Origin of the sequence: Lentibacillus songyuanensis (assembly GCF_039548255.1) — a bacterium.
GTDB classification, from domain to species: Bacteria; Bacillota; Bacilli; order Bacillales; family Amphibacillaceae; genus Lentibacillus_C; species Lentibacillus_C songyuanensis.
In genome coordinates this window covers 1-57,671 of record NZ_JBCLVH010000014.1, presented here as the reverse complement: position 1 = coordinate 57,671, position 57,671 = coordinate 1, and the positions used below count along the sequence as shown (strand labels likewise).

58 protein-coding genes and 3 pseudogenes are annotated in these 57,671 nt (G+C 37.2%); 7 read left to right on the top strand and 54 right to left on the bottom strand.

Features of this window, described 5'->3' with window-relative positions; all coding sequences use genetic code 11:
- The first annotated feature begins 235 nt into the window (after positions 1-235).
- A complete protein-coding gene (locus tag WMZ97_RS14100; protein ID WP_343272731.1) occupies positions 236-724 on the top strand; it encodes a hypothetical protein in 489 nt (162 codons plus the stop codon).
- A gap of 211 nt (positions 725-935) precedes the next feature.
- Here the strand turns inward: WMZ97_RS14100 and WMZ97_RS14095 are convergent, their stop codons facing one another.
- From WMZ97_RS14095 to WMZ97_RS14075, 5 genes are all read right to left on the bottom strand, one after another.
- On the bottom strand, positions 936-1,928 hold the full coding sequence (locus WMZ97_RS14095; protein ID WP_343272730.1) for a S66 family peptidase: 993 nt from the start codon (positions 1,926-1,928) through the stop codon (positions 936-938).
- Between the two features lie 71 nt (positions 1,929-1,999).
- A complete protein-coding gene (locus WMZ97_RS14090; RefSeq protein WP_343272729.1) occupies positions 2,000-3,250 on the bottom strand; it encodes an MFS transporter in 1,251 nt (416 codons plus the stop codon).
- A gap of 11 nt (positions 3,251-3,261) precedes the next feature.
- Positions 3,262-4,308 carry an ArsR/SmtB family transcription factor gene (locus WMZ97_RS14085; protein WP_343272770.1) on the bottom strand — a complete coding sequence of 349 codons (1,047 nt, stop codon included), beginning with the start codon at positions 4,306-4,308 and terminating at the stop codon, positions 3,262-3,264.
- A 126-nt stretch (positions 4,309-4,434) separates the two neighbouring features.
- Positions 4,435-5,547: an AbrB family transcriptional regulator gene (locus WMZ97_RS14080; protein ID WP_343272728.1), complete on the bottom strand. Its 1,113-nt coding sequence runs from the start codon at positions 5,545-5,547 to the stop codon at positions 4,435-4,437.
- Positions 5,548-6,096: 549 nt separating this feature from the next.
- Entirely contained in the window at positions 6,097-7,185 is a 1,089-nt protein-coding gene (locus WMZ97_RS14075; RefSeq protein WP_343272727.1) for a DnaA ATPase domain-containing protein, read from the bottom strand.
- 132 nt (positions 7,186-7,317) lie between these two features.
- On the opposite strand from WMZ97_RS14075, the gene WMZ97_RS14070 reads away from it, so the two are divergent.
- Positions 7,318-7,740, top strand: a complete 423-nt coding sequence (locus WMZ97_RS14070) for a hypothetical protein (protein WP_343272726.1) — start codon at positions 7,318-7,320, stop codon at positions 7,738-7,740.
- Between the two features lie 136 nt (positions 7,741-7,876).
- Here WMZ97_RS14070 and WMZ97_RS14065 read toward each other — a convergent pair whose 3' ends face one another.
- Complete coding sequence (locus WMZ97_RS14065) at positions 7,877-9,235, bottom strand: Nramp family divalent metal transporter (protein WP_343272725.1); 1,359 nt, start codon at positions 9,233-9,235, stop codon at positions 7,877-7,879.
- 487 nt (positions 9,236-9,722) lie between these two features.
- Between WMZ97_RS14065 and WMZ97_RS14060 the strand changes: the two genes are divergently transcribed.
- The gene (locus WMZ97_RS14060; protein ID WP_343272724.1) at positions 9,723-9,890 is read left to right on the top strand and encodes an aspartyl-phosphate phosphatase Spo0E family protein; all 168 of its coding nucleotides are present in this window, start codon (positions 9,723-9,725) and stop codon (positions 9,888-9,890) included.
- Between the two features lie 122 nt (positions 9,891-10,012).
- On the opposite strand, the gene WMZ97_RS14055 is transcribed toward WMZ97_RS14060, so the two are convergent.
- The 3 genes from WMZ97_RS14055 to WMZ97_RS14045 all read right to left on the bottom strand — a co-directional run bounded on the left by WMZ97_RS14055 (position 10,013) and on the right by WMZ97_RS14045 (position 11,617).
- Positions 10,013-10,780 carry a DUF817 domain-containing protein gene (locus WMZ97_RS14055; RefSeq protein WP_343272769.1) on the bottom strand — a complete coding sequence of 256 codons (768 nt, stop codon included), beginning with the start codon at positions 10,778-10,780 and terminating at the stop codon, positions 10,013-10,015.
- Positions 10,781-10,908: 128 nt separating this feature from the next.
- Positions 10,909-11,124, bottom strand: coding sequence for a helix-turn-helix domain-containing protein (locus WMZ97_RS14050; RefSeq protein ID WP_343272723.1), 216 nt, complete (start codon positions 11,122-11,124; stop codon positions 10,909-10,911).
- A gap of 10 nt (positions 11,125-11,134) precedes the next feature.
- Entirely contained in the window at positions 11,135-11,617 is a 483-nt protein-coding gene (locus WMZ97_RS14045) for a DUF2975 domain-containing protein (RefSeq protein ID WP_343272722.1), read from the bottom strand.
- Between the two features lie 387 nt (positions 11,618-12,004).
- Here WMZ97_RS14045 and WMZ97_RS14040 point away from each other — a divergent pair, with 387 nt between their 5' ends.
- Positions 12,005-12,562, top strand: a complete 558-nt coding sequence (locus WMZ97_RS14040; protein WP_343272721.1) for a GNAT family N-acetyltransferase — start codon at positions 12,005-12,007, stop codon at positions 12,560-12,562.
- 95 nt (positions 12,563-12,657) lie between these two features.
- On the opposite strand, the gene WMZ97_RS14035 is transcribed toward WMZ97_RS14040, so the two are convergent.
- Both WMZ97_RS14035 and WMZ97_RS14030 read right to left on the bottom strand, forming a co-directional pair.
- Positions 12,658-13,533 (bottom strand): YitT family protein, encoded by an 876-nt coding sequence (locus tag WMZ97_RS14035; RefSeq protein ID WP_343272720.1) that lies wholly within the window; start codon positions 13,531-13,533, stop codon positions 12,658-12,660.
- Positions 13,534-13,808: 275 nt separating this feature from the next.
- A complete protein-coding gene (locus WMZ97_RS14030; protein ID WP_343272719.1) occupies positions 13,809-14,408 on the bottom strand; it encodes a TetR/AcrR family transcriptional regulator C-terminal domain-containing protein in 600 nt (199 codons plus the stop codon).
- Between the two features lie 119 nt (positions 14,409-14,527).
- Here WMZ97_RS14030 and WMZ97_RS14025 point away from each other — a divergent pair, with 119 nt between their 5' ends.
- Positions 14,528-15,496, top strand: coding sequence for a quinone oxidoreductase family protein (locus WMZ97_RS14025; RefSeq protein WP_343272718.1), 969 nt, complete (start codon positions 14,528-14,530; stop codon positions 15,494-15,496).
- 212 nt (positions 15,497-15,708) lie between these two features.
- On the opposite strand, the gene WMZ97_RS14020 is transcribed toward WMZ97_RS14025, so the two are convergent.
- The 12 genes and pseudogenes from WMZ97_RS14020 to WMZ97_RS13965 form a co-directional block, all read right to left on the bottom strand.
- On the bottom strand, positions 15,709-16,062 hold the full coding sequence (locus WMZ97_RS14020) for a VOC family protein (protein WP_343272717.1): 354 nt from the start codon (positions 16,060-16,062) through the stop codon (positions 15,709-15,711).
- A gap of 202 nt (positions 16,063-16,264) precedes the next feature.
- Entirely contained in the window at positions 16,265-16,600 is a 336-nt protein-coding gene (locus WMZ97_RS14015) for a DUF3221 domain-containing protein (RefSeq protein ID WP_343272716.1), read from the bottom strand.
- A gap of 67 nt (positions 16,601-16,667) precedes the next feature.
- Positions 16,668-17,438 carry a GNAT family N-acetyltransferase gene (locus tag WMZ97_RS14010; protein WP_343272715.1) on the bottom strand — a complete coding sequence of 257 codons (771 nt, stop codon included), beginning with the start codon at positions 17,436-17,438 and terminating at the stop codon, positions 16,668-16,670.
- Positions 17,439-17,595: 157 nt separating this feature from the next.
- Positions 17,596-18,141, bottom strand: a complete 546-nt coding sequence (locus WMZ97_RS14005) for a GNAT family N-acetyltransferase (protein ID WP_343272714.1) — start codon at positions 18,139-18,141, stop codon at positions 17,596-17,598.
- Positions 18,142-18,220: 79 nt separating this feature from the next.
- Positions 18,221-18,971, bottom strand: a pseudogene (locus WMZ97_RS14000) (phosphotransferase family protein).
- Between the two features lie 196 nt (positions 18,972-19,167).
- A complete protein-coding gene (locus tag WMZ97_RS13995) occupies positions 19,168-19,425 on the bottom strand; it encodes a hypothetical protein (RefSeq protein ID WP_343272713.1) in 258 nt (85 codons plus the stop codon).
- A gap of 368 nt (positions 19,426-19,793) precedes the next feature.
- Positions 19,794-20,750: a tRNA dihydrouridine synthase gene (locus WMZ97_RS13990; protein ID WP_343272768.1), complete on the bottom strand. Its 957-nt coding sequence runs from the start codon at positions 20,748-20,750 to the stop codon at positions 19,794-19,796.
- Positions 20,751-21,011: 261 nt separating this feature from the next.
- Positions 21,012-21,224 (bottom strand): annotated as a pseudogene (locus WMZ97_RS13985) (acyltransferase); the annotation flags it as partial.
- A gap of 268 nt (positions 21,225-21,492) precedes the next feature.
- On the bottom strand, positions 21,493-22,818 hold the full coding sequence (locus WMZ97_RS13980) for a replication-associated recombination protein A (protein ID WP_343272711.1): 1,326 nt from the start codon (positions 22,816-22,818) through the stop codon (positions 21,493-21,495).
- Positions 22,819-22,829: 11 nt separating this feature from the next.
- Positions 22,830-23,072, bottom strand: a pseudogene (locus WMZ97_RS13975) (SDR family NAD(P)-dependent oxidoreductase); the annotation flags it as partial.
- Positions 23,073-23,234: 162 nt separating this feature from the next.
- A complete protein-coding gene (locus WMZ97_RS13970) occupies positions 23,235-23,879 on the bottom strand; it encodes an SDR family oxidoreductase (protein ID WP_343272710.1) in 645 nt (214 codons plus the stop codon).
- 206 nt (positions 23,880-24,085) lie between these two features.
- Positions 24,086-24,994: a DMT family transporter gene (locus tag WMZ97_RS13965; RefSeq protein WP_343272709.1), complete on the bottom strand. Its 909-nt coding sequence runs from the start codon at positions 24,992-24,994 to the stop codon at positions 24,086-24,088.
- Positions 24,995-25,181: 187 nt separating this feature from the next.
- Between WMZ97_RS13965 and WMZ97_RS13960 the strand changes: the two genes are divergently transcribed.
- Positions 25,182-26,591, top strand: a complete 1,410-nt coding sequence (locus WMZ97_RS13960) for a right-handed parallel beta-helix repeat-containing protein (protein ID WP_343272708.1) — start codon at positions 25,182-25,184, stop codon at positions 26,589-26,591.
- A 160-nt stretch (positions 26,592-26,751) separates the two neighbouring features.
- Here WMZ97_RS13960 and WMZ97_RS13955 read toward each other — a convergent pair whose 3' ends face one another.
- The 29 genes from WMZ97_RS13955 to WMZ97_RS13820 form a co-directional block, all read right to left on the bottom strand.
- Positions 26,752-27,405, bottom strand: coding sequence for an MFS transporter (locus WMZ97_RS13955; protein WP_343272707.1), 654 nt, complete (start codon positions 27,403-27,405; stop codon positions 26,752-26,754).
- Between the two features lie 11 nt (positions 27,406-27,416).
- The gene (locus WMZ97_RS13950) at positions 27,417-29,987 is read right to left on the bottom strand and encodes an AAA family ATPase (RefSeq protein ID WP_343272706.1); all 2,571 of its coding nucleotides are present in this window, start codon (positions 29,985-29,987) and stop codon (positions 27,417-27,419) included.
- Between the two features lie 332 nt (positions 29,988-30,319).
- Complete coding sequence (locus WMZ97_RS13945) at positions 30,320-30,967, bottom strand: hypothetical protein (protein ID WP_343272705.1); 648 nt, start codon at positions 30,965-30,967, stop codon at positions 30,320-30,322.
- Positions 30,968-33,418: 2,451 nt separating this feature from the next.
- Positions 33,419-35,221 (bottom strand): recombinase family protein, encoded by a 1,803-nt coding sequence (locus tag WMZ97_RS13940; RefSeq protein ID WP_343272704.1) that lies wholly within the window; start codon positions 35,219-35,221, stop codon positions 33,419-33,421.
- A 62-nt stretch (positions 35,222-35,283) separates the two neighbouring features.
- Positions 35,284-35,436, bottom strand: a complete 153-nt coding sequence (locus tag WMZ97_RS13935; protein WP_449826327.1) for an SHOCT domain-containing protein — start codon at positions 35,434-35,436, stop codon at positions 35,284-35,286.
- Positions 35,437-35,805: 369 nt separating this feature from the next.
- The gene (locus WMZ97_RS13930) at positions 35,806-36,060 is read right to left on the bottom strand and encodes a helix-turn-helix domain-containing protein (protein ID WP_343272702.1); all 255 of its coding nucleotides are present in this window, start codon (positions 36,058-36,060) and stop codon (positions 35,806-35,808) included.
- Positions 36,044-36,478, bottom strand: a complete 435-nt coding sequence (locus WMZ97_RS13925) for an RNA polymerase sigma factor (protein WP_343272701.1) — start codon at positions 36,476-36,478, stop codon at positions 36,044-36,046. Before WMZ97_RS13925 ends, WMZ97_RS13930 begins: the two co-directional genes overlap by 17 nt.
- A 522-nt stretch (positions 36,479-37,000) precedes the next feature.
- A complete protein-coding gene (locus tag WMZ97_RS13920; RefSeq protein WP_343272700.1) occupies positions 37,001-37,201 on the bottom strand; it encodes a sporulation histidine kinase inhibitor Sda in 201 nt (66 codons plus the stop codon).
- Positions 37,202-37,509: 308 nt separating this feature from the next.
- The gene (locus tag WMZ97_RS21950; RefSeq protein WP_405027694.1) at positions 37,510-37,908 is read right to left on the bottom strand and encodes a methyltransferase family protein; all 399 of its coding nucleotides are present in this window, start codon (positions 37,906-37,908) and stop codon (positions 37,510-37,512) included.
- 97 nt (positions 37,909-38,005) lie between these two features.
- Positions 38,006-38,464 (bottom strand): SRPBCC family protein, encoded by a 459-nt coding sequence (locus WMZ97_RS13915; RefSeq protein ID WP_343272699.1) that lies wholly within the window; start codon positions 38,462-38,464, stop codon positions 38,006-38,008.
- Position 38,465: 1 nt separating this feature from the next.
- Entirely contained in the window at positions 38,466-38,717 is a 252-nt protein-coding gene (locus WMZ97_RS13910; RefSeq protein ID WP_343272698.1) for an acyl carrier protein, read from the bottom strand.
- Between the two features lie 24 nt (positions 38,718-38,741).
- Positions 38,742-39,125 (bottom strand): holo-ACP synthase, encoded by a 384-nt coding sequence (gene acpS / locus WMZ97_RS13905; protein WP_343272697.1) that lies wholly within the window; start codon positions 39,123-39,125, stop codon positions 38,742-38,744.
- A 10-nt stretch (positions 39,126-39,135) separates the two neighbouring features.
- The gene (locus WMZ97_RS13900; protein WP_343272696.1) at positions 39,136-40,386 is read right to left on the bottom strand and encodes a beta-ketoacyl-[acyl-carrier-protein] synthase family protein; all 1,251 of its coding nucleotides are present in this window, start codon (positions 40,384-40,386) and stop codon (positions 39,136-39,138) included.
- A gap of 3 nt (positions 40,387-40,389) precedes the next feature.
- Complete coding sequence (locus WMZ97_RS13895) at positions 40,390-41,679, bottom strand: beta-ketoacyl-[acyl-carrier-protein] synthase family protein (protein ID WP_343272695.1); 1,290 nt, start codon at positions 41,677-41,679, stop codon at positions 40,390-40,392.
- A gap of 3 nt (positions 41,680-41,682) precedes the next feature.
- Positions 41,683-42,672 carry a methyltransferase family protein gene (locus tag WMZ97_RS13890; RefSeq protein ID WP_343272694.1) on the bottom strand — a complete coding sequence of 330 codons (990 nt, stop codon included), beginning with the start codon at positions 42,670-42,672 and terminating at the stop codon, positions 41,683-41,685.
- Positions 42,673-42,688: 16 nt separating this feature from the next.
- Positions 42,689-43,516 (bottom strand): cyclase family protein, encoded by an 828-nt coding sequence (locus tag WMZ97_RS13885; RefSeq protein WP_343272693.1) that lies wholly within the window; start codon positions 43,514-43,516, stop codon positions 42,689-42,691.
- A 138-nt stretch (positions 43,517-43,654) separates the two neighbouring features.
- Entirely contained in the window at positions 43,655-44,689 is a 1,035-nt protein-coding gene (locus WMZ97_RS13880) for a methyltransferase (RefSeq protein ID WP_343272692.1), read from the bottom strand.
- A gap of 25 nt (positions 44,690-44,714) precedes the next feature.
- The gene (locus tag WMZ97_RS13875; protein WP_343272691.1) at positions 44,715-45,116 is read right to left on the bottom strand and encodes a cupin domain-containing protein; all 402 of its coding nucleotides are present in this window, start codon (positions 45,114-45,116) and stop codon (positions 44,715-44,717) included.
- 173 nt (positions 45,117-45,289) lie between these two features.
- Positions 45,290-45,688 (bottom strand): hypothetical protein, encoded by a 399-nt coding sequence (locus tag WMZ97_RS13870; RefSeq protein WP_343272690.1) that lies wholly within the window; start codon positions 45,686-45,688, stop codon positions 45,290-45,292.
- A 179-nt stretch (positions 45,689-45,867) separates the two neighbouring features.
- Positions 45,868-46,287, bottom strand: coding sequence for a sigma-70 family RNA polymerase sigma factor (locus WMZ97_RS13865; RefSeq protein ID WP_343272689.1), 420 nt, complete (start codon positions 46,285-46,287; stop codon positions 45,868-45,870).
- A gap of 207 nt (positions 46,288-46,494) precedes the next feature.
- The gene (locus WMZ97_RS13860; protein WP_343272688.1) at positions 46,495-46,719 is read right to left on the bottom strand and encodes a helix-turn-helix domain-containing protein; all 225 of its coding nucleotides are present in this window, start codon (positions 46,717-46,719) and stop codon (positions 46,495-46,497) included.
- Between the two features lie 288 nt (positions 46,720-47,007).
- The gene (locus WMZ97_RS13855) at positions 47,008-47,595 is read right to left on the bottom strand and encodes a TetR/AcrR family transcriptional regulator (RefSeq protein ID WP_343272687.1); all 588 of its coding nucleotides are present in this window, start codon (positions 47,593-47,595) and stop codon (positions 47,008-47,010) included.
- Between the two features lie 75 nt (positions 47,596-47,670).
- Entirely contained in the window at positions 47,671-48,396 is a 726-nt protein-coding gene (locus WMZ97_RS13850) for a hypothetical protein (protein ID WP_343272686.1), read from the bottom strand.
- Between the two features lie 446 nt (positions 48,397-48,842).
- Positions 48,843-50,078, bottom strand: coding sequence for an FAD-dependent oxidoreductase (locus WMZ97_RS13845; protein ID WP_343272685.1), 1,236 nt, complete (start codon positions 50,076-50,078; stop codon positions 48,843-48,845).
- A gap of 237 nt (positions 50,079-50,315) precedes the next feature.
- On the bottom strand, positions 50,316-51,425 hold the full coding sequence (locus WMZ97_RS13840; RefSeq protein ID WP_343272684.1) for an ABC transporter permease: 1,110 nt from the start codon (positions 51,423-51,425) through the stop codon (positions 50,316-50,318).
- 18 nt (positions 51,426-51,443) lie between these two features.
- Positions 51,444-52,574 carry an ABC transporter permease gene (locus WMZ97_RS13835; protein WP_343272683.1) on the bottom strand — a complete coding sequence of 377 codons (1,131 nt, stop codon included), beginning with the start codon at positions 52,572-52,574 and terminating at the stop codon, positions 51,444-51,446.
- Between the two features lie 11 nt (positions 52,575-52,585).
- Positions 52,586-53,524 (bottom strand): ABC transporter ATP-binding protein, encoded by a 939-nt coding sequence (locus WMZ97_RS13830; protein ID WP_343272682.1) that lies wholly within the window; start codon positions 53,522-53,524, stop codon positions 52,586-52,588.
- 56 nt (positions 53,525-53,580) lie between these two features.
- On the bottom strand, positions 53,581-54,195 hold the full coding sequence (locus tag WMZ97_RS13825; protein ID WP_343272681.1) for a TetR/AcrR family transcriptional regulator: 615 nt from the start codon (positions 54,193-54,195) through the stop codon (positions 53,581-53,583).
- A gap of 212 nt (positions 54,196-54,407) precedes the next feature.
- Positions 54,408-54,578, bottom strand: a complete 171-nt coding sequence (locus tag WMZ97_RS13820) for an aspartyl-phosphate phosphatase Spo0E family protein (protein ID WP_343272680.1) — start codon at positions 54,576-54,578, stop codon at positions 54,408-54,410.
- 236 nt (positions 54,579-54,814) lie between these two features.
- Between WMZ97_RS13820 and WMZ97_RS13815 the strand changes: the two genes are divergently transcribed.
- Positions 54,815-55,048: a helix-turn-helix domain-containing protein gene (locus WMZ97_RS13815; protein WP_343272679.1), complete on the top strand. Its 234-nt coding sequence runs from the start codon at positions 54,815-54,817 to the stop codon at positions 55,046-55,048.
- 518 nt (positions 55,049-55,566) lie between these two features.
- On the opposite strand, the gene WMZ97_RS13810 is transcribed toward WMZ97_RS13815, so the two are convergent.
- Positions 55,567-56,328, bottom strand: a complete 762-nt coding sequence (locus tag WMZ97_RS13810) for a sulfite exporter TauE/SafE family protein (RefSeq protein WP_343272678.1) — start codon at positions 56,326-56,328, stop codon at positions 55,567-55,569.
- Between the two features lie 101 nt (positions 56,329-56,429).
- Positions 56,430-57,521, bottom strand: a complete 1,092-nt coding sequence (locus tag WMZ97_RS13805) for a citrate/2-methylcitrate synthase (protein ID WP_343272677.1) — start codon at positions 57,519-57,521, stop codon at positions 56,430-56,432.
- Positions 57,522-57,671: the final 150 nt, after the last annotated feature.

The window sequence follows — 57,671 nt, the reverse complement described above, 5'->3', positions numbered from 1 at the left end:
TTATCCGGACTTGGTTGGTGTTTAGATTATCCGATTGATACAATACTACGCAGAATCCCTCATCATTTTGGACCGTATCCTTAAGGTCTCTCCCGTTTGCGACTGCTTTCTCCCGACTTACCACTGCTTTCTTCCGTTCCACACTTGCTTCTCTAACCAACGCTTTAGCGTGACACCCATTTCCTGTGTCTTTGGACTTCCTATGCAGCATATGGTATGTAGGGGAGGTGAAATTTTGAAAAAAGTATTACTAGGAATTGTTCCGTTTATTTTCATGTTTTTATTAACCGGATGTTTTGGTGATTCCGTTCAGGATGACATACTTAATTACACAAATAAGCAAATGGCCAAGGCGTATGATCTGGAAAATACTGCTTTATCTGCATATGACGATGTTTCCGGGGCCAATTATACGGACGATCAGACGATGTATACTGCAATGGTTAACGATGTTATCCCTAACTACAACGAGTTTACAAAAGAGCTAAACAATATCAAAGTGGAAACGGATGAGCTAAGAGAAATCCATGAACTGATTATCCGGGGCGCTGACACGCAATACAACGCATTTGTAAAAATTGTGCGTGCGCTGGAAGAACAGGATTCTGGTATGATTGAAGAAGCAAATGGAATGTTGGATGATGCCAAAAAAGACTTGCGTGACTATCAGACTCAACTTGACAAACTAGCAAAAGAACATGATGTCGAATGGGAGGAAAAATAAGCATCATGATTGATCTTATTTATTTCATCTACTTCACTTCATTCACCGGATACCCTACTTTAAAGGGCCGGGAAAAGCACCATTCCTTTTCCCGCCTTTCCCACTCCCTTTTAAAACAAAATAATCTTCTTTGCTCATTGACTTCCTCGCGTGCTTGATCAGCTTTATTTGCAAAAAAATCCCATTTTAAAAGCGGGAATCTAAAACGTCTTCATAGCCACTTTTCCATTAAATACACGTGTTTATTCGTAGCATCCAAAGCAACTTTGCGTCCAATTGGCATCGGATGCATTGGATGTGTGTGACAGGTATCGAACGCGGCAAGCACGGGGATTGATGCACCATCCAAAATTTCCAAGAGTACCTCATACGGTTTACGAGCCGTACCTAAATCATCAAATTGTTCATGCTTGCCTAAAATAATCCCGCCTATCTTATCAAAGATGCCATTCACCTTAAGCATGGCAAAGTTTTTCTCAATGGTTGCGATTGTTTTTGAGCAATCTTCTATCAGCAATATATCGCCTTCTTGTATGTCTGGCATATATGGACTGCCCAATATACCATACATTGCGTTCAGATTCCCACCTATCAATTTACCCTCTGCAAAACCACTTGATGCACATATCCATTCATTTTGATATAATGCCTTTTCCGTTATTTTTGTTTCCCAATTGACTTTCTCATCTGACCAGAATGAAGGCATGGGAACATCATACGGTAATTGCTGTGGCATCATGAAGAAACGCTCGAAATAATCATAGGTATCAAGCACCAGCGGTTCAAATTCTCCAAACGATGAAATCAAAGCAGGCCCATAAAACGTTGGAACGCCAGTCATCGCGTATAACCCCAAAAGAATGGCAGTCACATCGGAATAACCAACAACTATTTTGGGATTTGCTTTCAATGCTTCATAGTCTATATAAGGCAACATACTATTCGAATTCGTACCACCAATAGTTGACATGATTACTTTAATATCGGGATTGCAAATCAATTCGTTTAATTCTGCCGCCCTTGCTTTTGCAGTTCCCGAGCGATATGTATCATTTTCACCTGTTAAATTTCCTTCGATAACGGTAAGTCCTTTGCTTTTCAAGAACTGTTTACCCCTTTCAAATCTCAGTGGTGCGCGGACAGTTCCAGGTGAAGAAGGGGAAAAAATCCCAATTTGATCCCCGGCCTGTAAATAATGAAACATAGTAGGTTCTCCTTTCTTTTCTCTTACTGATTATTTTATCAAAAAATTTTAATGGATTAGAGTCTGTCTTCTTATAACTCCTCTCTTATGTATCCTTCCTTTTTCAAAGATGGGTGCAAATAGAACAATGATGCAATTGTAGCCAACAAACCACCGATGAAAATAGTGGTGGAAGAACCTATGTACATTGCCAGCACACCAGCTAGAAGGGAAAACAGTGGCAACAGTATCCAAGACATGAAGCGGCTTGTTGCCTGAACACGCCCCAACAAATGGTCTGGCGTTAATGTTTGCCTAATGGTGACAATACATGGATTCATTATGGAGGCCATGAAATCTCCCAGTGTATTAAACAGAACAAGCCAAATAAAAGACTGCGCCTGGCTAAATAGAATGATGGATAAGCCACCTAATACTGAAGAAACAAATAACAGTTGTTTATGTGAAAACTTCTTTAGCCATAGATTTGTTGATATGGCTCCGAGGATAGCACCAACCCCTCCCAATGATACAAGCCAACCAATTTGTATAGCTGATAGATAAGCATCTTCTTTTAGGTAAAAAACCAGCATCGTTAAAAAAAGCGTCGTCCCGGACATAGACGTCAAAATGGCCAGATTCGTAAATAGGATTGGTTTTGTCTTCCATACAAAGACGAATCCCTCCCTTAAATCGTTGAAAAAAGATGTGTGTGTCTTTCTTCCTGTTATCGTTTTCCCAATGGGAATACTTGCTATAGCAAGAAACGAAACCAAAAAACTAAGACTATTCACCAATAAAGCATACCCTGGGTTATATAAGCTAATAATGAATCCTCCAAGACCGGGTCCAACTAAGACTGCCGTTTTCGAAAAACCTGCCTGAATAGCATTAACCGCCTGCAAATCATGTTTTGAAACCAAGGAAGGAATCGAAGCAAACTGCACTGTATTATAAATTTGACTGAGGACTCCTATAATTATCGCTCCAGCATAGATAAATTCCATTTCCAACTGCTCCGTTAGAAACAACAAACCTAACAAACCTATAATCAAACATCGACCTAAATCACTACCCATTAACAGTCTTTTTCTGTTAAAACGATCCGCCAATACCCCAATTATCGGCTGCATTAAAATAGGTAATCGTTCTAACGCAGAAACCATCCCCATGCTTAAAGGCGAGCCAGTTATATCCAATACAAGTAGAGGAAGGGCAATCAGATAGATTTGATCCCCAAAAAAAGAAATCAAATTGCCTCCCATGAAACGATGGACAGGGAAGTTTCGCCATAATGTCGGAAAGTTACTTCGCTTATTTTGTGTCATTGGCAGTCCGGTCACCTTTGGGCCTCCTATCCTTCATTCAAATAGTGATCTAATTCTTTCGATAGTGATTGAAGCGCATTTTTCCTTAAACTATATGTGGCATGCTGCACATCAACTAACTTGGCTGACCGAAGTATCTTCAGGTGGTGATGAATGGTTGTTTTCCCTGCCCCGAGTGTATTTGTAATTTCTTGCAGTGTTTGATCTTTGCGATATAAAAGTTTCACCATCCGCAAACGCAATTCATCACCAAGCGCTTTGTGTTTATGGACAAGAAAGTAATTTGGTGTAAGCGTATCTTCAGGATGGATACTCTCGTTGGAAACCGGATAATAAAACACTTTTGTCCCTTCTATATCCGCTTCAATATTCCAGGGGCGATAAATATACTGTGGAATTAAGAGCACATTGGAAACACTTGGCTCCGGTAAATAAGCGATCCCACCTGTCGCCCATTCTACAAATTCTTCGGGATCCATTTTCGCCATCATGGTACGTTTCATCGCACAATCTTGTTTTAAATACCTCTCAACACGACTTGCTTCTGGCTCAATAAACTCCCGATACCATCCACTCATGACAGTAATGAGGTGCTGTTTTAACGCTTTTGCATCAATTTGACAAATAAATTCAATGTAATCCGGAAAAAACGGGTTATGTTTGGTCACCTTTTTTAATTCTTGTACAGCTAGTTTATCCCCAGTAGAAGCTTGATATCGCGTTGATTGATGATTAAAACCAACAAAAGGAATACACTGATAGCGCAAGTTTTGTTCGGGAAGACTGTTCACATATGTGATAAACGATGATAAATCCGTAAAATCTTGCTGGTGCAATAGTAAAAGCAATGATTTCCACGTATTGTTTTTCTCCACATCATCTAAGGCTTCCGTTAATTCCGTTGACATTCTTTTTTGAGTTGTTTTCCAGAAATCCATGGACTGTTCCAACGTTTCAATTAACCGTGAATTGGTAATAGCTGCAATCCCTAAGGCACATTCCCATAATAATGAATACTTGACCTGAACATTGTACGTCTCTCTTCCTCTGCCTGTCGTTTTCAAAATCTCCATCATTATCACCCTCCTGTATAGTTATCCTTATAATAAATTAATTGAATTAATAATTCAACAAAAATTGAATAATAAAGCAAAAAAAGATAAATGGCACAATCCCATTTATCTAAAGCACACCTATTTTTAGCCATGTTCACGCTGCTCTATTAATTTCTTTTTGTTTATCTGTCTAAAAATTACTTTTACTAACGGTGGCACCGCGAAATAAATAAAAAATGTCCGAAACAATTGATATCCGGATACCATTGACAGATCGGCATGAATCTCATGCGCGATAATCCCCATTTGATCCATACCACCAGGTGCCAAACTTAGCAAGCTCGTTGCATGAGTAACAGGTTGAATTTTTGTCAAAACCATCCCCAATACAATAGAGCCAATCAAGAGCATCAAGCCACTCCCAACGGCCAGTCCAATTGTTCGTACTTTCTGTTGTATTTGGTTGACTTGAAGCATCAATCCTACATGCGTGCCAATCATCAATTGTGACAGGCTAATAACGACAGGCGGTAAATTCGGCCCTTCCATGCCAAATGCCTGGAGAACCGCTGTACCAACTGCTGGTCCTAACAATACCGCAGTCGGAAAACGTATTTTGCTTCCAAGAAAAGCCAAAGCGATGCCTACTACTGCAAAAAGAAGGATATCTGGAAACAATCCACTCCAGCTTGCGGTTGCTTGATCAGCAACATCCGCTGCCATATCCGCTGCACCGCCATTACGGAATAACGGAAGGGTAACCAACAGCGGTATAAAAATAATAATCATCATGAGACGAATCACTTGGGTTACTGTAACAACTGCTAAGTTAATGCCTTTCGTTTCCTCCGCGAGCAAAATCACTTGGGTAAGCCCGCCAGGAATACTCCCTAACAATGATGTACTGTAATCACTACTGGAAAATTTGGAAACCACAAAGGCAATACCTGAACAAAAAAGTATTAACAATACCGTCATGACCAGCATGGATGGTAACTGGAGAGCCATTGCATGTAAAGCAACGGGTGTCATCGATAAGCCAATCGTATACCCAACAATCATCATACCTGAATCGCGGATCCCATTTGGCCAAACATAGTGACGCTTCCATATATTCGTTCCAAGCAACACTGCCACCATCGGCCCAAGCAGCCATGGGACAGGAATATGAAGAAGAGTAAACAAAGCCCCACCAATAAAAGCAGTAAATAATGTTGCTATAAATCGTTTTGATTTACTGAGATTACGATCTTCCATATGCGTAACCTCCCTTTGGCAAAAAAATGATGCAGGCTATAAGCCCACATATCAAAAATAATTCGTATAAAATCCAACTACTCCATTCTACCGCCAGAAATCACACATCACAAGAAATTTGACCGCGACATGAGGATAGATCAAGACCACTAAAAAAATGAAACTAGTTCGCTTTGAAATATTCCTGCCTCTCGACCGTTTCAGGTGTTTTCTTGCACGTTTCGAGCCCTCTATTGCACGTTTGAGACTTGCTATCGCACGTTTCGAGCCTGCTATTGCACGTTTCGAGCGTATTCCTGCACGTTTTCTACCAAGTGAAGATGAATATGCTTTTTCCAGTGGTCGCGGACAGGACCATCATCTCATGGAGAGCATGTTGTACCTGCTGAATAAGGGACGAGTGCAAAGAGGATTGATCGAGTGTGAAAAGCGATTGAGCATAAGGGATACGATCGATTTCTATTCCAAACTCGACCAGTTCTCACGCTTTCTCGATCGCTTGTCACCCCTACTTGATCGATACTCACCCATATAATTCACTTATAAACGTTAAACAGCACCATCATTCAATCTACTGTCTATTTTTTGCAGCTGACTTTTCAACTCCACTATCTCCGCCTCCAAATGGTCCAACCGGTCAGCATCATATTGGTTCGCATGATCCGAATAGGACGCATCACCAAGATCATCTGTCCATTTATCTCCTGTTTCCTGCTCTGCTGGCAATATTTCCGTTACCAGCCCCCACTCAAATCGACCGCGCAATGGATCGAACATGCCTGACATTTCACTAGGAAGTCGGTCACCGGTAATAACAATTTGTTTAGATTCCAAATGCAGTTCGTTAAAAATATGAAAAAACTCCTGTTGTGCTTGTTCTTTTCCCATAAAAAATTGGATATCATCAATGAGCAAGACATCTGCTTGACCTATCTGTTTACGGAAGTCTTGTCCATTGTTTTCCAGCACATTATTGATCCATTCATCCGAAAATTTCTCTGCCGTTAGATAGATCACTACTTTCTCCTGATCCTGTTTCAACACTTCATTGCCGATTGCCTGGATTAAATGCGTTTTTCCAACACCTGTTTTTCCATATAAAAATAAGGGATTATATGCTTCACCAATTGATTCTGTAACCGCTTGTGCAACTGAATATGCAAAACGGTTTCCTGCCCCAACGATAAAACTTTCAAACGTATATTGTTGATTAAGTGTTGGTTTACCAGCGATTATTTTCTTCAGAATCTGAAATAACTGATTCTTCTCCGCCCGGGATAAACGATTAATCTGTGTTACGATATAGTCAAGTTTCAAATCTGTTTGAGGGTGGGTCTCTTTCTTCTCCTCCGTTATAAAAACCACTTCAGGCGATTCCTTAGTCACTTCACGAATGGCGTCCTTAAATAGGGATAAATACTTTGACTCCAACCAGTCTCTGCTAAACTCATTGGAAGCAATAATATTCCAAGTTGTGCCTTCTTGCTCCGCTTTTACGGGCTTAATCCAGGTTTGAAAAGACGGGATACTTACTTGGCTCTTGATCAGGGTTAGTATTTCTTGCCATGTGTCGTTTGACATGTTCATCACTTCTCCTTTAGGTGATTTTGGATTGGAAATGGCGACTCTCTCCTCCATAAAAAATAGTCACCTTGTAAATTCCCTCTCTAGTTTACCTTAAAAATGGCCAATTCATATAAGAAATTAAAAACCCTTCCCTAAATTCCCTTACCCTATATAATAGATTTAAAGAAGAAGGAGGTGATAGATATGGAAGAAACAGGATTTAAAGAAATTTTAAAAGCCTTGGAACTACATTCGGCACATGTTGATGAGAAAATGGATCAGATGAGAACAGATATGAATAAACGATTCGAGCAAGTGGACAAGCGGTTTGAGCAAGTCGACAAACGGTTTAAACAAATCGATGAACGGTTCGAACAAATCGATCAGCGCTTTGAACAAATCGATAGACGCTTTGAACAAGTCGATAAGCGCTTTGAACAAGTTGATAAACGATTCGAGCAAGTCGATCAACGCTTTGAACAAGTTGATAAACGATTTGACAACCTGGGAAAGAAAGTAGATGGTATAAGAGTAGATTTAACTGAGAACCAGGAAACGACCAATTTCTTATCATCCAAAGTTGTACAACACGAGAAAAAACTTCAAGATCTAATCCTGCAGCGATAAAAAACCCTCATACTGCAGAATTCCCATGAACTAAGAAAAGCCTCCACTTTCCTCGTTTTTGAAAAATTAATGTGAGGAATTGGAGGCTTTAAATTTAGTTTTCACGCATTTTGGAATCAGTTGTCATCCAATACTTTTACCCTAAATCATGCCCAGTAACCAAGATATAGACGACAAGAAATACATTCAGTACAATGATCATCGCCGTGCAGATCCAGGCGAGAGCTTTTACGATGTTGCTGTTGGCGAATTGGCCCATTTTCTTTTTACTGCTGGTAAAGAGAACGAGCGGCACAACGGCAAATGGAAGCTGCAGGCTTAGCACGACTTGACTCCATAACAGCAGGTCCGCTGTTCCCCGGGATCCAGCAATCCAAGTGACGACAAATGCCGGAACAACCGCAATCAATCTGGTGATGATTCGGCGAACCCACGGCGAGATTCGCATGTGGATAAAACCTTCCATAACGATTTGTCCGGATAATGTCCCAGTGATAGTGGAATTTTGCCCGGAAGCGAGTAAGGCGATAGCGAATAACGTACTAGCAATCCCAACCCCAACTGTTGGACTTAACAGTTTATATGCTTCCTCAATTTCCGAAACCTGCATCCCTATTCCATGAAATGCAGCTGCACCAAGAATTAAGATGGCGGAATTAATCAAAAAGGCTGCCGTGAGTGAAAAAGTAGAATCCATCACGGAAAATTTGATGGCCTCCTTTTTCCCTTTTTCGGTTCGCTTATATGCCCGCGTCTGCACAATCGACGAATGCAAGTAAAGATTGTGCGGCATAACCGTTGCACCTAAGATCCCAAGTGAGATAAACAGCATCTCTGGGTTAACAACAATTTCCGGACTTGGGATGTAACCTTTAAGCAATGCCGCTACTTCCGGTTTTGAAGCAATCACTTCAAATACAAAGACGAAAAAGATCGTTGCCATTAACACAATGACAATCGCTTCAATAATGCGAAATCCTTTGCGTTGTAGTAATAAAAGCAATAATACATCCAATGTTGTAATCAAAATTCCCCATAACAGCGGAATACCGAATAACAAATTCAATGCAATCGCCGAACCTATCACTTCCGCTAAATCAGTCGCGATAATGGCAAGTTCAGTTAACAGCCATAGAATGGTAGCTGTTTTCTTACCGGTTGCATCTCTTGTTGCCTGTGCCAAATCGCGTCCAGTTACGATGCCCAGCTTTGCTGCCAATGTCTGCAAAAGCATTGCCATTAAATTAGAAATTAAAATGATCGATAACAAGGTATATCCGAATCGGGAACCTCCAGCAATCGAGGTTGCCCAATTCCCCGGATCAACATACCCAACGGCCACCAATGATCCAGGACCAGCAAAGGCAAAAAATTTCCGCCAAAAACCAGCATTTTCCGGTATTCGAACCGAATTATTCACTTCTTCCAAACTAATATTGGAGCTGCGTTTGAGCCATCCGTGTTCTTCAGACGGATGATTTGTTTGTTTATTCATGTTAGTCACCTTTTAAAAATGTGCTGTAAGTTAAGTTAGTTTACCTAAGGAAACATAGTAGTAAAAAAATAAGATCCATTCAAGAACCCCTAGTTTTCCGTATACGCATAATTTTATGAAAAATAAATCGCTAATCCTATTTCCAATCACCTACAGCCACATAACTATTTTGTTATTTTTTTATAATATACCCATAAGCTGTTATTTTCAAGCAAGGAATACTAAAAATTATATTTTTGAAAACCGAATTTGTGACTGTCCTTAAATTGATCTCTTCATCTGATAAGTCATAAGAATTTTTTCCAAAATACTGTTTTATATGGTTATCCCACAAAATTACAGAAATATTTAATACGTACAGGTCGCTCCAACCCTTGTCTATGTTTGTCAATTTTTGTCATAGGTATTTACATTGGTTCTTTTGCCCTATATACTAAATAATGATTCTGGATTTTTTGATTAAAATAGAACATGGAGGCAATTAAAATTGAATACGCAAAAGAACCTGCAGCAAGCTATCAACAAAAAGAGACAGGAAATGATTGGTTTAGCATTTAATAAGGGATTTACAAGCAAGGATACTGTAAAATGCAGTCAAGAGCTAGACCAATTATTGAATTTGTATAGTAATGTCAAGTTACATAAAATAGCATAAAGTAAAATTTCTTCAATGGGGGTTCCGATGAACTTAGACGTTCTAGTGCAAGCCCCCCACAGATAACAATATGCACTGTATTTCTTCCATTTTCCCTGTTTCTGATGACTCTGGAAAAGTTTTTATTTACAACCTTCCCCCTTAACTTGCTTTAATGTTGCAACTATAAGGAAGCTAACAATCACTAATAAGAGCCATGAACTTACCTTCCCCAGATGAACAAGACTCCATTCATCGGTTTGATATGGATATTTCCAAGCACCAAAAAACGTGGTAATATTTTCGGCTACCCATATAAAAAATCCAATGAGCACAAACGAAAGTGCAAGTGGCATCCGGTAACGCATTCCATTAACCTCATATATAACCCAAGATTTCCAAAAGACCACGAGTACGAGCCCAGATAGCCAAAAACGGACGTCAATCCAATAATGGTGCGTGAAAAAATTCAAATATATCGCAGCAGCTAAAGGGACAACTGCCAAAAGCGGCGGCCACTTCACCAATTGAATGTCCAACCTTCTCCACGCCTGGCAAAGATAACTTGCTACACTTGCGTACATAAATCCACTATACAAAGGAACGCCAAAAATTTTGGAATAGCCTGCTTCCGGGTAAGACCAGGAGCCCATATGTACCTTGAACAGTTCAAGTGCAAGCCCAATAAGGTGAAATAAGGTGATAACCTTTAGTTCATCTTGTGATTCAAGCCCAGAACGCACCATCCAAATCTGCATGAGAAGACAGATGATGAGCAGCCAGTCATATCGTGGCAGAAGGGGGAAAGGCGTGATTTGTGTAATAGCCAAGGAGGCAAAAATAACAACAGGAAACAAACAGGATAGAGCCTGTTCCCAACCAAAATGAACGAGTTGTTCCAAGGCTCGCATGATTTGTGTCTTTGCCGTTTTTTTCTGAGAGTCATTTTGAATGGTTAAATTCATGAGTAACTTCCCTTCTAAATTTAATGCAAGGAAATAATGAAAAAGAAATGTGATCTATTCACCATTTCTTTCCTTTACATGTCTTCATCTCCTCGGTATTCCAAAAGATCCCCGGGCTGACATTCTAACGCCTTGCAAATCGCTTCTAACGTTGATAATCGAATGGCTTTTGCTTTTCCATTTTTCAAGATAGAAAGGTTAGCCATTGTGATTCCTACCCTCTCTGAAAGTTCTGTTACGCTCATTTTTCTTTTAGCCAGCATCACATCGATATTGATTATAATCGCCATTGTTTTCACCTCAGACCGTTAAATCATTTTCTGATTTTATGTGGATAGCTTCCTGTAAAAGTCTTTGGAGAACCGCTGCAAAGACTGCGATGACCATTGAGGCAAAAGGAACAACTAACCCGACAAAGACAACACCAGGGGCATCGTCTTGATCCGCAAATAAATAAAAAAGCGGCAAAATTAGTACATGAAAACTACTGATTGCGATAGCACAGTATTTGATTTTCTTTAAAGCCATTACAGAAACCTCGGAAAATGCCCTATTTTTATCAATAAAACGCAATAAGTTGAAAGCCTGATACAGCGCAAAGTAAAAAGGAACCGTCGATACATAAAAAACAAAGAAAACAACATATTTTATACTGGCAAACTCCGGTAACAACTTTGCTGCCATATCCCCTATCTCAGGAACTAAAAATATGCATAAAACAAGAATTGGAATTCCAATAAAAATAACAGCTATTTTTAAAAACAATGTTGTTGCTTTTTTCACAAAAACCACCTCATCTATTCACTATATTTTTGATTTTACCATCTAATTTATCGTTTTACAATAAATAATTATCATATTGTATTTTTTTATTATTGTATTTCAATTCATCTCACTCTAAACGAAATAGAGAATGTAAAAGTTATTTTTCACTATGATCTTGGAATCCGAACTGACTAATTTACAATTAGACAGCCAAAGAACGCCTTTATAATTAAAAAAATATAATTTTTTGAATCTTTATTATAAATTATGTTATTATTTATGTATTCGAATTTAAGGAGTTGTGAATATGTTAGCGTCGATTGCAGTAGATGTTTTGTTTGATCAAAAACAAACGATCAAGGGGATGTAACTCCTGCTGCATTCCCTTAAAAAAGGGAGAATACAATGGATAAATTTTTTAATGATTTTCTTAAGGGCAAAAATGTTACATTAAAGCAAATGTCTTCAGCAGATTTGGAAAGATTTGCGGAAATTGAAAATGAAAAAGGCTCATTGCTATTTGCAAATGATGATATTCCGTTTCCTAATACACTCGCGGACCACACTTCATTTTTCGAGGGTATTAGTGGAAAAAAGAAAGAATTCATATTTGGTATTTATGACAATAATTCAAAGCAATTAATTGGTTCATGTGGTGTCTTTGCAATAAATTGGCAAAACAGCACCTGTTCCGTAGGTATCTCACTAGGAGAACAGTGGCAGGGAAAAGGATTAGGGACGGACGCCATGCAAACCCTAATTTCATTCATTTTTAATTATATCAATATTAATAAAATAAAATTGCAAGTGTTTAGCTTCAATAAAGCCGCCATACGTTCTTATGAGAAATGTGGGTTTACAAAAGAAGGGATATTGCGAAATGAAATTTTCCGATTCGGTGCATACCATGATACGTATTTATTCGGGATTTTAAGAGAGGAATGGTCTTTTATACCTTCCTAATATAGTCAAAGCACCTGTTAACGATTGAGTTAGCAGGTGCCTTTCTTTACGCTTTTGGATTTTGTCTAATAAGTCATCTCCTTAATACCTTTATACTAATGAATATCTTTCTTTTTAAAACTGCCGCCCTTCACTTCTGCCACATCATATACAGCAACAAAGGCATGTTTGTCAATTTCATAAATGATCTCTTTCATTTTGCTGTCCTCTAACCGGTTAATAATACACGTAATTTCTTTAAATTGTTCATTTGAATAACCGCCCTCCACTTGGTTATACGTTGCACTCCGGCCCAAACGGTCACGTATGGTTTCAACCATTAATTCGGGCTGACTTGTGATAATTTTAAAGGTTTTCGAACCACTTAATCCTTCCTCAACAGTATGAATCACCTTCGAAGCAATAAAATAAGCAATTCCAGATAAGAAAGCACCTTGAAGCCCGAATACGGTTGAGACAATAATGAACACAAACAAGTTTAAAAATAGAATGAGGTCACTCGTTCCAAAAGGCAACTTACGGGATAACAATACTGCTAACATATCAATACCATCCAATGCGCCGCCATTTCGTAAAGCCACCCCCATACCAAACCCGATGATAATACCACCAACAACGGTTACTAACAGCGTATCACCTTGAATAATGATTGGTATATGGTGCATAATGCTTGTCCCATACGCTAGTGATGCAATTCCAATAACAGAGTAAATAGCAAAGCTTTTTCCAATTTGTTTATAACCCAAAAATACGAATGGGACATTTAATATCGCAATCAGAATTCCTAGCGGCAGTCCAAATAACTGTGATCCAACGATACTTAGACCTGTCACACCACCATCTGATACATTATTCGGAATTAATATCGACTCAAGCCCATATGCAGTTATAAATGCGCCGATAATAACTGCTATTGCTCGTGATACCTTTTTAAGTCTACTGGTTCCTTGCTGTTTCGTGCTTGTACTCATTTCATTTCCTCTTTTCAATCTATTTTCCTTTTACATTTTATACTTTTTCATTCATTTATGTTTTATCGTATATTCAGTATTGACAAATGAACGTTCAAATAAATACATACTACTCAACTTATTCTTATCTACTAACAAGATATTATCAGATTACCGTGGCGAAATTTATTCCGCTTTAATGGGCAGTAAGCCCCCCACTCCATGAAGTTTCACTTTATTGCATTTCTTATGCAGCAAACTGATCCATTTAATAAAGCAAAGAGAACACAAAAGAATTAACGAATAATCATCCTCAGTCCATCATTAAAAAGGTCATCAATTGTCTTGCCTGCAGAAAAATATTCTTCAATGCTTGCAGCCATCATAGGATGCTCCTGATTGAATGCTTCCACATGAAAGCCTTGCATCTCTTTTTCCGTGACACTCGTTTGTTCTTCAATCACATGACCGAAAGTAAAATGTGTTGCGGTCAATACCATCAGGCGTGATTGTCGCAGGCTCACCCCCGCATTTACCAAAGTGTTTATCGTCATCTCAGAAAAGTCCGCCATCGTTACCGATAGATGTGCCCCTGCTACAACACGTCCTCCATCCGTATGCGAGAGCAACGCCCTACGCAAACGGTTAAACGCCTGAAGCAGCCAATCTTGCTGGGTCTCGTCATTTTTTCGTTCTGTCAGATCATGAAACTCCTTCTGCAAAATAGCCTCAGCCATTTCGTTCACCAATGCTTTTTTATTTTTAAAATGCCAATATAATGCTGGCGCTTGAATATCTAATCTGCTCGCCAATTTTCTCAGTGTAACTCCTTCAAGTCCACTTTCATTGAGCAGCTCCAACGCTTCTCTTATAATTTTTTGTTTTTTTAATGTCATGTTACTTTTTCCTTTCATTCTTCTGTATGTATGCTTGACATTATATCATAAATGATATTAACTATACTTAACACCGTTAAATTTAACAGCGTTAAGTATATTGTTCAGGAGGTATTACCATGAAGGCAGCGGTATTACACAAGATTGGAGACATTCCACGATATAAAGATTTCCCAGATCCAATCCCAAGTAAAGATGAAGTGCTGATCCATGTAAAAGCAGTAACACTTGAAAATGTCGATCGGATGATGGCAGACGGGGAACATTTTGCGAGTCGCCAATTCTTTTCTAAATTACCGGCAATTGTTGGACTCAGAGGTGTCGGCAAGCGTTCCGATGGCAAACTGATTGGATTTTCAGGCGCGAGGGCTCCATATGGCGCCATGGCTGAAAAAGCAGTTGTCGCCAACGAGTCAACCGTTCTCATTCCTGATGGGATCAATGCCGAGACCGCGGTTGCTCTTCCACCCGCAGCATTGACTTCGCTTTTCCCGCTTAAATGGGGAGTGAACATGAAACCAGGCATGACGGTGCTTATAAATGGTGCGACTGGTGTTGCCGGTAAACTTGCCGTCCAAATTGCAAAACTTCTCGGTGCAAAACGTGTCATTGGTACAGGCCGCAACAAGGAATCTTTGCAGCGCATCAAGGAACTAGGGGCAGATACAGTTGTTGACCTTAGACAGCCTGAAGAAGGTTTATTCACATCATTTAAAAAAGAGGTAGACGAGGGAATAGATATTATTTTGGATTTTTTATGGGGATATCCGACAAGCATACTCATCAAAGCGTTGGTTCCGCAAGAAATAAGTTTAAACGGGAAACGTACCCAACTTGTTCAAATAGGAGAAAAAGCAGGATCGGAACTTACGCTTCCCGCTAGCGCTTTACGGACCTCAGGGCTCGAAATCACTGGAGGTGCTGCAGGTATAACTCCAAAATTAATACAAGAAGGCACCGATCTGGTGTGGAAATGGCTAAAGGAAGATAAGCTTCATATGGACATGGAAATCATTCCACTTCATGATATCGAAAATGTATGGAGGCGCTCCGATTTTCAAGGGAAAAGAATCGTCATTAATCCGTAAACAGCCACCTGCTTTTAGCAGGTGGCTGTTTACGGACTCTATTTACATGTACATCCAATAGTACAAACCTTTAACCTTTACTCAGTATCTCCCCCGGTAAATCATCTATCTCACACACACTTCTCGGATTTAACGTCTCCAAAATAGATCTCCCATACGTATTTTTAATACGATTTAAAGGAAATAGCCTGCTGTCTCGATGAATCCATCCGTTAGAGATTATCTTGCACAAACCCTAATTCATTTCCATCCATATCCAATATAGTAAACTTTTTGCTTCCATATGGTGTAGAAAATAATTCTTCTACTACCTCCACGTTATCTTTTAGTTTTCCCCATAATTCATCGACATGATCGACATAAAAATTAAAGCGTCCAGGAGATGGATAATTCTCATGCTCCATTAAACCAAACATTGCTCCACCTTCATGCTCAAAATGTACATAGTTAGGTTTTTCTGGAGGCCATGAAGCAGCAACACTATACCCCAAAACATCTTCATACCACTTTACAGCCCTCTCTAAATCTTTTACATTTGCCCGCACATGCAATAGCCTTGTTTTCATAATTTGATTCCTCCCCGGTACATAAATTTTTGATGAAAGAGCCACCAACATTCATTATCTAACCACTAAAAAAGTTTATATCTATGTGAAGCATGGAAAATAAGTCCTCTTATATTATAGTAGGTTGTCATGCCAATCCATTTACATTTGAAAATCCAAAATCATCGATTCCTTTTTGTTAGCATAGAATATAAATTAAAATTTATAGCTTCTTGATTTTCAGCACGTTAAGCTTGGCAGGATAAGATTCTAACACAGGATAATCATACCAAATCCTTACTTTGTCTCCATGCTTTGTTCTGCCTTGTCTATTAAGTATATGAATGTCGCCGGTGTATTCAAAAATAAACTGCTTCATTGACATCTTTTCCGCTTTTTCTATGTTAAAGTCATCGGCAGTTACTAAATAAATCATACCATCCTTGTTTAACAAGTAACCATCCACTGTTGCGTTATCATTGGCGCTCCGAGCGTTTAAAAAATCTGTTAGAAATACAAACAGGATGAGTATAATAGCAAAAATGAATACTCGTTTCATTGCAGTCCCTCCAATGTATATAGGAGTGGGTTCGTATGATAGACGAAATGATTAAACATTGAAAAATCTATTGTTCACCTATAAAATAAGTATCATAGGATTCTTTAAATGTATAGCCAAGCTTTTTGGCTAATTTGACAGATTCCGTATTTGCTGCGTCCCAACTGGGGTATTTTCCTCTATCCAGACAATCTAGTATTAAAGCGGAGGCTGTTACAGTCGCTAAACCTTTTCTTCTATATTGGGGGGCCGTAGCAATTTCAACCTCGATACCATCATCATATATACTGAAGGATGTTGCCGCGGAAACAACTTGTTCTTCATGCAAAATCGCATATCCTACTCCTCTATTGACAAAATCATTAATTGAATCAAATTGACTTACAAAGTCTTCTGAGAGTTCGTGAAAGGATGCTGCATTTGCGATAGTTTTATCCACCTTCTTCATTTCGTAGCCATCTGGTAATAAAGACAATAGATTCAGTATATGCGTTCTATCTAAATGCCCAGGTGTTTTTTCAAATCTGTATCGTTGAAACTTCTCCACTACACCTTTGTGCACAGATTCTATACGCCTTTTCCACTCATCAGAATCAACAATGACAAGCGCGAATGCAGGTAGATTATTAAGCAATTCCTCTGCTTCTTTTATATTGGGGTCGCCGGCATAAAACACAAAAATTCCAACAGTGATCTGCGCGACCCTTGGATTCTCAAGATCATCCACCCAAGCCGTTCCCATATGGCCTTGAAGGTATGAAAGAATAATGGTGTCGTCAAAATCCTCAAACATAGGTGCTATCTTTTTCCTTACATTGGTATCTACTTCGAAAATCATTTCATTCCTACTTTCCAAAAAGTGTTGTTAAATCTATATGATTGCGAACTCTGTTGGCTTTGTAATAATAAAGACCAACGCAGAATCAGGAAATAAAAAATTCCTTCTGTCTCTGATTTAAAAATAAGTGCACACCATCAAACTGCCCCCATTGGGTTTATTCATTAAATTTTCCCATCACTATGGTATTATAGTAATTACCATCAGATAGAATTTTGTCCTTTCTTAAGATACCTTCCACTTCAAAACCATATCTTTTATACAGTTCTATTGCTTTATCATTCGTTTCAATAACATTCAACGTTATTTTCTTAATTTTGTTTGACTCTGCCCAATGAATAGATTCTTTTAAGAGGTTTTTTCCTATACCATGTCCCCAATATTCTTTTAACACACAAACTCCAAATTCTACTTTATGTAGGCTTCTTTTCAGCTTGTTACCTTCACACCTTGAAAAACCTGCTAATCTCTTATTAACTACAGCAACTAAAAATAAGTTAGTTTCACATTCTGCATCATCTTTAATTATTTGTCTAAAACCTGGTTCGTCTATGTATGCTTCGCCTTTTTCTCTATCCATATTTTCTGTTTCGCCATCTATCTGCACTCTTATTTCAGACAAGGCTTTTGCATCCTCCTCTTTTGCAGACCTTATGATGAAATGTAAATCACGAATATAATAATCCTTCTGATTAACCCTCATTCCAAAACTCCCTTAATCATGTCTTTATTTAACTACCCAGATAGTTGGTTTAAGCACAACAACTATTCACATGCATGAGTTACAAGTATTCGGAAACTATCTCTATTAAACGCTTATTATGTTCTAAAGAAACATTTTCAGATAAGCTTGCTCCGGCAATGATAGGTGCCCATTGGAAAATTTCATCTCTTGATAAACATGAACTCTTACAATACATATGCAAATATATTTCCGCTAATTTTACCGACTTCTGCGAAAACAATAGATATGTTCGATAAACATCTGCGCGAATATCCCCAGAACTAGCATCAACCCAATCAATAATATTAACTCTCTCGTTACTCATAATTAAATTAAATGGATGAAAATCCCCATGACATAGCCTCGGTTCATACGCCAAGTATTCTAATCTTCTTAATAATATATCCTTCTGCTTCGTATTTAACGTATGTACGAATTCAATCTGGCGATGCAGCCTTTCCGACATAGGTTCAAGTAAATCCGAATCTGCCCCCAATGCGTGAATTCTTTGTTGCATATTCACACAAATACCGATGTAATGCGCAGCTCGTTCAGGATTATTAATTAAAAGTTCACCTACCGTTTTTCCCTTTATATATTCCATAATAATGGCCTGGCTACCTTCGATTTCTGTTACCTCTAATACTTTGGGCACAGGCAGCCCATGCGTAAACATATGCTTGTTTTTTTGCTTCATATACAGATTCAGAAGGTGGCAAATGTCTTTTAAAGACTTTAACAATTTTATTATCACCATAGAGATATAGATTGGCTGTATTCCCACTGGCAATTGGATTACCTAGATTCACTTTTCTCCTCCTAATCTAATCATAACCGCACTTGTTCGTTGTTAGTGAGCATTGTAACTACTTTAAAGCAATGTGAATCTCAATTTCTCCATTGGGATAGTATTTTTCAAAATCATAGGAATAAGCTCTCTCTAATGCACCAGATTCTTCTTGCTCCCATATCTTACTCCAAGTATTTAGAATTCCTTGTTCATCTTTAGTATCTAATTTTAAAGATTTCATAATTTTCATTCGGTATTTCTACAGCATGCTCTCCGTCATTATCTTCCATCGCAACACTTAGTGAGTAATCACCTTTATAATCACTCTCATAATCATGATAAACACCGTATACAGTATTCCGATAACTTTCCAGACTACCAGAAGCCTCTTTCCACGTTCCTGTTATTTTTTGCATCACACGGTCATCACTAAAATTATTCGTTCTTATGCTACTGATGATTTTTACTTTCAACAGTTTTCATTCTTTCTGTAAAGTGTTTGTATACTTACTTTCTAATTAAAACTCATATTAGTTCCATATCGTTTCGTCCTTTTTTCTTGATAATCAACAGAAAGAATATTCAGACACAAGCGCTTGCACCTGTTCATTCAGGAGGAACAACTAGCTTGTTACTTATTTAAGTATATAATTTTTATATTCATTTGACCATATATTGTACACACTTATTATTGGGATGATTTCCGTTTATGATTTGGAACTTCTACGCGGATCAACTAAAACAAAAAATCCCGAGTTATTGGATCAACCCGGGATTTCATTTGATTGGCTACCGAAGAATAGAGAAAGAGCATTCTGCTCTCTTATCCATCCACACTCTTTCACGCAAAGTTATCAAGCATCGCACGCACTTCATCTGTTGATTCTGCGGTCATTAATTGATTTCTTAATTCACTTGCTCCACGAAAACCGCGGACATATATCTTAAAAAAGCGACGAAGGGGTTTGAATGGACGTGACTCGAATTCTTTGGAATACTTATCAAAGAGGTCAATCTGCAGTCTTAGGAGATCAAGCAATTCCTTACTGCTATGCTCTTTCACCTCTTTTTCAAAAGCAAACGGATTTTTGAAAACGCCACGCCCAATCATAACCCCATCAACACCGTATTGATGCGCGAGTTCCAGGCCAGTTTGCCGGTCGGGAATATCCCCATTGATTGTCAAAAGCGTATCTGGTGCAACCTGGTCACGAAGCTTCTTGATCTCCGGAATCAGTTCCCAATGCGCATCCACTTTGCTCATTTCCTTTTTCGTACGCAGATGGATGGAAAGATTGACAATCTCTTGTTTCAATAGGTGTGTCAGCCAGTCACGCCATTCATCCACATCCATGTAACCAAGCCTTGTCTTCACACTTACGGGCAATCCTCCAGCTTTTGCTGCTTGGATGATATCTGCTGCCACTTCTGGGCGACGGATAAGACCGCATCCCTTCCCATTCGGTGCCACATTATGCGCGGGACAGCCCATATTGATGTCCACACCACTAAACCCTAGTTTCGCCATACCAATACTCATTTGGCGAAAATACTCGGGCTTATCCCCCCATATATGGGCCACAATTGGTTGTTCATCTTCTGTAAAAGTCAAACGTCCACGCACACTATATATCCCTTCTGGGTGACAATAACTCTCCGTGTTTGTAAACTCTGTAAAAAACACATCAGGTCGTGCTGCTTTGCTTACGACATGGCGAAAAACAACATCCGTCACATCTTCCATTGGTGCCAGTATAAAAAACGGTCGTGGTAAACCACGCCAAAAATTATCTATCATCATCCAATTCAAATCCTCTCATTATGGGACACCGGTACAAACTTGTTCCCAAAAATAAAGAGCAAAGATGTCCCTGCTCCTTTACACTTATACCATGCGTAAGCGCTTTTTATCAAGCTTTGAAAACTTTTGAACACTAATAAGAGAATGAATCAAAAAAACAGTCGCTGGAACGATCTCTGTTCAAGTGGCTGTTTTTCTTAGCAGTAATTAACTTCTGCATAAGGTACTTTTTCAATATCTAAGTACTAACTCCAAAGTTTAATTGGTTCTATCAATTTTATCCTCTAAATTTGCTATAATTTTTGCAGGGGTTCCACCGACAATCGTATTGGGTTCGACATCCTTAGTAACTACCGCTCCAGCAGCAACAATTGCATTTTCGCCGACTGTAACCCCCGGTAGTATTGTTGCATTGGAACCGATCCATGTTCTCTCTTTCAGTACAATTGGCTTCAAATACATGGTTCCTCTGTTTAATGGATTATAATCACAAGAATATTGGATATGCTATGTGTATTGATAAACTTGTTGATACCTCAAAAGACAGCGAGCTTTGTTTCCGGCAGTTATATCCTAAACTGGAAGCTGAACTAAACATGATATGGAAAAAACATCAAGCATTTTCGAAGGGTGCTCTTACGTTTTTAGAACAGCTTCGAAGTAATTTATGATTCAGCTTCTTGAACTTGCATGCTTAAAAACTTGCGGGCAAAAGAAATGATTATTTTCTAATTTTCGCCTATGAATCATTTCTCCTGTGCCACGCTTTAATATCATTCAATCTTTCTTTCATTTTTTTCTCATTTCCTTGATCTGTCGGGAAATAGTATTCCTTTCCTTCCAAGGAAGGCGGCATTGTTTTCATCGTCGTTAATTTATCTCTTTCATCATGTGAATACTGGTAGCCCTTCCCGTAATCAAGGTCCTTCATTAATTTGGTAGGTGCATTTCTGATTTGCAACGGAACGGGCTCATTAATGGATTCCTTTACATCTTTCCTTACTTTTTGACGTGCCTTGTAAACAGCATTTGATTTTGGCGCCAGAGATAAATAGATAACCGCTTCAGTGAGATGAACATCACATTCAGGCATCCCAATAAATCGGCATGCTTGGAACACATCCGTTGTCATACTTAAAGCACGGGTATCTGCCAGACCGATATCTTCACTCGCGAAACGGATTAATCTTCTGGCGATATATATCGGATCCTCCCCAGATTCAAGCATTCTTGAAAGCCAGTAAGTGGCAGCATCTGCATCACTATTTCGCATAGATTTATGCAGGGCGGAAATGATATTATAATGTTCTTCTCCGCTTTTATCATAGAGCAGCGAGGTTCTTGTAATTAGCTGTTCCAAATCATCATGAGTAATATAGATACCATCCGATGTTATTTCATTATTTAAAACAGCCATTTCCAACGTATTCAAAGCATTTCTCGCATCCCCGTTCGCAAATTTTGCGATAGCTGCTAAATCTTGTTCTGTGATGTGAATACGCTTCTCACCAAAGCCATCCGGATGATGTATCGCCGCTTTCAAAAGATCGACAATATCCTCGACTTCCAAAGGCTTTAAAACAAAAACCTTACTTCTGGATAAAAGTGCTGCGTTCACTTCAAAGGAAGGATTCTCCGTAGTTGCTCCAATTAACGTGATACTGCCGTTCTCCACATAAGGAAGAAAGGCATCCTGTTGCGCTTTGTTAAATCGGTGTATCTCGTCGATGAAAATAATGGTCCTTTCGCCTAAGTCCCTCCTTGTCTCGGCTTCCTTCATAATATTTTTGATATCTTTAATACTGCTATTGACTGCTGAAAGGTTAATAAATTTTGATTCCGTTTTATTGGCAATAATTTCCGCCAATGTTGTTTTCCCTACCCCAGGCGGCCCCCAAAAAATGATGGAAGTTACCTGGTCATTTTCTATGATCTCACGTAAAACCTTCCCACGCGCCAATAAATGCTGCTGACCAACAAATTCATCCAGCGTTCTTGGCCGGACACGACTGGCAAGCGGAGAACTTTTTTTATTATCCTCTGAAAAAAGTGATTCCTGCTTCATGGGATTCCTCACCCTCCCTTCATTGATTTCGCCTCTCCCCGGAAGGTATATGAAGGTTCGTAAAATAGTGACAGGTTGACATAAATGGTTCGTTTCCATTTTTCATAAGACAGTTCGGTAGCAGGGGCATCATCTGCAACACCAGCCTTTGCATACATAATATCCAGTTTACTGTATTTAGCCACCATTTCTTTTACCATTTGTTTTATTTCTTCTTGTTACGTCGTTTTCACAAATAACGTATCGTATCCATTTCATTACATCAATCTGCAAAATGGATATTGCTCAGTTAAAATTTGATTTGAATTTCCTGCCAACGAGCGGCTCCTTGAACTGGACAAAAAAACATGGATACAGTTTTTTGCACCCATGTTTATAGATTGATTTAATGGTGGAAGATCAAGTGAAATAGCATTTTATAACGTATTTAACGCGTCTTCAATAGCCAATTCCCCACCAATTATGTCAAAGGCTTTACCTATTGTATGATCATTCTCAAGAGAGGCAATGATTGTTGATGCAACATCTTCTCGAGGAATTTGCCCGCGTTCCAGATCAACCGCAACTTTTACCTTCCCGGTTCCAGTATCATTGGTCAATCCACCCGGACGGATGATTGTATAATCGAGACCGCTCTTCTCTAGCCAAACATCCGCATAATGCTTGGCCGCACTATAGTACGGTGCACCGCTCATCCAGTTTTCACGATGATGAACGCCCATTGCACTAACGATGACAAATCGGTTTACTCCAGCTTGTTTGGCAGCTTCCATGGACTTGATTGCCCCATCCAAATCAATCATCATTGTTTTGTCAGCCCCCGTATGTCCACCTGAACCAGCTGTGAACACGACCGCATTCACACCCTTTGCAGCATTAGCAATATCATCGACGCTTCCTTCCAAATCAACGAGCGCTGTTTCGGCTCCTTGCTCTTCAAATTGTGCCAATTGCCCTTCCTTACGAACCATAGCAATGGCATCATGATTATCTGCTCTTTGTATCTTTTTCACAACATGCTGACCTATTTGACCATTTGCTCCTATAACAAGCACCTTCATGGATTACCTTCCTTTCTGCCTTCTATACTACTATTAACGCTATACCCTGGTAATCAAAAAGGCAAACGTATCGACACCGGCTACTAATCCTGCGTATTGCATTTGACCTATCATGTGTTTGGAAATTCACATGATTACAGTGTTGGAAAGATTCCAGACAAACTGTTGGTATATCTGTATAGCGGGTTAAATAAAATCAGGAATATTTATAGTTCTTTTTTCGCTAACGATAAATAAACAACGAGAACTAAGATTAAAATCATTCCTACAATCTGCCAAGAACCAAAAGGGAGTTTTAACCAAATTACACTACTGACTACTGCAGTTAAAGGCTCAACAGTGCCCAATAATGTCGTTTCCTTCGCTTCAAGATACTCTAAACTTTTGATAAACATCCAAAAAGCCAGTGTGGTTCCAAACACAATCGTAAAACCCAATACGATTATGGTTGATAAAGACCAATCATGCGTTTCGACTTCCCATATTGGATGAATAACATTCATGCATAATCCAGCAATCAGCATAGCCCATCCAACGACAGTTACCGATGAATAGAAATCGAGCAACTTACGTGCATAAAGTGTATAAAAAGCCAAGGATATACCGGAGATAAATCCCCAAATGAGTGCAATACTCGAAACGGACAACCCTTTAAATGAACCATTTGTTAACAAAAGCAGCGTCCCGATAATTGTTAGCAGAATGGCTATTACATCTGACATTTGAAATTTTTGCTGACCTCTAAAAATTAACCATATAAGAATATAAATGGGAGCTAAATATTGTAATAAAGTGGCCACCGCAGCATTACCCGCTTCAATCGAAGCCATATAAGAATATTGAACTAATAACATCCCGAACAAACTAAAGACTATTAAAGGTGTCCTTCTCTTTGAATCTTTCCATATTGCAAAAATAGCCTGTTTTCCTTTTAGAAGCAGTTGTACTCCTAACAATAACAATCCACTAATAACGAGCCTTGTTGAAACAAACCAATTTACATTTATGTCAGCTTTTTCAAATAAAAAGTCAGATGCCGTTCCACCTAACCCCCAAAAACTTGCACCTAAAATGACAAAAATAATGCCTACTATACGATTGTTTGTATTTTTCATAGCATATCACCTATAATATGAAGATATGAATAATATAACGATAAAATTGTATCATTATATAGTCAAAAAATATACAACTATGAGGTGCTACAGTGAAAACTAGAGGTATTATCTTAAATTCACTTAATGAAGAACTTTCCCTATACAGAATCAGCTTGGTTACACTCGATAACAAAGGAATGATGAAGTGAAAAGATTCATTTTTATCCCTTTGTTGGTTGTAACGGTCGCCATTATTTTCATCCTACTCCATCATTCCCACGGAAAACCGGATAAGTCTATTTATGTAGCTTTGAATGGAAACGATCAAAATAACGGCACAATTTCAAAACCCTTTCGCACACTAAAAAAAGCCGCATCAGAAGCGAAAGCCGGGACGACCGTCTTCATCCGTAAAGGAACCTACAATGAAAAGCTGGTCATAAAACATAGCGGTACTCCATCAAAACCGGTTATTTTTACGGCTTACAAGAATGAGAAAGTTGTTCTAAGTGGAAAAAATAGAAAAGATGTTGAAGGAAATGAAGGAAATACCGCCTTAATCAGCATGGAAAATAAAAATTATATTTCGATTGACGGCTTAACTATTCAGGATTTATCAACCGATTTAACAGACGAAACAGTAATGGGGATCTTTGTAACCGGATCAAGTAGTCATATTCATTTAAAAAATAATCACGTACAACGGATTAAGACCCACGCGGATGATGGAAATGCACACGGGATCGCCATATACGGAACCGGTGCAATGAAAGATATAAACATTATGAAAAATACAGTAGAAGATTTAATACTCGGTTCGAGTGAATCTCTTGTTCTAAATGGAAATATTGACGGTTTTAAAGTGGAAAATAACCTTATCCGCAGAAATAATAATATCGGTATTGATCTAATAGGCTATGAAGGGATTAGTAACAACATGAAAGCTGACCGAGTGCGAAATGGTGTAGTAAAAAAGAATAATGTGTATGAAATTTCCTCATATAGTAATCCCGCCTATGGAAAGGACTATGCAGCCGCTGGTATTTATGTAGATGGTGGAAAAACTATAACCATTAAAGAAAATACCGTTTATGAAAGTGATATTGGTGTTGAAGTAACCTCCGAACACGCTCACAAGTATGCTGAAAATATTAGCGTTCGAAACAACACTATTTACAACAATTTTTACACCGGAATAGCAATCGGTGGGTATGATAAACATCGGGGAGGTACGAAAAACGCTATCATCTCGCGTAATATTATTTATAAGAATGACACGAAGGGGTTAGCGGGTGGACAGCTTTTATTACAATATGATACAAAAAACAATGTGATAGAAAAAAATATTTTTACAGCGGGGCCGTCTCGTCTATTTATCGCTAACTATTTTATGACCAACCAAAAGAATAGACTAATAAAAAACGTTTTTCATAAAGAGAAAGGGAAGGACGCGATATGGGTATGGAAAGATAAAGAATATACGTCCTTCCCGAAGTTTCAAATTGCTTCCAAAAGTGATAAGGGATCTCAATATTTAGATCCTAAATATAAAAATGCGCACAAACATCATTTTCAACTAAAAAAAGATTCACCCGCAGCAAGTATCGTGAAATAGCATAACATTGGGGACACGTCTGTTTTACACGTGTCCCTTTGTCTCGCTTTCACCCTTTTGCGTTGCCAGTCGGCTTTTGGAAAGGATTCATCTGCTGCGCCTCTTTTGCATGAAATATCATTTGAGGATTTTGCGAGTTCATCCAGTATGTACCGGGCTCCTATACATACTTATTTCTACCAGCACCCAGACCCGCCAGTGTCATCAGCAAACAAACAATGATGATGGCAATAAGTGGCGCCGTCCACACGTGTGTAATATCAAACAACAACCCAATAAGTAACGGCCCGACTGCTGCAAAAACATAGCCAATAGATTGTGCCATACCGGATAAAGCGCCTGCTTGCTTCCCATCACGCGCACGCATGCCAAGCATGGCAAGTGACAGACTGATAGCACCTCCGAAAGCAACTCCAATTAACGTTACCCAGAAGAAAATCAGCGGAAGCGGTCCCCCGATTAAAAGACCGATAAATCCAATCGTTGCACCTCCACCAATTCCTAGTACAATACCCTGCTGGTTGGAGAATTTTTCCGCCAACACCGGTGCCAGAAAGGTGGAGGGAAGTCCGACAAATTGCGCATAGGCTACCATCCAACCGGCAGCTGATACGGAAAATCCATAACTCTGCATTATTTCTGGGAGCCACGATACGATCACATAGAATATGAACGATTGCAAGCCCATAAATAAAGTAACCTGCCAAGCCAGTGGAGACTTCCATAAAATCCCCTCATTAAAAGACCTGTTATCTAGCTTTATTTGGTCCTCTTTAGATGTAGGAGCTTGTCTAAGAACAAAAATCCAAACCACTATTTATATCCTTAACTACTTTGTTTAAATTGTTCATAAAGTTGATCTATATATTTCATATCATCATTGAAAGCGTCTTTATTGGCCCGAACATGTTGAGTTTCAAAAGGTTGACTGTGACCAGCCATCCAGCGACAAGACCTATCAAATAATTCATTCACTGAATCCAACTCTTCCACAAAGTCTCCTTTAATCTCATTGAGCTTTGTGAATCTAATGTTTGCCTCATGTCTTCTGATAACACTATTAAAGAATCCTTCCTCAACAATTAATTCACACCACGTTCTGATATCGGAATACGCTTTTTTTAATGTTTCCTCTAACACATCTCCAAAACATTTTTTAGAATTAATTGTTTGTTCTTGTTTCTTTAATTTCCCCATTACGTCTTTTAAGGTTTCCAACCTACCACTAAAAGACTCCGACACAAAGCCTTTGTTTAGCTTGTCAATTTCATCCACCTTAAAAAACTTGTTCTCACTATTTTTCTTTTTTGCACTTACATTGTATAAAATGTAATAAAACATTATATTGTGTGTAAAAACTACAACCTGTCTATCCAATGACAATTGATAAATTAAATTGGCGATAGTTTCTGTTCGTTTATAATCTAAGGAGTTTACAGGGTCATCAAAGAGTATGGTATTAAAATCTTTACGCATAGTTAAATCAGTAGCAAATTCAGCCATGGCCACAGCTTTTTGTTCACCCTCACTCATAATCTGGGAAACTTTGTACTCCTCAGAGGCCACAAATTTCTTTCTAAACGTTTTTCCCTTTTTTGAAACAAGCCTTAAATTGACGTTTGACACTTTTAACTCCTTTGCATAGCGCTCAAAAGTTTCAATATATTCTCCTTGAACAATTTTTTGGAATGCCTCAGATTGTTTCTGCGTCAAGGAATTTGTGGAAAACTTTCCTTTCGCTTTACTATATTCTTCTATAGAATTTTGAGTATCAAACCATTCAACTAAGGATTCCAGTGCAGAATGGAGTTTTTCATTTTTTACTAATGTTTCTCTCGTAGCTCTAAGCGATGCAATAAATTCACCAGCTTCCGAGCTTGTTTTCTCTAAATTTTCTAATCTACCATCTAATGCAGCTAACTCCTGATCAATTTCCCCTATAATATCCGTTAAGTCCAATAAAACCTCTTCAGTAATGTGTTGTTTAGATTTAAGAAGAGTGTTAAACAATCCTTTATTACGGTTTACAATCTGAATGGCTGATTTAATTCTCCCTAAGAGTTTTCCACTTTCAAACAAGGCTATCTCTTCTTCAGATATATTAACCCCTATATTATCAATATCATGTTTACTAATTTCCTTTTCAATTGAATCCCTTAACCCCTCATTACTTTTAGCAATGTGTTTAAAATTATTTTCAATTATGTCTACACCCAAAGAATTAAGGGGCTGGCTACAGAAAATACATGCCTCTCCTTCATGAACATGATCCCGACTAATAGATTCATAATATTTCTTGCCCTTCTTAACAAATTCAAACCATTCATCGTTTACTATTTCAAGATAAGACACATTTTTTCGAAAAGTCTCATTAAACTTTTGCTCTTCTTGTATCTTTTGCTCGTAATCTTTAATTAGCACATTAACTTTTTCTATATTTTCTTTACTTAGTATCTTTGACAATTTATTAAATGAATCCTTGATCGATTTAAGCTTGGTCTTTTGGGTTTTTAAAATAGTAATCTTATCTTTGGGATTGGTAGATTCCAATTCTTTAATCCGAAGATCAATCTCTTTAATTACCTCTTCGTATGAATCGCTACGTGGATAATTGCTTTCAAGATATTTTTTTATATCTTTTGGATCCTTAACTTCTTCCATAATCTTATGAAGTTCTTCACGTATAAACTCGAAAGAGGAGTCAGAGAAAATCCCCTCTTGCTTTTCCTTTTTTTCACTAATAAATGTTGTTGCTTCTCTGCGAAGAGAATCCAATATACCCGAAACTCTTTGGAATTTCTCAAACCCTTTTGGTAGGATACTAAATGTCAGATCACTATTAATTAAAGGAAGAACAGATTCACTGTCGAACACATTTATCTTTGAAAGCTCAGTATGTGATTTGTTTATATTGACAACATCATCCTTCATACTGTCATCCAATAGGTATGTAACACCAACCGTTTGCGGTAAATCTTCTCCCCCTGTATCTTCATCATATACATTAGGCAGTATGGTTAAATCTTTTTCTGAAGTGAAATAGTGATCTGCTAATTTTCGAAACATGCGAACGTACGATGACTTTCCCGAACCATTTTCACCATAAAACACATTTAGATTTTTTCCTAATGAAAATTGAGCATCACCTGAGAGAGCATTCACGTTTTTAGGAGACTTTATTTCATTAATAGTCAGTCTTGTCTTTTCTAACGGTTCACTAATCACATCGGAGCCTATATTAACATCAACTGCTTCTTTAGTTTTCATTAGATGTAAAACTTCCTCCAACAGTTGAGTTGAGTCAATATCACCTTTCTTTTTAACTATATTATAAATGTGTACCTTCCAAGGCTCCTCGCCAGCCCATTCTGCCAAAAAACGTACTGCTGTTTTCATATTCATCCTCCTTTGTCGTTTTGTTAATCTATTTATGTAAGTAATTGTTGTAGATAGTCAATATTACCATACATTTTTCTTGACAATTATTCATATATTGCATTTTTAAAAATTTTCTTATCAGGTCCATAATTATATCTAAAATTGCTTATGTGAATGTATGCAAACTTCTGTACAATTCCTGAGAAGTAGTAAGCTAATTTGGCAAACAAGATTAATCCCCTTCAAATATAGACGTGGGGGCAGATAATGTTCATTTTTTATTTAAGGACTACATATTTTTATTTATAGTCACGTTTTCTTTCTATGGCTACAGTTAGAAAATAGTTCAATTACCAATATAAAGCTATATGAAACTTGTCACTCTCTTTCCCAAAAAACATACAATTTGCTCCTCGTCCAGCATAACCAGAAATTTGAATTGGAATTACTTCATAGGCATCTGGATACATATAGAAGATATCCTTGGTTTTTGAACCATTTTTATTTAAAAAAGGAAAATACCTCATTTTTTCTTCGTCAATTTCAGGATACATCCCCTTCCCTTTGCCCAACTGTACAATTTGACTTAGTCTTTCTACAGCATTAAACCAACCAATAATAAATGCTCTATTTCCTTTATTTCCTTTAGTGATTTCTGTAAAGAGCCAATCAAAATCCTTTTTTATTTCCTTCCAAGTTATCTTATTGGCCTTGCCACCACTACTTTGAAAGTTTCTTAGAAACTTAACTTCTATAAGGAAATCTTTTGAATCTACAACAATGTCGCGAGTATCTGGGCCTTGCATATTAAATTTAGCCATTTGTCTAAATGGGTATCCTAACCTAACAGTTAAATCAGCTTCGCTGAACCCTGAGTCTGCTATATTTTTTAATGCCTCTTTATTGTTTACACTGTCAAACCTTTCGTTAAATTCGTCTATAATAAATAGGCAATTTGATATTAAATATTGGTCTATTGTGGGTTGCTTTTGATACATAAACTACCTCCATATTTTTACTAACTTAAATTTACTTACTTAAAATTATATTAGCCAACCATCAGTATAAAGACTTTTATTCTTTCCAATGCTTCCCTTCCATCTTTTTAGCGTACCTACAAAATTACTTCTCTATTATCTGACTTTCTGTGTGGCATATACATCCACAAATACATATGATTAACGCTACAAATTACTCTTTTCCTAAACGCTTACTATCTACTATGTCCTCAAATAAAAATAACGTCCCCCAGTCCATACTCACCTTAGTTTCAAATCTTGGAGAAAAACAAAACACCGAAGATCAGCTGATTTGGATCAGTTAACCTCAGTTTAGGAACTTTATTTTTATTTAAAGACTACATATTTTTTGTACGCCAGGTAATTTTTTCATGGCTACACTTACTGGACATTAAAGAAAAAAGTAACAGAAACCATCAAGGTCTTGTTCTAAAAATCAAATTTAAAATACCTGTCTTCTTCCGTTTATCAATTTGTTGCAACAATTGTTCATTACGTTCAAATAATGGACAGAAACTATCTAATACATCAACACTCATTGGTCTCCAAGATGGATTTTTTCGTGGGCTACGTCTAATTCGAGATTTCGTCAACTTTCTATCTCCTCTCAATGAAAATAGTTTCTCTACCTATCTTTTTAATTATTGCCCCTATTAATGATATTTGTCGTTTTACTTTATTACCTACTCGGTATGTGGATCTACGTCAACTTCGCCAAACTTTACTCTCTGTTCCTTAGTCATTATTTTTTATCGCTTGCTTTTATACGTTTCATCTTATTATTCGCTTTTAGATCTTTACGCTCATCTCATGTTTCTTTCTGCAGTGGCGCAATCTGTTTTAACTTAGCTCTGGTATCATTATTTTGGGAGAACAAATCTTCTTTGAGTTCTTATATGCCATTCAAAATCCAACATTTTCTCTATGTCACCTATAATTAACCCAAAGTTGATTATTTATTAAATAATAACATAACTATTAATCTAAGATTGTCTTGTTCTTGTTTTAGATTTTTAAAACTATTACATCGAAAAATTGATAATTATGAAGCATTTTGCGAAAGATCCTACACCTTCTGTATATTTATAACAGCAAATATACGTGGAATATTAATTCCTTATAATTAGAACGAAGACGAAGGTGTGCCTGAATCGAATCAGGAAGCCTTCGGTTTAGGAATATTATTTTTATTTAAGAGTGGTGTTTATATTGACCCTGATGATCTCGAAGACCATATACTTTTTGATATAAGATGGAATCCTGATCTTATAAAGAATACCTATTATAATTACGGAATACACTAAGCATCACTTTGGATTTATAGGTTAAAAAAATAATTTTATGGCGGTTAATAAACAAGACTTAGTTAAGATTGAATTTATTTTACTACCCAAGACGTAAAGGTAAGTTTAATAAAATCTTATTGCTATGTCTTTTTCTTTTATCAAAAGGATATTCTAATTTAATTATGTTTTTTAGACCTTTCATACTCCTTAGCCCCTAACTTCTACTTTGAGTCTTTGGAACTGAGTTTTACAAGCCCCTTACACTCCCACAACACCTTATCCCACTTGACTTCATCCCTTCTTCCACCCCTAAATCCTCGCCTTTCAATTTAACTAAGTTTTACAAAGAAAACCGCAATTTCTTACAGAAATCAGGCGAAAATCATGCGATGAAATATTGAAAAATGGAACTAAGATTTACAGAGGAGAGTTAAGGATTTAGGTGAAAGGAGAGAGCACTTTCAGGCTTTTCCCCAGGCATTTCTTCACGCTTTTTCACCACACTAAGCTTTATCCTTACATCTACTCACGCCTTGTCACGCTTGCTTTATCAGTCTTTTCTCCAAACAAAAAAGAACCGAGAAGGCGTACCGACGGTACGCTCCCGATTCTGATTAAAGTGATAAATAAAGCCCGATACATACCTGCCTCCGCTTCCCCTTCTTTGTAAAACTTACTTACATCTTGTAAGAAGAGTTACATCTTTGTAAGGGAGAGTTGCGGGGAGACATTTTGAAAGGGAGAGTTGCAGTTAGAAATCCTACAGTAACACTTTTCTCTATGTTACTTGGTATATCAACAGCTCGACACCTTAATTCTTAACAAAAAATGATACTTAGTATTTTTACTTCCTACTATGTTCAGCACTAATAAAAACCTACAACATTTCACCCTTCAAACCCGCATTCCACCGTTTCAGTGATAATAGAAATTTACAACAGATCCCGCTTTTTCTCACCTTTTGGTTCACGTTTTTCTGTAAGACTTTATTATTTGATGATAATAAAGTTTTACAACTCACGCCTTTTTCAGCCCAATACAAAAGGGATTCTTTCGAATCCCCCTGCTTTTTCTCACGCTTTTTTCACGTTTTTATTCTTATTTTTTGGCTGTTTTGTAAGTTTCTATTGTTAGTTGTAGGTTTTTATTGTTTGGTTACAATTTTCTTACCAATAATGTACAGCACTCCACATGTGTCGTTGCTACTATGTTGATACAATTTGTTATCCTCGTTACCTGTATGTGAACACAATTCATTAGAAGTATTTGATTTTTCCTTTTTCGCATTTTTTCTTGCAGGTTTAAATTTATTTCCATCAAGACTATTACTCAATCCTGTTTTATAGACAAATGTTATCATTGCGGGATCTTTGTTTCCGTCTTCATCTACCCCACCAACAATAACTTTTTCTACAACACTTTCGAACACATAACGATCAAAAGTATCAATAAACTCATTCTGTTCCAACACTTTTTTAAAACCTAATAAACGCTTTTTAATATCTTTTTCTTCTTCCAGATTTGATGTCAGCTTTTCACTCTCTTGAACTTTTTTATCAATCTTCTGTAATATATCGGCATATTTTTCCTCATATGTTTCTTTGTCGATAATATCCTCTAATCTCATATCTACCAACTTGTTCTTTCTAGCTTCTAATAATTGTACCTCTTTTTCAATTTTAGAAAGTTCCTTATGAACAGTGCTTGAACTTAAAACATCTTCCATTCTTTGCAAAAACTCATCTAAAACATCTTTGTTATTATTACACATAACACGATAACTTTCTAAAAATGCTTTTTCAATCGCTGCCTCTGATATCCCTTTACTATCTGGACAAAACTTTTTTCCTTTCTTGGTACTTGTGACACATTGCCAAATAGTCTTATTATATTTGGTGCCGCTATGCCAGCTACGCCTTGTTAAGGTACCTCCGCAAAAGGCACAATCCATCATGCAACTGAAAGTATATTTACGGCTGAATTTTTCACGTTTTCCACCATTTTTTGATACCGTATTTTTTCCTCTACTTCTTCGTAATCTAATTTCCTCTGCTTTATCAAAAATTTCAGCACTTATAATTGGCTCATGATGGTTTCTTAAATAAAATTGATCTTCTTCTCCATAGTTTTCTAATCTGCGCTTGGAAATAGGATCTACTGTAAAAGTTTTTCCTAATAAAATATCGCCTTTATATTTTTCATTCTTAATAATTCCAAGTACCGTTGATTCAGCCCATGTTGGTGTACCTCTTTTGGTTTTATAGCCCAAATTTTCAAGTTCCTTTGAAATGACACTGCCTCCGGCTCCCTCAACATACCTCTGAAATATATACCGTACAATTTCTGCTTCTTTCTCATTTACAGTAATGCTTTTATCTTCTGGATGATAATCATAACCAAGACAACCTTGAAAACCGACTAACTCTCCTCGTTGCATTTTCATCTTTAGACCCTTTTTTACATTAGAAGAAATATTTTCAACTTCTTGCTGTGCAACTGAACTTAAAACTACAAGTAGCAATTCACCGTCCATTGTAAGCGTATTGATCTTTTCATCTTCAAAATACACAGCTATATTTCTTTCCTTTAGCATACGGACATATTTCAGCGTATCCAAAGTATTTCTTGCAAACCTGGATATTGATTTGGTAATTATCATATCAATATTCCCATTCATGCAGTCATTAATCATCCGCTGAAAGTCTTCTCGTTTTATTACCTGCGTTCCTGTTATAGCCTCATCAGCATATATATCGGCTAATACCCATTCAGCATTCTTTCTAATTAAATCAGTATAGTAAGCAACCTGTGACTTATAACTGCTTAACTGATCTTCTGTATCCGTACTCACACGACAATATGCTGCAACTCTTAGACGTTCAATTACTTTACCACGCTTTTGACTCGCTAAAGTATTCCTTGCTTTTATCACTTCAACTTCTGCCATTACAAACCCTCCCTTTTGTGTTCCTTCTATAGTGTATATTATATAATTAGAAGGAACACAATTCAAGTTGTAATGTCAGAAATAACACCATAATCTTTCTTTAATTTATTTTTAACAGTTACATATTCCTTCTCTGTAATTAATTTACGGGTAAGCAGTTGTTTTAACATAGCAATTTGCATACTATATAGAATTAAATTCTGTTTCAAAAACATGCCTCCCTACCAAATTGATTAAAAATCAGACGGCTGTTGGTACAGCTCCACGGGAATTTCACCCCTGCAAGTATTTCTTCCAGCCCTACTCATGGTTTGTGACGCTTCAAACGCTCGAACTGTGACTGTAGGGGAGTATCATTATCCTAACTGATGGGTCATCGCCAGCAATCCACCACGATTGCGTTAGATTCATAGATTATCGCTCGTTTCCAGAGAAGGTCATGGCGTAAGAATCAGGTGGCTTATCATCAGTAGAACGTATCTGATTTTTTGATATACTACACGGTTTTATCTTCTCGTGTTTTCTTTGTCAAAGAGCAAAAGAAGTATTGCAAAAGGTGAAAGGGGAATGATAATTATTTTTACTCAAATCTTGAAAATTAAAATTGATTGCATGAGTTTTGATCGTAAGCTGTCACGTATATCCTCATCTATGCCCCAATAGGTATTTCCACGTTCATCGCGGAGTTTACGCATAGATAAACTAGCCATGTAGCTTCCGTAATGTTGGACAACAATCTTCATTGCTTCCGGCTCACCCTTATTTGCAGCTAAAATAATTGGATACGGCAACAAACCTTGCTCATTGTTTTCCGTATTTGTATTAATCATCCCATTCATCTGCACGCTCCTCCAAAAATCGTTTTAACAGTTCAAAAGAGCTTGTCCGCCTATACTGTATGGTACTGCGTGGAATATCTAGTAGTTGACCTATTTCCACATCAGACATATTAAAAAAATAGTATAGTAGAACGGTGGTGCGCTTTTCATCTGGCAAAGTATGCATAGCTTCAGCAAGGAGTTTCGGTGTAATTCTCTTTCCGGCCACTTGAAAACTCTGTGTTGCCTCACCCTCATACTGCTTATCTAATGTAAAGAGTTGATTTTCTTCCTGCGAGGTAAGGTCAGAAAATGTCATTTCCCGTACTTGTCTTTGCTGCCTTTGTTTGTAAATGTTAATTGCTTCATTCTTTAACACTCGTTTGCAAAAGCCATTAAAAGCACAGCGTACTTGCCATTGGGTACGAGCAGGTTCCATACATTCAGCTCCCTTCGCAACTGCAAAGGCGGGTGATGATTTCCCCTTTCATAACCCTCAACAATCGTTTTTTAGAAATGCCGAAAATATGAGTAAGTTTTTAAAAAAAATCGTATAAAACATAAAAAATCCAACTAAACATATATAGGTTCGAAGTAAAATTAATCGAAAACACTCCGTAAACCCATACTTAAGTTGAATTTAAAAACCCGTTTTGAAAAACGAATAATCAAAACGGGTTGGTTTTATGGTTAGTATTAAATAGTGTGAATAAAATGGACTATCCAATTCCACAGTAGCTTCAGCAGACATTATTATTGGATATTATAGAATATGAGATTTTAAATGAGATAAAAGCCATTGGAACTAATTCTGTTCCAATGGCTGTTTCTTATTTTGATATATTACTAATAGAGCTCACATTTCTGCAGCTATTGACTCATTCGACCATAAACAGCTAGGCTCAAAATACTCGTAAACCGAATATACATAAATAACGAATTGAAATAATTTTTAAAAAAATTATAGGTAGGTTCCCGTAACACAATTTAGTGTTTTTCTTTTATATTTGTTGCGATTTTCAGAACCCCTTTGCTCCTGTTGGATCGTAATTCTACGACGGTCCATTTCTTTTCTAATAATATGCTGAAAATCCTTATCCAAATCTAATTCTTTTGCCTTTAGGTAAGCCTCAACTAATAAATCATTCGACAATTCCCTCATTATATTGCCACTTCCTAACTTTAAATATTACTTAATTTATTACTTTTGAAAAATGGCCAGGTCATCATCCCCTAATAATTCCAAAAAGGACTAGGATATAGATAAAAGTTAACCGTATACAAGTGATGCAATCCTATTGTTCTGCCTCCATGTCATATCAGCAATTAATAAAAGAACTGTATATTTCCTACTTCTTTATTTTCTCTCTGGAAGAGGAATATATATTTTTCTATTTGAATTCTTTCTAATTATACTTATAAGCACTCCCAACAGAATGATTAAAAGGGGATATATTATTTTCATTGATATCATCCTCCCACATTAGAACCTTTATTAGAAATTAACATCGGGCACCAACGTGACACACTTTCAAGGTATACCTCATACTCATTACCAAATTTCTTTCTTAGGGAAGGCTCTTCAACCCGGACCACTAGAAAATGTGATAGTATGCAAAAGGTAATTAACCAAAGTAGAATCATTAAAGAATCAAAAAACATGGTCTCACTAAATAAAATAATACACATCCCCAGCGCCATAGGATTCCTTAAAACTCGGTATGGCCCAGACGTAATTAGCTTGTTAGGAGGCTTATCCCGAAGCGGTGTATCCAAGTCCACATAGATTATCTTTGCTGATTTAATTAACAGCAATGAACCTGATATACACAAAATTACTGCCAGTAATTTAATCAGTATGAACGTCATGGATGACAACTGAAATAAAAACAACCGCACCGAAAAATGAAGACACATGGGGATTACCACCCCTATCATCATTGGTATCATAAAACTAATGAGATGCTTAAATTTCATAAGCTTCTAATGCATTGGTCTCGATAATTTCTTTGATTCTATTCTGATTTACCTTAGTATGTTCATTCATTCTTTTACACACCACTTCTAGTGATTCCGGAAATGATTTATCGAGTTCAAAGTCCTGTATCCATGTCATTATTGTACCGTTTTCATTCTCCTCATAAGACCAGGTTAAGTGCATATATTCAAATGGATACATTGGTTCAACCCTTTGGGCAATAGCAACCAGATCCTCTTTATCCAGTATCCTCCATGAACGCCACTTATTTTTTCCATTCCCCAGCTCAAATGTCAATTTGGAAAAACGCCCTTCTCTGCTATGTGTTAAGACATTAGAGCTTTTGTATTCTTTGAATAATAACGACCATTTTTCGATGTCATTCGTAATCTCAAACACTTTTAAAGGTGTTTCTTTAATCAAAATACAGTTTTTGATTCTTGGCATGTTAATTACACTCCTTTTCCATCGAGATTCGCTTTTCAATGAATGCAGATAAATCTTTTAGAGTCTCTAAACTTTTTAATTCCTCTACATCTACGTTAATCTGGTATTTTGATTCAATGACCATTGCTATTTCGACCAATTCAGTCGAATCTATCATTAAATCATCTTTAAGTGATGCATTTTCCTGTTTTAATTCCTCTGACAAAAAACCTGCATCAAGCATCATCTGCACAAAATTTGATGAAAAAGCCATTGGGTAACCTCCTTGGTTTTGATATTATTTTTCAGCTATCACCATTGCTCCCGCGATACCAGCATCATGTGAAATACTGCCGTGGAACGTTGAAATACTCAAGTTATTCGCTATCTTTTTAGCTTGCCCATGCAAAATAATCTTGGGTTCTCCGTTGTAACCTTTTAGTACTTCGATATCCTTCAGAGAAACTTCGGCAGCCCATTCAATAAATGTTTTTATAACAGCTTCCTTCATAGCATATCTACCTGCTAGGGAATTCCAATTATAACCTTTTTGGTTTTTGCAAAGATCTAACTCCCGTTCCGTATATATTTTTAGGAGTCCTTTGTAACTCCAGCGTTTTTCAATGCCTTTTATACGTTCCACGTCAACTATGTCTATACCTACTGATTTAATTAGGTTCATAATTAAACCTTTATGCCTCTACACTGCTAGAAAGTATGATTGATACATTTGTACCGCCCATTCCACGAGATAAAACCATACAATGACTATCCTGCATATCTTGGTTCTCCTCTTTGCAAACCAGGTTTAAATCTTCGAAACCAATTGCCGGTATTTCCAAATTTGCTGTAGGTGGCAAAGTGTTATTTTTAATCCCTTCCAAGGTCATGATTAAATCTGTTGGGGCTGCTGCTCCCATCAGGTGCCCTATTGATGCCTTTGGTGCACTGATTGGAATACTTGCTGCTCTCTCACCTAATGCTTCTCTAATTCCATAAATCTCTGTACCGTCTTCAGCAGGAATCGCCGAACCATGAGCGGCAATGTAAGATAGTTTTTCAGGAGTAATCTCTGACTTCTCCAGACTCTTTAAAATACTTTTCGATAACCCCTTACCGTCAGGTCTCATTGTGTAATAAGGATAATAAGCATCATTTGTTGCAGACCAGCCTGTTATTTCCGCCAATATGTAGGCTCCGCGTTTAACAGCATGATTGAATTCCTCTAATACAACAAATGAGCTTCCTTCGCCAATAACACTACCACTGTGTTGCGAATCAAATGGTCGATACACAGAATGAGGTTCCGAATTACTTTTTGTTAAATAACCGCTAGTCTGGCAGCAAAGCCATCCATAAGGAGAAAGTGGCGCCTCGGTTCCTCCTGCCAAAACAACATCAGCTTGATTCATACGGATTGCCTCTGCACCACCGGTAAGAGCAAAAGCTCCACTTGCTCGATCAGATATGAACGTCCTAGCTTTACCTTTTATACCAAATTGAATGGTAATGTTTCCTTGTGGTGCTGCGGAAAACCACGCAGTTGCCTGATATGGACTTATATTTTTCTCCCCTTTAGCCCACAGATTCCTTAGTTCTCTTTCCGCAAATTCCCATCCACCCAAAACATTTCCAACCATAACTCCAACACGTTCAGGATTTGTCTTTTTCAGATTGAGCTTTGCATTTTCAATTGCCATCTTCACAGAGGCAAGTGCAAGATGTGTAAAACGATCTGTTTTTTTAACCAAACGTCTTGGTATGAAATCAGTGACTGTAAAATCATCAATTTGTCCGGCAATTTGTGAAGCGTACGCTGTAGCATCAAACCTTTTGATAGGTTCAATGTGTGATTTTCCTGTGGTAATACTTCTCCATAACAACTCCGGACCGATACCTGCAGGAGTTATACATCCATACCCTGTGATTACTACCCTTCTCACCGCCTAACCCCTCCCCCTCGGTCTTTCCAAAATCATCGCCGAATGTAAACCTGAAAATCCACTTGCAATGCTTAAAATTCTATCACCATCCCAATCCCTCGACTCATTAGGCACATAATCAAGATCACAATGTTCATCCTGATATTCATGATTGAGCGTTGCATGAATTGATCCATTCTCAAAACTAAGGACACTTGCTATAATCTCCAATGCGCTTGCAGCCGATAATGGGTGCCCTTCTAGGGATTTAGTAGAATTAATAGGGATACTTTTTGCATACTCTCCAAAAGCACTTTTAATTGCACTAGTTTCACATTTATCATTCTGAGGTGTTGAACTCCCGTGACCATTTATATAATCTATATCATGAGGATTTAAATTCGCTTCTTTTAAGACTAAATTAATAGCCCTTGTTAAATCCTCACCTTCACTAACTAGATCCGTCATATGCAACGCGTTACTAGTATTTGAAAAGCCAGTAATTTCTCCATAAATATGTGTATTTCGCTCTATTGCATGTGTCCATTCTTCCAATATCAAAACACCAGAGCCCTCTGATAGAACAAATCCATCTCTTTTTCCATCATAAGGTCTCGACGCCTTACGCGGCTCATCATTATATTGGGTAGAAAGGCAATTGATAATGTCAAATGAACCTACCGTTATTGGTGTAATTGGAGCCTCAGAAGCACCGGCTATCATTATATCTGTCTCTCCACTCTTGATTTGTTCGTATGCATAGCCAATCGCGTCAATTCCCCCAATACAACCAGTCGATAAAGTAACACAAGGCCCTTCAGCACCAATCAAGGATGCAATAATCGTTGAAGGTGTATTTGACATTGATGACAAATATAATGATGGGGAAACCTTCATAGGATCGATTGGCTCTTCACCATTATTAGTAACTTTTAAAAATTCCTCTTCCATGTGTTTTGTACCGCAAATGGCTGTTGACAAAGAAACCCCTAACCTGTCCAAATTTAATTCATGAGATTTATTCGTTAATTTTGCATCTTCTTTGGCCAATTCACTTGCTAGTATTGCAAACTGTATATACCGATCTAAATCGTAAATATCACTGGGGATATTAATATTTTCCAGTTTAAAGTCCTCTACCTCCATAATAACCTGTGACCCAAATTTGTGACGATGTCTAAAAAGGCTGGAGGATTTCACGTCTTTAAGACTTTTGCCCTTACTGTTTCCATTTGTTAAAGCAGACCAGAACTGGTCTTTTCCAATACCTAGTGGACTAACTACTCCAATACCTGTTATCGCTACTCTATTCATTATTCATCTCCTCGCTACTAGTACGGGATAGGGAACCATTTTAATAATATTGGTATCTGAATATCCTAGATCCCTTAAAATAAGAGCTAGCTCATTGGAAGAATAAGTCCTACCGCTACTAGTGTTAAGATACATACTTAAATTAATTAGCAAAGGTATAAAACTTTCTGGTTCTGAAAAAGCATCAACAATGATAAGTCTCCCATTTGTTTTTAATGTGTAATAGATTTTCTTTAATAGTTTTATACTACGTTTTGTCCCCAAGAATCTTATGGTATGTGAAATAATGACAACATCATATTGCTCTCCAGGATAGTCATAGTTTTCGAAGTTACCATGAAGAAAATGCAAATTATCTAAGCCGAATTCCTTTGCCTTTTTACAAACATCGCTCTTTTTATCAATTGTGTCCAAGCTATAAACCTGACTGCTTTCATTTTTTATTGCAAAAGCAATGCTCCATTCACCACTCCCGCAATTAATATCAAGTATTTTACTATCAGCACCAATATTAATATCATCTGTCAATTTCCAAGCGACAGGGAATGTTATGGGAAATAGTCCGGGTGCAATTTCTTGAGAGTTACATTTATGCGCTGGACCAAATTGTATCGCCTGTGTTAAATTTGACCAGGAATCCCATTGTTTCATTACAGCACCTAAATGGCCCCCAATATAAGATGGACCATCTTCAAGCAAGTAAACTTTACTTATTGGGGACAAACTATAATTGTTTTTTTCCTTGTTCAATAAACCTAATGCTAAAAGCGCTTCTAACAATCTTTCTATTCCATCTGTATCACATTTTAGTTTCTCAGCTACCTTTAAAGGCGTATCCATTCCGGAGTTTATGGTTCCAAAAATATCTAATTCTATTGCTGTAGACAAAATTTTACTTCTTACAAAAGCAAAATTCATATCCAACAAGTCAGCACCAGGCATTACTTTTGTGTACTGATCAATGACTTGTTGTTGATTTACATCAATTGGCATCCGGATAGCTCCTTTCCTAATTGATTATTGCAACTGCCCTTATCCAACTTGCACCTGCATTTTTAACAGCCACAGGAAAACAAGCAATTTTAAATCCGAAAGGTACCTTTAATTGATCTAATCCTGCTAGACGCTCAATATGAACATACTCACTTTTTCTTCCAAGCATATGACAAGGCCAAAGATCCTCTTGATTCCTTGAGTTCATGAAGCGAGTCACCATATGCATAAATGGAAGGTCGAAACCGTTAGTATCTATACCAATAACTTTCACGCCTTGATCTAAAAGCCATTTTGTAGCATCTTTACTCATCCCTGGATGATCTGTAAAGTAACTTTTTTGCGGCCAAAGTTTGTCATAGTCTGTCCGGATTAGAACAATATCCATAGGCTTGATTTCATAATCAATTAATTTTAACGCTGCTTGAAGATCCTTTTTAGTTATCACTGATCCAGCCTGTTTTGAGGTGAGATCCAATACAACGCCATCAGAGAAACACCAATCCAAAGGGATTTCATGAATATATTTCGAGGGCTTCCCCTCACATTGCGGACCATAGTGAAATGGTGCATCCAGATGAGTTCCACAATGAACGGACAATGTTAGAATTTCATCACTCAGAAACATACTGTCAGGAAAGCTGTCTTTGTTAAAAATCTTCCTATTTTTGTAGAACTTTCTTAAGTTAATTACCTTCTTCCAAAGTGGAGCCTTTTTGGGAAAATGCAAGGCTCTCCAAATTTTGTTTCCACCAGGCCCATGTTTAATTTGATCCGCTTTCAAAAACTTGGGATCAAAGCTATTTGACTCAATTGGCATTGATAAATCTATAATATGAGGCATTTTCCACCCCCTGTACTTCATTATTTGTTATAATTTAACCCTTCTCATCCTGCTCATATACGAATCAATATTTTCAAATTTACTGTAATCAGGGGTGTGATATTAGCTACTCTTTTGTTGATACCACACCCCATTGCTTCATGATTTTATACAAGTAACCAAGGAAGAGATAGGGGAAATCTTCTTAATTTCAAGTTGACTAAAACCAATTTTATTTAACCAGGCTTCTAGCGTTTTTTCATCATGTGCTTCACCTTCTGCGGTATTCGCCAACAAAATAAGATTAAATAAAAATGGAAAAGACGCTTCTGCCCTTTCAGGCAAATGAGCGTGAATAATCAATTGTCCACCTGTTGGTAGAGCAGCGTAAATTCGCTTTAAAAGTTGATAGGATCTCTTTCGACCATATCCGTCCAAGACATGGGATAATAGAATTGAATCAATACCCGTTGGAAGCGGATCATTAAATAAATCACCTGGATAAAAGGAAATTTGATCCTGTAAATTTGCATTTCGGACATACTCTGATGCCACATCACAAACCGCAGGATAATCCATAGATGTGATTTTAATATTTGGGTTGGCTAAAGCAATTTCAATGGAATAAGCCCCTGAACCACATCCTAAATCGGCTAAATGCTCTCCTTTAAGTAAACACTCTTTTGCTAGCGTTTTAGCCTGTACAATCGCACTTCCGTGTAAGGCTTTTACGAACTTTTTCGTCCCCTCCCGTTCCTCTTTTTGACCGGCACCTTCATTTGCGTAACCTTCTATACCAACTCTTCCTGTTATTGACGTGTTTGTTCTGAGTGCTTCGCTTAGAATTGAAAAATTGTTAAAATGGGTACTCTGATGTAAAGCTAAGTCTCCCATGTATGTTTCCTTACCTTTAACCAAAAACTTACTCGATACTGGCGTATTAGTATATAATTCTCCTGTTTTTGCAACTAGCCCTGCACCACGACATGCTTTCAATAAAATCCGGACAGGTCTACTTTTTAAAGAGAGTTCTTTTGATATTTCATCCTCTGTTCGGCCCTGGCTATCCAAATAGTTGAACAACCCCGTCTCCACTCCTAAAAATAAAGCTTTGGATCCTAAGTACCCTGTCATTAAACTGTGAATTGCTGAAGGTTCGACTTCCAGCTGCTTCTTAACCCCTAATCCATCCACGGCAAATCCTCCTTTAGATCAACAGTTATTTTTTATTAAACTGGTATGATTCCTCGCTCAAAAAATAGTTGTGAATAGGCGGCCGTTCTGTTGGTGCAACAACGATAAATTTACATTCTTCATTTTCAGCTGTCTCAAACCCATGTGCTTCATTTCTTGGAATAAATATAATATCGCCTTCTTTAATTTCCACTGAACGTTTTTCTTCTGGAAGAATTAATTTGCAAGATCCCTCCAGGACAAAAATCTCATGTTCCCAATCATGGTAATGGGGCGGGGTAGAGCCTTTTTCCGAAACATGAAATAATGTCATTACAAACCGATCCGCACCATCTGGTGTATCGATTAACCTTCTTAATGTAGTTTCCTTTGCTCCCGGTTCTCTCACAATGTCTGGCTTTACTTCTTCAAGATTGCGTTTGATCATTTCTATACCTCCCGTGAAATTTTGTGTTCATATAACTAAGAGACAATAGGTTGAAAAAAGGTAACCCAAATTGGCGAACTTCCAATAATCCAGAATTGTATAATAACGGTGGCAAAACTAAACAAAAGAATAACTGGCGCTTTTTTTACTAATGGACATTTCCAACAAATATTTTAGAGCTTAAAAAATCCACCTGTATTTTGGAACAGGTGGACGATCGCACGATATGAAAATGGGGTGGTGCTTGTGACGCTAGTTCGGTCATCTGAGCCGATAACGGAAAAGTAATCATTATTTCTAGATATATCAGTCTGCTCTTGTTTCCTGTCTACATCACTAAAATTTGACAAATTACCTATACCTTCGTATTGTGATGATATGCTTTCTTTTTGTTCCATAATAGAAATAATGTTCTCGCTTATTTTTTCTGCTTCTCCATCAAATGATATTGATGTCTGGATATCAAATTCATCATCAAATAGATTGTTGTTTGCCTGTGCTGTTAGTACATTACTCATTAAGAATAAAGAAAACAAAAAAGACAAAACAAACAACTTTACCACTTTTTTCATTTCAATCAACCTTTACATTTTTTATACGTTGCATCTCCAAGAGTAATACATTGTAGGAATTAATAGTGACTGTTTTAAAATAATCCCTACCTTTTAAAATATCTACCAATCTAGTTCAGGTTTCTATTAGCAAGGGTTATAAGTAGAATGATTTCATATTAAATTATTGAGCTTAACACTTATTCAAATACCAGTTGGTCCCTCATTTTGTTTAATGCCATTTTCTTTACTTTTAAAACAGTATTTTTTGATATGTTCAAATCACCACAAATTTGGCTGATTTTCTTATCTTCCCAAAATATCCCATAAATTATAGTTTGTTCTCTGTCATCTAATTTACGAATCGCATTTTCTATAATTAACCTGTTGACTACTTCTTCATCGAATAATCTATCATGTTCCACGGGTATCATGTTGATTTTTTCTTCGCCTGTACCATCCGAAAAATAGGGTTCGTTTAAAATTAATCGTTCCCTTTCATAAATATTATCCGACTTTTTTCTAATCCTTAAAGAACGACCTTTAATACAAATGTTTATAAAGGAAATGAACTCCATCTCAGCCTTGGATAATGGTGCATTTTCGAAATCAATTGACATTTTTGATAGATACCCCCTTATTAACAGGACCTATTAATAAAGAGACATCTACTTACAAAAAAGTCCAATATACGTTTCTAGCATATTTTATAGTTAAGTTGAAAAAGTTGCATTACCGGAATGTATTCCTTTAAAAATGTTCCTTTCTTGTTCTTGTCTACTTATCCCTTGAAAAGAGTTATTCCACGCAGAAATACCCCGTTCATATCAAGAATGGTCCCGAAACTGAAACCTTTGAACCGATTGCACAAATTCGGCTGTTAGCTCGGCCTTATGATCTTCTTTATTATTGGGACTCACACCGTGTGTGCATTTATTTAACAAGGGATCAAATTTTTTTAATAACAATTCCCAGCTTTCACTGTCACCCTGCTTAGCTGCCTTAACTAAAGAAACATAGTCAACATCCTTGCTTGTATTATATTTTGTCATGCCCAAAACCTCACTCCTTATTAATTAATTGTTCAATTAATTTTATATCAAAAAAAATATTTATTCCCAACCAGGAGCCATTACACCAGCTTTCACGAATCAAAATGACAGATGAGCAAGAAGCATAGCAACGTCTAGTTAGTCTTACAGATTAACTATAGATGATCCCTTTAAGTTTGGGATGTCTTGTTTCCACCTACTGTAGTGTAAACAAAGGTTTCCTTACAAAGTTACCGATCTTGTGCACTAACCTATTTGGTTTCAACACCCCCTTTTATCATGCATAAATTATTGTAAGGCTTTGACTAACTGAGAAACTGTCAATTCAATAAAAGCATTTCTTTCCCTATCACTATCATGATAATGATCAAAAATCAAAAAGTACATAAAAAATGATGTAAGTGCATTACGAACAGCATTTTCAATGTAGAATTCCTGTTTTCCGTTTCCAGTTTTCTCTTTCAAGAAATCAGTTATAATCATGGTAGCCTCTTGAACAAGGGTATATAATTTTTTATGAATTTTCGGGTCTCTCTGCGACTCACCGAAAAACATCTGTATTAATTCAGATTGTCCTTTTAAAAATACAAATATGGTATTAAACACTTTTAACATAAACTGATCTGTCGGTTCATCGTAACTGGTGTTCGATATAAGGTTTTTTATTTCATGATTAACAGTATTTTTTTCTATGATAGTCCAAAGTAAGTTTTCCTTTGAACTGAAATAATGATATATTAATCCACTTGTTAGATTAGCTTCTTCAGCTATATCCTTGATCGTACTTGATGAATAACCTTTCTCTGAAAACAATTTTAATGCAGCCTTCATAAGTTTTTTTTTCGTTTTTTCAGCTTTCAAACTTTTATTGGTCAAGGTCAATGACATCTCCCAAAAATTTTTTGTTAATTAACTGTTTAATTAATATTTTACACATGCTTGGTGATAATATCAATTCTCAAAAATAATTCTTGGATGCCATTTATTAATTTTCTGTACCTTAAATCTCATATACTCACGGTCATGTTCAAAACAATAGCGATACATACCTTCTGGGAATGTTATTTTTGATTGAGCCGTATTTCTTTTATGGTAGTCTGAAAAAGCCTTTAGATATTTAAAAGCATAACCTTGATGATGTTTAAAAAACTTAAATACATTTCTAACAAAATTATCATTCAAATAAGCATTTAATTTCTTCTCATCTACATCAATCATTTTCTTTAAATCTCTTCTTAGGCCTTTTCTGTTCGCACCATTCTGTAGTAGGTAGCCATTTTCGTCATAAAAGAATTGTTTTGCAAAACTAAAATCAATATTAAAATCCGTCACCCATGTTTTATAATCACTTTTATACATTTGAAATAAAATATCTAATAATTCTTTCTGATTTTTGGCAAAAATTACATGGAACCCCTCCTGACCCAATTCTTCTATATAACACTTATAAATATTATAACATTGCGGTTCGTTAGGTAATTTGATCTCTTTAAAAATCCATCTATTCTTTTCGTTGATCTCATCGCGTATTTCCTGTAACGTCCCGTTTCTATATTTCCTAATATACCATTCTGTTAATTGATTCGCTGCATCTAATTTATCCGTTGCCCAAAAAACATTTAGTTCTCCCCTCTTTAAATCGTATTTAGGATACACCTTGAACAGACGATCTCCCATATTGCACAACACAGCCTTTCTATTTTAATCTATTTTATAAAAGAGACATAACCTGCATATGATGGTGTAGACATTTTAAATTAACACTTCAAATATTTAATTAATACTTGAGAGGCCGATACATAGGTGAAAAGTCTTAATTCTAATTTACAAAAATAATACCGCATGAAGTCAGGATTTTGCAAATTAGACTTCACGCGGTTTCATTATTTTAATAGTGTTTTCCTAGCCCAATTAAATACATTGGACTTTTTTGACCACCACTTAATTTTCCCTTATTAATTCCGTTCCATACAGAAGGCTTGAAGCATTCCTAACAAGACAAAACTTTATTCCCAACAATTTCTATAAAAAGGGTCGATCATCTTTCGATTATACAGTTTGGAAAACACGGGCAATAGACAGTCAGGTATTGCTCGATGTGTCGTAAAAAATTCTCCTTCACACTATTCGCGTATATGCTCAGGTCTTACTCCGATACCAACAATACGTCCCATAAGATAACGCAGTTGAGGTATTTTCTTAAACAATTTAAATACTAATGGCATCTTACGTGATGGGTCGTCATGCAAGTTTTTCGGATAGAGTCCACTCAGCGCGTGTACTTGGAACGCTTGCGTAACTCGCATCGGGAACTTCCGCCTACGTTGAACAAGTTTTAGGTCATGAATGGAAGGGGTTTTCCCTTTTTTCAGAATGGGTCCTAAAATATTGGCAGTTGCCACACCATCTTGAATAGCCAAGTTAATACCAACACCTCCAGCAGGTGACATAGCATGGGCTGCATCACCAATACATAACAAGCCTTCGGAAAACCAGCGTTCTAAACGATCAACACTAACTTTTAAAAACTTTACATCATCCCAATCATTAAGTTCCATTTTCAGTCGATCATCCAGTTGGGGAAATAATTCTTTAATGTTTGATTGAAATGCGTTTAAACCTTCGGCCTTCACGGTGTCATACTGTCCATTCGGAATAACGTAGGCCATTTGCCAATAATCACCCCTATTAATACAAATAAGTACATACCCACGACCAGGTCTAAAAAAGGGAAACTCCTCACCCTCTTTACGAGAAAGTCTAAACCAAAGTACATCCATAGGAGGTGACTTTTCTATCACTTTCAGATCCGCATTACTCCGCACAATAGAATGTCTGCCATCGGCACCGATTACAAGATCCGCACGTATTTTTATTTGCTGACCGTCTTGTGTATATGCTAAAACTCCAACGGTGCGATCACCATCACTAATAAGTTCGGTAGCCTCCGTATTCATCATAAGTTGAAAATTAGAATAAGCATGAGCTTTTTCGGTAATAAAGTTCAAAAAATCCCATTGAGGCATGAATGCGATATATGGACATGACACCTTAAGACGATGAAAGTCTGCGAAAGTAACAGGAGTGCCAGCCATTTCTACCGTAACCTGCCTCATTTTAGCATGCGGAAGGCGCAGAAACTCATCTATCCATCCCAACTCAACAAGAAGTTCTAATGTTGATGGATGAATCGTGTCACCGCGGAAATCACGTAGAAAATCCTCATGCTTTTCTAGTACCGTCACATCTACACCTTGACGCGCAAGCAATAATCCTGTAATCACTCCGGCCGGTCCACCACCAACGATGCAACATGTTGTTTTTTCATTTTGTTCGCGAATAGAAGGTTCATTCTTCATCGTCCATTCCTCCTTCAACCTTACTAAAATCATGAACGTTTTTATAGTTCGAGATTGTTTAATGTAAAGGTGTATTCAATGATTTATCTTATTGTTACATTCATCTTTTCAGCGCCTGGACAGAAATTTCTCCAATAAAAAGCTTTAGCAAAGTACCGGTACATCATTTTTGGCCATTACGTCAAGATCATAGATGGATACATACCCAATATGAAATATTTCAAATTAAATGGGCTTTTATTGACCACCACTTATGTTTCCTTTTAATTCTCGACTATATATATAGGGAACTAGGAGCACTCCTACCAGGCCAGCAAGCAATATCATCATGTACTGGACAAGGTTTAGGCCTGTGCTAAAACCATGAAGAAGTGGATTCAGCCATTCGAAAACGTAAGAAAACAACCAGAAGGTAGAAAACCCACGTGCTATTGGCGGTAGCATAGATACACCTGCGAACCCTCCCGCAGCAAAGAATGTACCGATAAATGTAATGATAATAATCGGTTGAAGAATATGGAATCGTTTCAAGAAGTGAGCTACGATCATGCCTAAAGTAGCACACATGATCATTACCGGTATCATTATCAAATAAACCTGTAATAGATGATGCAGATCCAGTTGAAAGGCAAAGATTCCTAACAATAAGGTTGGTAATGAAGCCAGTATGGCAACCGTTCCAGACGCAAGTGTGATGCCATATCCTGCTGCATGTGTGCCTACAGGTGTTAGCAAAATTTCCTTTCGTGTTCTGTTTTCTCGGTCAAAACTAAATAAATTGGCCGCAACAATCGTTGCACTCAACATAAGCGATAACAAAAATGCACTGCCTGCAAAAAAAGCAGAACGCGGTACCGCATAAGATTTCTCAGTCAATAGATTGGTCTCTATTTGTAAATCGCCACGATCATCCATTTCTTTTAACAATCCATGTTCCAATCTAAGTTTAACGTTTTTCATCATATCTGTATTGATATTATAGGTGTCTGTGTAAACTTTGTTCGTATTTTGGAAATCCTTCGGTATTGTAATGGCCATGTGAAGCCGTCCTTCTTCGACGGCATTTTTTGCCTTCTCAGGGTCCGTTTCTATCACGTTGAAATAAGGAGCTAACTCGGAATGAACACTTTCAAGACTATTTATAAGCTCATGAGAAGCATCCGTATTCGATTTATCAATTAAACCAATTGACCAGCTATCACTCCCTCCCATGATGGTCGATACCAAAATTAAAACGACAATGGGCAATATAAACGGCGTCACAAGCAACTGTTTTTGCCGCCTTAATATTTTTAAGTTTCTTTTATATACTGCAACCATGGCATGAAGCCACGCCTTCATTCCCATTTTCATTCCTCCTCAATTTTATTGTCCACCAGAAAGGCGTAACCCTTTACGCAGCATATGAATAGAAGCTGCACCAAACACCAAAATAAGACCTGTCGTCATGACCAAACTCATCATATTAAACGTACTGCTGCCCGTAATAATTAATAAACGAAGCTGGTTCGTAATATCGGTCACCGGAATATAAGTTGCGATCTTCCATATAAACTCAATCACACCTCCATGAGCGAATCCCCGAATAGAAGATTCGTTTCCAGAAATCAAATAGATGGATATCCCAACAAGGGCGGATAGTGTGACAATAGGTAAAGTTTTTTTAATCGTTGATGCTGCTAAAGCGCCGATAGAGGCACCAAGCAAAAATAAAATAAATAACCAAAAGACAAACGTCATATTCATACGGGTTAGTGGAAAATCTAGGACGAAGAATAAAACAGCCATAACTAACAGTGTAGATACAAATGTCTGGATAAATGATGTGATCCACTTACCTAAAATCAAGGATGAGAAGCTTGCAGGTGTCAAAATTAACTCCTTGGCCGTTCGATCTTCCCACTCTCTAGCCAATAACATTCCTGTATTTACCATGGCAGCATATAAAACGGCAAACACCAATAATCCAATACCTGTATACCATTTAAAAGAAACATCTTGCTCAAATTTTGAAAAACCCTTATCCACCGCAATGTTTTGATCTGGTGCAAGCTTTTCCTGGAAAAGGTATATTGCGTGCGACAAACGAAGTTGTAAATTCTTAGTCGTATCTGCGTTCATGTTGTGAACACTGAGAGTTACCTTTGGAACCTCGCCATTTTCGATGCTTTCATCAAAAGTTGACGGAATTTCTATGAGCCCTGCAACCTTTCCGGATTCGTATTGCTTGGATGCCTTTTCGGGATCAGTCGTAAGTATTTCAAAATAAGAACCATCAACTGACTTCATTTCCTTCATCATATCAACGAACTGGTCACTATATATGCCTTCAGAACCTTTAGAAATGGCAACTGGATTTGTAAACGAAAGTTGTGCTACGAGCGAATACAAGAAAATAAACACAACTGGCACAATAATGCTTAAGATAAGCATAGCTGTATTACGAGCAGAAATTTTCAAGTCTTTTTCAACAATCGATCGGATAGCTGTCAACATATCAATCCCCCCTAATTTCTTAATTGTCTTCCTGTAAAGTGTAAAAACACATCATTTAAAGTAGGTTCTCGCATTTCAAAGCTCCCCATCACATCTGCTAGTGGCTCAACTTTTTTCATAATGTCAAAATGAGAATTCTTGTTAGGTATGGAAACCCGAACAGTCGTTTGATCTACTTTCGTATCATAATGAGAATGCAAATAATCGTATGCGGTTTGCGCCGATTGTTCCGAATCAAATTGAAATATCAACAGATTTTGGTGAATCTCTTCCTTAAGTGACTGCGGTGTTCCACGTACGACCTCTTCTCCATGGTCGATAATCATAATCTCGTCAGCAAGATATTCTGCCTCTTCCATATTATTTGTTGTGAGAAGTACCGTTTTTCCTTCGGAAGCAAATTCACGTATATGGTTCCAGATGGAGTTTCTGGATTGCACATCAACCCCAAGTGTCGGTTCGTCAAGCAGGATAATTTCAGGCTCCGTTATTAAAGCACGTGCAAGGGATAAACGCCGCTGCATTCCACCAGAGTACGTTCCAACCCGATCATGTTGTCGTTTTGTCAATCCAACTAGCTTTAATACTTTATCTGAATAATCATGCCACTTGTCTTTTTCCAGTCCATAGTACCCTGCATGAAATAACAAGTTTTCCCTAGCAGAAAGATCATTATAAAGAGCTGTTTCTTGTGGTACCACCGAAATTAAACGTCTAACCTTTTTCATATCTTTCATTGGGTCAAGTCCAAGAACTTTAACATTTCCTGCCGTTGGTCGGTTTAATCCATTAATTAAATTAATCGTGGTGGTTTTACCGGAACCATTTGGTCCTAATAAGCAAAACACTTTTCCTTTGTTGATATGAAGGTCTAAATCCTTTAATGCATAAAACGTGCCTCCCTTATTCTTGTAAGCTTGCTCCAATTTCGTCGTTTCAATAGCAACCATATATAAAACCTCCCATTTATTAAGTACTTACTAAATATATGAGCGAAAAGAAAGTATCAATCAGTTTTGATACCTTCACTTAACGCGTGAACAATGGTTTCTAAATATATCTTGTGCTCTTTTTCTGTACCCGTTTTACCACATGTGAGGAAATAAATAAATAATGACCCTATAAAATGCCTGGCCAATGACTTATAATCCAAATCCTTAATTTCCTTCTTTTCAGCCCTCTTTTCTAAAAATCCTCCAAGGGCTGTAACCCCTTGGTTAACGATTGCTTCAAATTTATATGCAATTTTTGAATTTCTTTGCGCCTCACCAAAAACCATCACAACAAATGATGATTTATTGACCATCAATTTTAACAACTTTTCACCCAGCCGATAAAGCGTCTGATCGATGGGAAGCTCATCATGAAATTGCAGAGTCTGCCGCACCTCCTCCAAGAAATTATGTTTTGTCAAAATCGCATTCAAAAGTTCCTCCTTTGACGAGAAGTAATGGTATATGAGTCCATCTGTTACACCAGCTTCTTTAGCAATGTCTTTAACTGTTGTTCCCGTGTATCCTCTAGTTGAAAACAACTCCAAAGCAGTATCAATTAAACTTTCTTTGCGTTGTGCCGATCTCTCAGATTGTTTTATTTTAATCACCCATTTTCTAATTTGCATGCATTTAATTAAGTACTTACTTAGTATTATACTTTTTAATTATTAGTTGTCAAGTCAAAAACTGTATGCTGAAAGGCTAGATGTTACATAGCATAAATCACCATCGTTAGGTATTCTTAATCAACATCACGAGTTTTACACAAAGTCAATCAAATTTGTCATGTAACATAAAATCCAACAAAAATAGCATTGTACGAGCTTTTTATGCAATGCTATTTTTGTTGTGTTAATTTCATATATTCATTTATTAACAAGTCTAATTGTTGACTGGTCTGAATAGTTGAAAGATGATTTATACCCTTTTCATCACTGGTCTGAATCATCCTTATTTTTAAGGATTTAATTTCTTCACTTAATTCACTTTTTGACTTCAAAGTTTTCACCACTGTGCTTTTGTTATGTAATACAAAATAGTTGCAATTAATTCTTTAGCAGTAGATCAATTATTTTGATAAGTAGTCGTATAAGACCACTAGAATAATTATTTTTATAAACGTCTCCTCCTTATCTTTCAATGTTTGTTTAATATGCCCTTCAGATACATACGCTTATGCGTAATAAATCACCCTCATTATAATGTACGCTTAAACGTAAAGTCAATATATGGGGAGATATTTGAATGAAGAAAGTTAAGCTACAAATTAATCAACTATTATATAATCGTAATATGTCACTTACTCAACTCCATGCTAAGACTAGTATCCGTCTAGCCGCATTAAGTGAATTAGCAAGTGGAAAAAGACAACGAATTCAGTTTGATCATCTAGAAAAAATTATACAGGCACTCGATATTGAAGATATGAATGAAGTGTTTTCTATTGTGGAAGAGGGTGAAGAAAATAATGTAAATTAAGCCATTTCATTTACATATAGTTGAATCAAAACTAACTATTTTAAAACGCTACATATTAGTTAATACACTAAACCACCACTTGTTCACCCTTAAGAGAGAAAATGGTGGTTTTAGATAAGTGAGAACTTTTTTCTGCAATCATCCCGTTAGTAACTTTTTCTAACGTTAATACAAGTTGCGAAATTTACGTTGTCTTCGTTGCATCATCCAAATATTTCATAGATAACCAAACTTGTATCCGATGCATCCACAATATTAAGGATAACAAGGCCACCATTAAAAGGAGGAAACTTGGATTGATAAGTTTTCTCCTTTTAGTTTGGTGAGTACTGGATATAAATAGTAGAAGGGGCTATCCCATAGCCTCTTAAATAAGGGGATTTTAATAATCAAATAATATTTTCCTCTTTAGAATAAGGGGAGAGTCTTTATCACTGACTATGCTGCGAGACAGCCGAAAGATAAGGACAATGCGTCAAAATTTAATGTTTGAATCAACCGGGATTTCTATAAATATTCTAAAAATCATAGAAACCCAGAAGCTTTCCTGCCATGAAAAATACGGTGATGATGAGAAAAACCCGAATCCATTTATCACCCTTATATATGGCAATATGACTTCCAACCCAGGCACCAAAGGCATTACCAACCGCCAAAGACAAACCAAGATACCAATTAATTTGACCGTGAATAATGAATACAAAAAGAGAAACCAAAATGTAAATTCCACCGACAAAAACCTTAATACTGTTTGATTTGACAAGATTAATTCCAAAAATCGCTGTTAAACCAGCAATTATAAAAAAACCGGCTCCTGCTTGAATAAACCCACCGTAAATCCCCACAAAAAAGAAAGTAGTGATACCCAACACTTTACGAATGATAGAATACTCGCCATTGCCAATCGCTGAAATTTTCTTTTCCGGCTTCCAGATAATAAATATAACTGTAATTACCATTATAACAGCAAGTATCCGGTTAAATAATTGGTCCGATATAGAGACGGCAAGGTTGGCCCCTATTACTGACCCTATAATAGCTGGAATGCTTAACAAGAAACCAAGGTTTTTGTCAAAGTATCCTTTTCTATAAAAATTTGTGGTCGCCGCAATGCTTTGGACCACTATAGCAACTCGATTGGTTCCATTCGCAACAGCAGATGGTAAACCAAGAAAAATTAAAACAGGTAGGGTTAAAAGAGATCCCCCTGCAGCCATTGTATTAATAATGCCTGCTATAAAACCTGTAATTAGTATTAGGAAAATATCTGTAAAAGACATAATAAACATCCCTTAGTTCGGTTTGGTAAAACAAAAAACTCAATATAAGAACTTCAGTCCGCCTAACCAAGATAGACGGACAAAAGAAGAATCTCAATCATTTATGAACTTAAACCAATTCTCGAACCTGTATAAACTGATTGAGGGTAAATCAGGGGACCGTTAGCAGCCTCTATTGAATGTGCACACCATCCTACCGATCGGCTAACCGCAAAAGTTGCTGTTAACAAATTGTTATCAAAACCAACAGCATTCAGCAGCGTGGCTGCATAAAATTCAACGTTGGTTATAAATTGTTTATTAGGCTTATATTCCTTAAGCAATTGTAGTGTCATTTCCTCAACATGAATGGCCAAATCCAACTTGTTGTCAGTTCCAGACAGTTTGATTGCGATATTTTTTAGTGGTAAAACTCGCGGATCCCGATACTTATACACTCGGTGGCCAAACCCCATGATTCTTTTCCCAGCTTCGATTTTCTCCCGTAACCACCGCTCCGTGTTTTCCTTTGAGCCAATCTCTTGTATATTCAAAGAAATTTGAGGTAAAGCTCCTCCGTGTAACGGTCCTTTCAATGCAGAGATTGCCGCAGATACTGATGAGACAATATCTGCCCGAGTTGATGTAATTACTCTAGCTGCAAAAGTCGAAGGATTCATTCCATGCTCCAAAGTTGAAATTAGATAAGCCTCTAGTGCTTGAATTTGTTCTAATTCGGGTTGAGTTCCCCTTATCATGTATAGGTAATTCGCAGTGTGACCTAAACGCATACTTGGTTCGACAGGCTTTCTTTTACAAATACGATTGTATCTATAAGCTATTATTGAAGGTATTTTAGCGCATATTGATAGCGACTGTTCTACCGTTGGGGGGAAACTGAATTCCCCTAAGGTCGAAATTGCCGTTCGAAGTACACTTAGCATATCAACATTTGTAGGAACAGTATCAATGATTTCTTTCACATGTTCCGGCAACGGACGATAAAGTGCCATTTTATTTTTAAAACTAAATAATTCATCTACAGAGGGAAGGTGTCCGATCAACAAAAGATGGACAACTTCCTCAAATACATGATTTTTCGCTAACTTCCCTACCTCGTATCCTCTATACTCAAGCAAACCTTCGTCACCGTCTATAAAACATAATTTCGTCTTTGCTACAGCAACATCTGCAAGATCAGTAGACGTGATCATACTATTTTTTCTCTCCTTTTGGTCGCTCTACCATATGAAGCATTATAGATCTCTTTTCCAAGCAACTCTCTCCTGAGTATTGCGGACAGAATGAGCCAGCTGTGCGGAGTTTTGAGCCACCGTTTGCGGACAATTGAGCCAGTGAATGCG

Bases quoted from the DNA above. Each gene is read 5' to 3' on its own strand.
- WMZ97_RS13925 (WP_343272701.1), bottom strand. From the start codon at position 36,478: ATGGAACCTGCTCGTACCCAATGGCAAGTACGCTGTGCTTTTAATGGC.
- WMZ97_RS14055 (WP_343272769.1), bottom strand. From the start codon at position 10,780: ATGCGAGCCTTGGAACAACTCGTTCATTTTGGTTGGGAACAGGCTCTA.
- WMZ97_RS13965 (WP_343272709.1), bottom strand. From the start codon at position 24,994: ATGAAAAATACAAACAATCGTATAGTAGGCATTATTTTTGTCATTTTA.
- WMZ97_RS13885 (WP_343272693.1), bottom strand. From the start codon at position 43,516: ATGCCTCATATTATAGATTTATCAATGCCAATTGAGTCAAATAGCTTT.
- WMZ97_RS13870 (WP_343272690.1), bottom strand. From the start codon at position 45,688: ATGAAAAAAGTGGTAAAGTTGTTTGTTTTGTCTTTTTTGTTTTCTTTA.
- WMZ97_RS14010 (WP_343272715.1), bottom strand. From the start codon at position 17,438: ATGATTTTCGAAGTAGATACCAATGTAAGGAAAAAGATAGCACCTATG.
- WMZ97_RS13830 (WP_343272682.1), bottom strand. From the start codon at position 53,524: ATGGTTGCTATTGAAACGACGAAATTGGAGCAAGCTTACAAGAATAAG.
- WMZ97_RS14070 (WP_343272726.1), top strand. From the start codon at position 7,318: ATGGAAGAAACAGGATTTAAAGAAATTTTAAAAGCCTTGGAACTACAT.
- WMZ97_RS14030 (WP_343272719.1), bottom strand. From the start codon at position 14,408: ATGACATTAAAAAAACAAAAAATTATAAGAGAAGCGTTGGAGCTGCTC.
- WMZ97_RS13970 (WP_343272710.1), bottom strand. From the start codon at position 23,879: ATGAAGGTGCTTGTTATAGGAGCAAATGGTCAAATAGGTCAGCATGTT.
- WMZ97_RS14020 (WP_343272717.1), bottom strand. From the start codon at position 16,062: ATGAAAACAAGGCTATTGCATGTGCGGGCAAATGTAAAAGATTTAGAG.
- WMZ97_RS13835 (WP_343272683.1), bottom strand. From the start codon at position 52,574: ATGTTGACAGCTATCCGATCGATTGTTGAAAAAGACTTGAAAATTTCT.
- WMZ97_RS13850 (WP_343272686.1), bottom strand. From the start codon at position 48,396: ATGGGAGATCGTCTGTTCAAGGTGTATCCTAAATACGATTTAAAGAGG.
- WMZ97_RS13815 (WP_343272679.1), top strand. From the start codon at position 54,815: ATGAAGAAAGTTAAGCTACAAATTAATCAACTATTATATAATCGTAAT.
- WMZ97_RS13950 (WP_343272706.1), bottom strand. From the start codon at position 29,987: ATGAAAACAGCAGTACGTTTTTTGGCAGAATGGGCTGGCGAGGAGCCT.
- WMZ97_RS14050 (WP_343272723.1), bottom strand. From the start codon at position 11,124: ATGGCGATTATAATCAATATCGATGTGATGCTGGCTAAAAGAAAAATG.
- WMZ97_RS13920 (WP_343272700.1), bottom strand. From the start codon at position 37,201: ATGAGGGAATTGTCGAATGATTTATTAGTTGAGGCTTACCTAAAGGCA.
- WMZ97_RS13860 (WP_343272688.1), bottom strand. From the start codon at position 46,719: ATGACAAAATATAATACAAGCAAGGATGTTGACTATGTTTCTTTAGTT.
- WMZ97_RS13990 (WP_343272768.1), bottom strand. From the start codon at position 20,750: ATGATAGATAATTTTTGGCGTGGTTTACCACGACCGTTTTTTATACTG.
- WMZ97_RS13875 (WP_343272691.1), bottom strand. From the start codon at position 45,116: ATGATCAAACGCAATCTTGAAGAAGTAAAGCCAGACATTGTGAGAGAA.
- WMZ97_RS13805 (WP_343272677.1), bottom strand. From the start codon at position 57,521: ATGATCACGTCTACTGATCTTGCAGATGTTGCTGTAGCAAAGACGAAA.
- WMZ97_RS14095 (WP_343272730.1), bottom strand. From the start codon at position 1,928: ATGTTTCATTATTTACAGGCCGGGGATCAAATTGGGATTTTTTCCCCT.
- WMZ97_RS14005 (WP_343272714.1), bottom strand. From the start codon at position 18,141: ATGAGGGTTAATCAGAAGGATTATTATATTCGTGATTTACATTTCATC.
- WMZ97_RS13890 (WP_343272694.1), bottom strand. From the start codon at position 42,672: ATGCCAATTGATGTAAATCAACAACAAGTCATTGATCAGTACACAAAA.
- WMZ97_RS13845 (WP_343272685.1), bottom strand. From the start codon at position 50,078: ATGAAGAATGAACCTTCTATTCGCGAACAAAATGAAAAAACAACATGT.
- WMZ97_RS13940 (WP_343272704.1), bottom strand. From the start codon at position 35,221: ATGGCAGAAGTTGAAGTGATAAAAGCAAGGAATACTTTAGCGAGTCAA.
- WMZ97_RS13945 (WP_343272705.1), bottom strand. From the start codon at position 30,967: ATGTATCAAAAGCAACCCACAATAGACCAATATTTAATATCAAATTGC.
- WMZ97_RS13840 (WP_343272684.1), bottom strand. From the start codon at position 51,425: ATGGGAATGAAGGCGTGGCTTCATGCCATGGTTGCAGTATATAAAAGA.
- WMZ97_RS21950 (WP_405027694.1), bottom strand. From the start codon at position 37,908: ATGACGTTCATACTGATTAAATTACTGGCAGTAATTTTGTGTATATCA.
- acpS (WP_343272697.1), bottom strand. From the start codon at position 39,125: ATGAACCTAATTAAATCAGTAGGTATAGACATAGTTGACGTGGAACGT.
- WMZ97_RS13980 (WP_343272711.1), bottom strand. From the start codon at position 22,818: ATGAAGCAGGAATCACTTTTTTCAGAGGATAATAAAAAAAGTTCTCCG.
- WMZ97_RS13915 (WP_343272699.1), bottom strand. From the start codon at position 38,464: ATGCCAAGAATCAAAAACTGTATTTTGATTAAAGAAACACCTTTAAAA.
- WMZ97_RS13930 (WP_343272702.1), bottom strand. From the start codon at position 36,060: ATGAATGGGATGATTAATACAAATACGGAAAACAATGAGCAAGGTTTG.
- WMZ97_RS14075 (WP_343272727.1), bottom strand. From the start codon at position 7,185: ATGGAGGAGAGAGTCGCCATTTCCAATCCAAAATCACCTAAAGGAGAA.
- WMZ97_RS13895 (WP_343272695.1), bottom strand. From the start codon at position 41,679: ATGAATAGAGTAGCGATAACAGGTATTGGAGTAGTTAGTCCACTAGGT.
- WMZ97_RS13910 (WP_343272698.1), bottom strand. From the start codon at position 38,717: ATGGCTTTTTCATCAAATTTTGTGCAGATGATGCTTGATGCAGGTTTT.
- WMZ97_RS14040 (WP_343272721.1), top strand. From the start codon at position 12,005: ATGGATAAATTTTTTAATGATTTTCTTAAGGGCAAAAATGTTACATTA.
- WMZ97_RS14085 (WP_343272770.1), bottom strand. From the start codon at position 4,308: ATGGAGATTTTGAAAACGACAGGCAGAGGAAGAGAGACGTACAATGTT.
- WMZ97_RS14015 (WP_343272716.1), bottom strand. From the start codon at position 16,600: ATGAAACGAGTATTCATTTTTGCTATTATACTCATCCTGTTTGTATTT.
- WMZ97_RS13825 (WP_343272681.1), bottom strand. From the start codon at position 54,195: ATGCAAATTAGAAAATGGGTGATTAAAATAAAACAATCTGAGAGATCG.
- WMZ97_RS14035 (WP_343272720.1), bottom strand. From the start codon at position 13,533: ATGAGTACAAGCACGAAACAGCAAGGAACCAGTAGACTTAAAAAGGTA.
- WMZ97_RS13810 (WP_343272678.1), bottom strand. From the start codon at position 56,328: ATGTCTTTTACAGATATTTTCCTAATACTAATTACAGGTTTTATAGCA.
- WMZ97_RS14025 (WP_343272718.1), top strand. From the start codon at position 14,528: ATGAAGGCAGCGGTATTACACAAGATTGGAGACATTCCACGATATAAA.
- WMZ97_RS14080 (WP_343272728.1), bottom strand. From the start codon at position 5,547: ATGGAAGATCGTAATCTCAGTAAATCAAAACGATTTATAGCAACATTA.
- WMZ97_RS13935 (WP_449826327.1), bottom strand. From the start codon at position 35,436: ATGTTTTTGAAACAGAATTTAATTCTATATAGTATGCAAATTGCTATG.
- WMZ97_RS13865 (WP_343272689.1), bottom strand. From the start codon at position 46,287: ATGTCAATTGATTTCGAAAATGCACCATTATCCAAGGCTGAGATGGAG.
- WMZ97_RS14065 (WP_343272725.1), bottom strand. From the start codon at position 9,235: ATGAATAAACAAACAAATCATCCGTCTGAAGAACACGGATGGCTCAAA.